Source organism: Nonomuraea sp. NPDC003201, assembly GCF_053590415.1.
In genome coordinates, this window is the sequence record NZ_JBSFTC010000005.1 from 1 (window position 1) to 56191 (window position 56191).

Genomic DNA, 56191 nt, shown 5'->3' on the forward strand with positions numbered 1-56191 from the left:
ACGACGCCCGGGCCCGGACGGTCACCGCGCTGTCCGCGCCCCTCGCCACGGACGCCTGACCCCACCCCGATGACGCTCGCCGGGGCCGCGGGACCCCGGCGAGCCCCCGCACACCGGAACCCCGCGCATCGAGACCTCAACGCGCCGGGACCTCAGTGCTCCGGGACCCCCGCTCCGGGACCCCCGCGCCGGGACCCCCGCGCGGCGGGACCTTGGTGCGGCGGAGGCCGGGGGTCAGAGGCCGGCGACGCCGGTGATGCGGTGGAGGGCGAAGCGGTGGACGGCGGCCCGGGTCTCGTCGTAGGCGGTCAGGTAGCCGCCCTCCATCCGAGCCGGCTCCAGGATGCGCGAGGTCGCGTTCCCCTGCGAGTCGAGGTACCCGATCCACACGCGTACCCCCTGCTTGATCGCCTCCTGCAGGGCCGAGATCGTGGCCGTCGCGGGCCCGCGCGGCACCTGCCCGCCCGGCGCGTCCACGGGCTCGCGCCGCGCCAGGTGCGCCGCGTCACCGGCCCGCAGCGCGCGCACGGCCGCCGTCGCCACCTCCGGGTCCAGGCCGTTGGGCGACGCCACGGCGCGGACCGGTGCCAGCCCCTCGGTACGGCGGCTGTCGAGCTGCGAGATGATCACGTCGCCGTCGAGCGACTCGGCGACGGGCGCGTACCCCATCGCACGCAGCGAGTCGACCAGCGCCGCCCTGGACGAGCGGGAGGCGATCACGGTGGGGGCCAGCCTGCGCAGCCGCAGCGCGGTGGAGCGCCGGTCGGCGGTGATCTGGTCGAGCAGCGCCGGGTCGTCGCACCGGATGTACGCGCTGGCCGTGCCCACCCGGATGCGCCCGTGGCGCCTGGCCACGTCGGTCACCAGGTACGACAGCGCCTGCGGCACCGGCGTGGCCGAGTGGCGGGTCAACATCGACACCAGCTCCTCGCCCCCGTGCCCCGCGTCGAGCGCCCGCCTGATCGAGCTCTCGCTGAACCGGTAGACGGTGGCCCCGCCCTTCGACTCCACGTCGGCGGTGAGCGTCATCCAGCGGTTGAGCTCGCTCGTCAGCGGCCCCGGCGCGACGGCGGTGAGGTCGGCCTGGAGCAGCACGTGATCGACGGGCTCCGGCAGCAGCGGCGCGAGCACCTCGGCGGGCTCGCCGCCTTCGAGCAGCGCCCGCCCGTGCGCCGACAGCGCGCCCAGTCCCGTCACGCCGACCTGCTCGGCCTCCCGCAGCGCGAACTCGGTGAGCTGCTCGCGCAGCGGCCCCCGGCGGCGCGGCTGCTCCCAGGCCAGGCGTTCGAGGACCGAGTCACGCGAAGGCGCGAGGCCGGGCGCGGCGGCGAGCACGCCCAGCGTGGCCGCCCTGACCCCGGGCGCGGAGGAGCGGCGCAGGTCGGTGTGCAGGGCGTTGAGCGGCCTGTCCCGATCGTCCCGGTCACCCACCAGGCCGGGTACACGGTCCATGTGCAGCCAGGTGAGCGCGAGGGTGACCCACCGGTCGGCGGTCGCCCTGACCCGCCAGAGGTCGTAGCCGGAGGTCGGCAGCCACTCGCCGTCCACGCCGCCGCCCGCCGCGATCAGCCCGGCCGCGTGCGCCACCTCGATGACCAGCGCCGCCGCCCACTCGGGCAGGTCCAGCTCGCTCGTCGCGCGCTTGAGGTCGCGCACGCCCAGGCCGCCGGTACGCAGCACGCCGGGCGGCTCGACGCTCCACCGCTCGCACAGCTCCTCGACCGACCTGACGAACGCGAACGCCTGTCCGGCCGCCGTACGGTCGGCCAGCTTCCGGTCGCGCGCCGTCCCTTCGAGCGGCGGCGGGAGGGCCAGCAGGCCGCGGTGCACCCGGCCGCCACGCAGGTAGAGGCCGACCTCGCGGGGGAGGGTCACGCTCTCCTCGCCGGTGGCCGCCAGCAGCCCTCTGGCCAGCAGCTCCTCGATGGGCGAACGGGCGGAGGCCACGCTCACCTCCCGCCTGGCGTTGGGCACGCGCCCGGTCGGCGGCCCCCAGGCGAGCTGGTCGAGCGCGCCCCTGGCCTCGGGCGAGACGGACCCGACCAGGGCGGCGGGCTCCGCCAGCGCGGCCGCCAGCCGTTCCTTGCCCGAGCCCTCGGTGCCCGGCGCGACCTCGTCGGCCATCTCGTCGAGCTGCTCGGGCGCGTGATGCCGGAACGCGTCGACCGCCTTCGGCCCGAGCCCGGCCGGGTCCTCGAGCACCTTGCGCACGCCGGGCCCCAGGTCGAGCGCGTCGTCGGGCCCGTAGACCAGCGCCAGCTCGAACAGCCGGTCCAGCGCGGCCGACAGCGCGGGCTCGGCGTCGCGCGCCCCGCTCTCCGCGTCATCGTCCGCCAGGGCCGCGGCCACGAGCTCGCGCAGCCGCTCCTTGGGCATCGGCCCGTCCCGTACGGCCAGCGTCTCGACGACGGCCAGCGTGAAACGGTCGAGCCGGTCGAGCACCCTGGCGATCGCCGACGGGCTGCCCGCCCGCGACGCCAGGCCTTCCAGATGCGCGGGCACCGGAGTGATCAGCTCGGGCCGCGCGGAGACGAGCGCCCGTAGCTGTTCGTCGGTGCGCCCCCTGATCCACTCCGTGAACTCCATCGTTGCCATGGTATGTCCCACCTGATTGGGGCAGCATTGCTTGACGTGATAGAGCGCGCGGACCAGCTCGTCCTGAACTACGTCTCCAAGGCGGCCGATGCCGCCCACGGCGTGCTCAGGGCCGACCAGCGGCTCGACTTCGCCAAGCGATTGCGCGCCAGGATCGAGGAGGAGCGGCGCGGCAGCCAGAACGCGCGCGAGGTGTCGAAGGTGCTGGCCAGGTTCGGCGACCCGGTGGCGCTGGTGGAGCGCGAGGCGCGCCGGCTCGCCGAGGCGGGCGTCCCCACCATGCGCACTGCCATGCGCACCACCATGCGCACCACCATCGGCTCCGCCGAGGAAGGTCGGCCGTCCGGGGACGAGAGCTCCACGCGGCGCTTCCCCACGATCGTGGACGACGCCGACGCGCCCCCTGGCGTCCAGACGTACCGGACGATCGCCAGGGAGAGCCTCGACAGGGGCCGGGGCCTGCCGTTCGCCGGGCTGCGCAGGATGGCCATGTCCAGCGCGAACCCCATGACGACCGGCGGCAGGGACGCCAGGACCCTGGTCAAGGAGCATCCGCGCGACGCCGGCGCGATGGTCGTCCTCGTGGTGGCCGCGCTGCTGCTGCCGTTCGACCTGCCGCCGCTGGCGATCTTCGAGATCCCCGTGCTGGTGTGGGCGGCCGGGGCGGTGCTCGTGCTGTTCAGCGAGAGCTGGAGCCTGCGCGACAAGCTGCTCGGGACCGGGGCGCCGCTGCTCGGCTACTCGGCGGGCGGCGTGCTCGTCGGTGGCCTGCGGGTGGGGAGCGAGCCGGGGTTACAGGCGTTCTTCGCGCAGTTCTACAGCGTCAGCGGCACCATGTTCATGATCGGTACGGGGCTGGGCGTGGTGTGGCTGGCCTACCGGCTGCTCGACGTCAGCTGACCGGCGCGGGGCTGGGCAGCAGGCCGACCGCCAGGCGTACCCACCCGGCGACGAACTGGTCCTTGTCCGCGTAGCCCGGCAGCTCGCCCACGGTCTCCTGGAACAGCCGGTAGTGCACCACCGAGCCGCCCAGCACCACGGAGATGCCGGCCCAGTCGACCTCGATGTCCTTGTACTCGGGCTGCGCCCTGAACCAGGTGACGATCGCGTCGAACATGGGCTGCAGCAGCCCTTCCCTGACCACGGCGACCAGCTCGGGGAACTGGCTCAGGTCGCGGAAGAACACCCGCGTCAGCTCGGACTCCTCGCGGACCTTGGCCAGCCCGGCGCGGCACAGGTGGGACAGGCGATCTTCCAGCGCCGCCGACGCCTCCATGCTGCTCAGCTCGGCCAGGCTCTCCGCCACCTGGCTCCTGGTGCGGGCGGCGTGCTCGTTGATCGCCGCGGCGAGCACTTCGTACTTGGACTTGAAGTGCCGGTAGAGCCCGCCGGCTCCGGGCGAGAGCCCTGAGGCGGCCTCGATCTCCGCCACGGAGGTGGCGGAGTAGCCCCGCTCCGCGAACAGCCGCAGGGCCTCATCGATGATCCGCGCACGGGTCGATCTGGTCATATCTATCCTGTTACCTCCGCCTTGAGAGTAGTCGCAGTGTGTGGCGGGGACCGCACTTACGGAGCGGCGCGCCGGATCAGGCCCGCCAGCGCCGAGCCGATGATCAGCCAGACGATCGCGGCCAGGCCGTAGTTGACCAGCGCGGTCCAGCGCGGGTCGGCGAGCTGGAACAGGTTGGCCAGGCCCAGCGACAGCCAGGCTGCGAGCGACTCGACGAACTGGTACCAGACGTTGGCCGGGTTGGCCTTGAACACCGTGAAGACCGCGTACAGGATCACGACCAGCGCCGCCATCCGCGAGGCGACCTTGACCAGATAGGCCAGGGCCGACACGGTCCGGCTCCAGACCGTCACGGTCGGGCCGCCGGGCCGGGCGGGTCTGTGCGGGCGCGGCGGGGCGGAGGAGGCGACGAGCCGGTCTCCGGCGTGCGGCGGTTGGGGGGCGTTGGTCACGGCCGGTCCTCTCCGATAAGTAATTCCTTTCTTCCCATTCCCACGGTCCCACAACAAGAGGCCGTTACGGGTCGTTGGACGGCGTTTGGCATCCTGCACATGTGACGACTTCCGTTGGATTCGACCTTGACATGACATTGGCGGACACGCGAGAGGGCATCGCGGCCGTTTACGACGAGCTGTCCGTGCGTTTGGGCGTGCCCATTGACTCGGCCGCGGTGGTGACCCGGCTGGGGCCGCCGCTGGAGGTGGAGCTGGCCAACTGGCTGCCCGCCGAGGAGGTCGCCGCGGCCGCCGACCTTTATAGGGAGATATATCCGCAAATAGGGGTGCCGGTGCACACGGCCATGGCAGGCGCGTACGACGCCATCGAGGCCGTACGCGCAGGCGGCGGCCGGGTGATCGTGGTGACCGGCAAGAACCTGCGGGACGCCATCGGCACGGTCAAGGTGCTCGGTCTCGCCGTGGACGAAGTGGTCGGTTCCGTTTTCGGAGCCGCGAAGGGATCGGCACTCGCGCGGTTCGGCGCGGCGGCTTATGTTGGTGACCATGTCGCGGACATCGAGGCGGCGCGCGCGGGCGGCACCGTGAGCGTGGCGGTCGCGACCGGTCCATACACGGCAGGAGAGCTGCGTGAACACGGAGCCGATGTGGCGCTGGCCAACCTGACCGAATTCGCCACCTGGTTCGCAGGTTGGCGCAAGCATGATGAACTCCGGTAATTGCCCGGGATTTACCCGGTCGCCCTGGCGCGCTCCGGGGCATAACCTACATCCATCCATCTTTTCGACTGTTTGAACGAGGTCCTCCTGTGCCGAGTGGCAAGGTCAAGTGGTACGACGCCGACAAGGGTTTCGGCTTCCTCACCCGCGACGACGGCGGTGAGGTCTTCGTGCATTCCTCCGCGCTTCCCACAGGTGCGGCCCCGCTCAAGCCCGGCCAGAAGGTCGAGTTCGGCGTGGCCGAAGGGCGCCGCGGCCAGCAGGCGCTCTCGGTGCGGATTCTCGAGCAGCCGCCGACGCTGGCCAAGCCCAAGCCCAAGGCCAAGCGGAAGAAGCCGGATGAGATGGTCGTCATCGTCGAGGACCTGATCAAGCTGCTCGACGACGTCTCGACGTCCTACCAGCGGGGCAAGCACCCGGACGCGGCCCACGCCAAGAAAATCGCGCAGGTGCTCAGGGCCGTCGCCGACGACCTCGACGCCTGAGACCTCCGGCGTCAGGTGTTCGGATTGGTGAGGGGTTTGGTCGGGTCGAGCGTGTCGGTCAGCTGGAGCTCCTGACCGCCCGCCTCGGCCCGCTGCCTGCGCAGCTTGTCGTCGGTCGCCCGCACGCGCCGCCGCCTGGCGATCAGCAGCCAGCCGAGCGTGGCCGTCAGCGCGACGGCCAGCGTGACCAGCCCGGCCACGCTGCTCTCCGCCAGCGACAGCACCAGCCCGACCAGGCCGCCGAACACCCAGGCGAGCTGGAGCATCGCCTCGACCACGCCGAACGTGGACGAGCGCACCTCCTCGCCGATCTCCCGCTGCACGATCGCGTCGAGCGCGAGCTTGCCCAGCTCCTGCGCGAAGGCCGTGACCAGCGAGATGGCCAGCGCGGTCCACAGGCCGAAGAAGATCGCGGTCGCGATGCTGGTCACGACGGTCACGGCCAGCGTGACCAGCACGATCAGCTGCGGCGAGTGATTACGCGTCCAGTTGGCCACGGCGGCGCCGGCCAGGCCCCCCAGCCCGGCCGCGGCCGCCAGCAGCGCGATCGTCTTGGGGATGTCGAAGAACGGATCCTGCAACTGCCCGGCCGCGAGCCAGGGCACCGCCTTGTCCTGCACCAGGAACAGCAGGAAGAACAGCAGGAACCCGGAGAAGACGCGCAGCGCCACGTTGGCCCAGACGGCCTCGGCCACCGCGGGGCCCACCTTGAGCAGGGTGCGCCAGCGCGGCGCGGCTCCCTCCTCCTCCAGGTCGGGCGAGTCGATGTGGCGCGGCAGCCGTACGGCGGCGACTCCCAGCAGCAGGAACGCCACCATCGCGACGCGCAGCACCAGCGCGCTGCCCAGCCAGGCGGTCAGCCCGGCGCCGAGCGGCACCGCGACCCCCGCGGAAACTAACGTGAACAGCGCCACCCGCGCGTTAGCCGACACCAGCGTGATGTCCGCGGGCAGCACGCTCGGCATGATCGCGGCCCGCGACACGTTGTACGCCTTCGACAGCACCAGCACGCCCAGCGCCCCGATGAACAGCGTGGGCAGGTCGCCGGGGCCCACCGCGGCCGCCATCGCGAAGCAGAGCAGCCCCCGCCCGAACAGCGTGCCCGCCATCACGTAGCGCCGCCCCGACCGGAACCGGTCGAGGATCGGCCCCACGAACGGCGCCAGCAGCCCGAACGGCAGCATCGTGATGACCAGGTAGAGGGCCACCGAGCCGCGGGCCTCGCCCACGGGCACGCCGAAGAACACCGTGCTCGCCAGTGCCACCGTGACCAGCGCGTCACTCGCGCTGTTGCCCGCCGACAGCTCGATCAGGCGGCCGAGCCCGGTGCGGCCGGCGCCGTTGGCGTACGTGAGGCGCCGGGTGGCCTTGCCGACTTTTCGCGCGCCTTTTGCCGTGGCTTTGCCCGCCCTGGCCGTGCCGCCGGCCGTGGCCCTGCCCGCGCGCACGGTGGCGCGTCCCGCGTCGGCGGCCCCGCGTGCCACCCGCCGCGAGATGTCGCGTGCCCGGCCCCAGCCTCCCTCCACGCATACCAGTCTTACCTGATTCGTCCGCGATCTCGGTGCGGGATCCCCCGTTGTGGGACTCTCAGGTCCGCCCATGGGTGAGAATGAAGTGTGAGCGAACAGCACCTTTCGGCGGAGGGCCCCCGATGAGCCGCACCAGGGCCCGCGTCTCCGCTCCTGACCAGGCCTGTGTCGCCGCGGTCGATCTGGCGCGCAGCGCGGCCGAGGAGCTCGCGCGGCCGGGCGAGCCCGGCGAGCACCTCGGGTTCGAGGGCGAGGGCGACCGGATCGTCACCCATTACTTCGCCTGCCTCGACCGGGCATACCGCGGCTGGCGCTGGGCCGTCACCGTCACGCGTGCCTCGCGGGCCAAGAAGGTCACGGTCAGCGAGGCCGTCCTGCTGCCCGGCGCGGGCGCGCTGCTCGCGCCCGAGTGGCTGCCGTGGAGCGAGCGACTGCGCCCCGGCGACCTCGGGGTGGGCGACCTGCTGCCGACCTCTGAGGACGACGACAGGCTCACGCCGGGCTTCACCGAGACCGACGACGACGGCGACCAACAGGCGGTTTTCGAGTACGGCCTGGGCCGGGCACGTGTGCTCTCGGCCATCGGCAAGGACCTGGCGGCCAGACGCTGGCACTCGGGCGAGCACGGGCCGCACACGCCGATCGCACACGCCGCTCCCGCGCAATGCTCCACCTGCGGCTTCTACTGGCCGCTGGCGGGTGGCTTGCGGCAGACGTTCGGGGTCTGCGCCAATGAGTACGCTCCTGACGACGGCAAGGTCGTCGCCGCCGACCACGGCTGCGGCGCCCACTCCGAGGCCGCCGTCCTGCCGCCGACCGTCGAGCAGGCCACGCCTATCCTCGACGACCTGGGCTATGACCTGATGGAGGAGGAGGCGGGATCGGTCGACGAGTCGGCCTCCGAAGAACTCGGCCATTCCTGACAGAGCAGGCCGCTAACCTACGCGTGGCCGTTACCCCTCTACCAGGATCGTGATCGATGACCGACACCTATGGCACTGACCGGATGCGAGCCGCCGTCCTCTCCGCGTGGACGGCCTCGCCCGCGAGGTTCCGCGAAGACGCCAACGCCGAAGAGGACTTCGCGCTCGGCGGCTACCGGGACCGGCTGATCGTCGAGCTCGCCCAGAACGCCGCCGACGCGGCCTTGCGCGCGGGTGTGCCGGGGGTGCTGCGGCTGACGCTCAGGGGCGACGTGCTGACGGCCGCCAACACCGGCGCCCCGCTCGACGCGACCGGTGTCGAGGGCCTGTCGACGCTGCGCGTCTCCGGCAAACGCGACGAAGTGGGCGCGGCCGGGCGGTTCGGCGTCGGGTTCGCCGCGGTGGTCTCGGTCTGCGACGAGCCCGCCATCTGCTCGCGTGGCAGCGGCGCGGTCCGCTGGTCGCGTTCGGAGACCACGGCCGCGGTGGCGGAGATCCCCGCGCTCGCGGGCGAGCTGGCCGGCCGTTCGGGGCACGTTCCGCTGCTCAGGTTGCCGTTCGACGCGCCGCCGCTCGACGTGCCCGAGGGTTTCGACACCGTCGTACGCCTGCCGCTGCGCGACCCGGTCTGCGTGGACGCGGTCCGGGTCATGCTCGCCGAGACCAGCCCGGCGCTGCTGCTCGGCCTGCCGGCGCTGGAGGCCATCGAGATCGACCTCGACGGGTCGGTCCGCACCGTGGCCGCCGACGGCTGGCACGTGGTCTCGGAGTCGGGGGAGTTCACGGCCGAGGAGGTGAGCCGGCTCTTCACCGACCGGCCCACCGAGGAGCGCGCCCGCCCCTACTGGTCGCTGCGCTGGGCGGTGCCGCTCACCGGCACCGGCGAGCCCGGGCCGCTGCCCGCCGCGGTGCCGCCGGTGGTGCACGCGCCGACGCCCAGCGACGAGCCGCTCGACCTGCCCGCGCTGCTGATCGCGTCGTTCCCGATGGCCACCGACCGGCGCCACTTCGCCAAGGGGCCGCTGGCCGACTTCCTGGTCGAGCGGGTGGCCGACGCCTACGTCCGGCTGCTCCAGGAGCTGCCGCGCACGCCCAAGCTGCTCGACCTGGTGCCGTCGCTGATGGGCAAGGGCGAGCTGGACGCCAGGATCCGCCGGGCCGTGCTGGCCAGGCTGCCCTCGACGCCGCTGCTGCCGGCGCTGTCCGCGCCCGCGCCCGCCGTGCAGACCCCGTCCTTCGCCGACGCGGAGGTCTACGAGCCCGACGCGCAGTGGCAGGTCGAGCACCCCGCCCGTGAGCCCGGGGACGACGGATGGGTGGTCGCGGGCCAGGAGGCCGCTGTGGTGGCCGCCGGTTCTGCCGAGCTGCTCGCGGCGGTCGCGGCCTTCGTGCCGGGCCTGCTGCCCGCCGGATGGCCCGCCAGGCATCCGGCGATGGCCGCGCTGGGCGTGCGCAGGGTCGAGCTGGCCGACGTGATCGATCTGCTGTCGGGCGAGGCCGTGGAGGCGCGCGAGCCGTCGTGGTGGCGCTCGCTCTACGAGGTGCTGCCCGCCGACGATCCCGAGTCGCTGGGCGCCCTGCCGGTGCCGCTGACCGACGGCCGGCTGGTGCGCGGGCCGCGCGGCACGCTGATCCTCACCGACGGCGGGGCCGAGCTGGACCTCAGCCCGCTGGGGCTGCGCATCGTGCACCCCGAGGCGGCCCACCCCGCGCTGCTCAGGCTGGGCGCGGCCGAGGCCACGCCGCGCACGATCCTCGAAGACCCGCTGACCAAGGCCGCCGTCGCGCAGTCGCTCGACAACCCCGACCCGGAGCCGGTGGCGCGGGCCGTGCTGTCGCTGGTGGAGGCCTCGGCGCTGGCGCCCGGCGAGGCGCCGTGGCTGGCCGAGCTGGCCCTGCGCGGCACCGACGGCGAGCTCTACCCCGCAGGTGAGCTCATGCTGGCCGACGGGGCGCTGGCGGGGCTCCTGGAGCCCGGCACGCACCTCGGAGTGGCCGCCTCCGAGCTGGAGGAGGAGTACGGCGCGCGGGTGCTCGCCGCGGCCGGGGTGCTCGACGGGTTCGCGACCGTCCACGAGGCGGACGTGCTGCTCGACCAGGACGACTGCGACCACGACCTCGACGGCGAGGACGACTGGCTCGACCACGTGCTCGACCTGCTGCCCGAGCTGGGCGTGCCGCCGATGGTGCCGGAGTTCCTGGCGGTGCGCGACCTGGAGCTGGTGGCCGACTGGCCGGCCGCCCTCGCGCTGCTGAGCCGCCCGCCGCTGCGGGCCGCCCTCCACCCGCTGCGGGTGGCCGGCGTGGAGGTCCCGTCCTACACGGCGTGGTGGCTGGCCAACCACCCGGTGCTCGACGGGCGCAAGCCGCTGGAGCTGCGGCTGCCCGGCGCCGACCCGCTGCTCCAGGGCCTCTACGCGGACGCGCCCGCGGGGCTCGACGAGGCCGCGCTGTCGATGCTCGGGGTGCGCACGACGCTGTCCGAGCTGCTCGCCTCCCACGGAGGCCCCGAGGAGCTTCTTGACCTGATGGCCGACCCGGCCGTCGAGGTGGACCGGGCGCAGCTGCGGGCCCTGTGGGTCGCGCTGGCGGGCGTGGACCCGTCCCGGGTGGCCCCGCCGTCCAGAGTGCGCGCGGTCCTGGCAGGCTCCATCGTGGTGGCCGCCGCGGAGGACGTGGTGGTGGTGGAGGCGCCCGACCTGCTGCAGCTCGTGGTGGACCGGCCGCTGGTGCTGGCCCCGTACGACCTGGCGGAGTCCCTGTCCGAGCTGCTCGACCTGCCGCTGGCCGGGGAGCTGACCTCCGGGGAGGTCACCTCGCAGGGCCAGGTACGCCCGGTGCCCCCGGAGGTGCAGGCACTGCTGCCGACGGCGCCCACCAGCTACGTGGAGCACGAGAAGCTGCTGGTGGACGGGGCGGAGTGCACGTGGCGCTTCTTCGAGGGCATGGTCCACTGCACGGGCCTCGACGGGCTCGCCCGCGGCCTGGCCTGGGCGACCGGCCAGTGGAACGACCGGCTGGCGGTGGCCGCGCTGCTGCGTGACCCGGAGTCGGTGCCTCTCCTGCTCGCCGAGTCCGACCTGTCCTGACCTGTCCTGACCGCTCGGTGGGGAGGCGCCCCCGTGGTGCCTCCCCGGAGCGTCAGGCCGCGCAGGCGGTGGACCTGGCGGGCACCTTGCCCTCCAGCACGTACGCGTCCACCGTCCGCATGACGCACGCGTTGCCCGTCAGGTAGGCCCCGTGGCCCTCGCCCTCGTACGTGACCAGGACACCCGTCTTGAGCTGGTCCGTGAGCCGGGTGGCCCACTGGTAGGGCGTGGCCGGGTCGCCCTTGCCGCCGATGACCACGATGGGCCCGGAGCCGGTCGCGTCGATGCGCTTGGCCGCGTTGTCGCCCGGCACCGGCCAGTGGGCGCAGGGAGCGCCCGAGCCCTCCACCGACAGGACCGGGAAGATCTTCTCTACCCGGTCGTTGACCTTGGCGACGTCGGCGGCGGTGGGCCGCTCGGTGGTGTCGGCGCAGCTGATCGCCTGCAGGCTCGTCATCATCGTCGTGTACGTCCCGTCAGCCCTGCGCCCCGTGTACGCGTCCGCCAGCATGAGCAGTGCCGTGCCGTCGCCCTTGATCGCCGCCGCGGCGGCCTGCTCCAGCACCTGCCAGGACGCCTTGGCGTAGAGCGGGGTGATGACGCCGAGCTGGCCCAGCCCGTACGTGAGCTCCCGGTCCCCCACCTTGAGCGGCTTGTCCTTGAGCCCGTCGAGCAGGCCCACGACCGCCTTCTCGACGGCGGCGGGATCGGCGCCCAGCTCGCAGCTCTGCGCGACGCAGTCCTCGGCGAACGCCTGGAACGCGTGGTCGAAGCCCTCCGCCTGCGTCACCGCCCGCTGCTCCCACGTGACCGTGGGGTCGAAGGCGCTGTCCAGGACGAAGCGGCCGACGTTCTTGGGGAACTGGGTGGCGTACACGGCGCCGAGGTGCGTGCCGTACGAGAGGCCGAAATAGTTGAGCTGCTTGTCGCCGAGCGCGGTCCTGAGCAGGTCGAGGTCCTTGGCGGCGTTCACGGTGCCGACGTACGGCAGGAGCTTGCCCGAGTCCTGCCGGCACGCCGCCGCGAACTCCCCGGCCAGCCGGTCGCCGTCGGCCTCGGTCGTCGACGCGAGCAGCTTGGCGATCTGGCCGCCGCACCTGACGCCGGAGCTGCGGTCGACGCCGCGCGGGTCGAAGCTGACCAGGTCGTAGCGGGTGCCCAGGCTCCCGAACGCCCTGGCGGCCTGCGCCATCGTGTCCACGCCGGACGCGCCGGGGCCGCCGAAGTTGAAGACCAGCGAGCCGAGGCGGTCGCCGGTGGCCTTGACGCGGATGAGCGCGAGGCCGATCTTCTCACCGTCCGGTCTGGCGTGGTCGAGCGGGACCTGGAGCTTGCCGCACTCGACGCCGGGGGCGGGGGGCGCCGGATTGCCGTCCGGGCCCATGAGGTCGGTGCAGGTGCTCCACGCGACCGTACCCGGCTCCTGGGCGGGCCGGTCGGCCGTGCCGCAACCGGCGAGCACCACCGCGGTCAGGAGGACTGTCCCTATGGCCTTCTTCATGCTGACAAGCATGCTGAAGCCGGGATAAGCCGAGGTAGTGGGTGAAAACACCACATCCGGATGACTTCAGCGAAGCGCTGGAGATGACGAATGTCAGTTTCGCTGCCGCCGGCGTACGAACCACATGCCGAAGAGCCCGAAGCCGATCCCGGTCACGCAGGTCCAGATCCACCAGGTGTTCTCGGGGGCGGGACGGAAGATCAACAGGGCGATCAGCACGACGGCCCAGACCGCGGTGCCGACGGCGACGGCGGCCGTGTCGTTGGTCTTGATCGGCTCCGGATCGGGATGCCACTGCTTCACGTTGTCCAGCCTAGCTTGCAATAGGGTCTCGATCTCATTACCGACTCTTTCCGCAGCTCATCCTGCCTGTCACTGTTCGCGTCGTGAGCGACACTCGTAACGCTATCGACCGTTTCTTCCAAATCTCCCAACGAGGCTCGACCGTCTCCCGCGAGGTGCGGGGCGGCCTGGCCACGTTCTTCACCATGGCCTACATCGTGGTGCTGAACCCCATCATCATTGCCAACGGCACAGACGTGCAGAAGCAGGTCATCGGCGACGGCACGACGCCCAACGTGGCACTCGTCGCCGCCGGGACGGCCTTCGTGGCGGGCATCCTGACGATCCTCATGGGCGTCGTCGGCCGGGTGCCGTTCGCGATGGCGGCGGGCCTGGGCCTGAACGCCTTCGTCACCTTCAACATCGCCTCGGTGATGACCTGGGAAGAGGCCATGGGCCTGGTCTTCCTCGAAGGCGTCATCATCGCGATCCTGGTGCTGACCGGGCTTCGGACGGCGGTCTTCCACGCCATCCCGGCCCAGCTCAAGACCGCCATCAGCGTGGGCATCGGCCTGTTCATCGCGTTGATCGGCTTCGTGGACGCCGGCTTCGTGCGGCGCGTGCCCGCCGGGCCGCCCCTGGAGATGGGCATCGGGGGCAACCTGACCTCGTGGCCGATCTTCGTGTTCGTGATCGGCCTGCTCGTCACGGCCGTGATGGTGGCGCGCAAGGTCAAGGGCGCCATCCTGATCGGCATCGTCGGCACCACCGTGCTGGCCATCGTCGTGGAGCTGATCACCAAGTCCGGCCAGTTCTCGGCCAAGAACCCCGGCGGCTGGCAGCTGAACGTCCCGACGGTCCCCGACCAGATCTTCGGCTTCCACAACCCGCTCACGCTGTTCACGGAGTTCGACCCGTTCGGCGCGTTCAGCAGGATCTCCGTGCTGCTGGCCGTGCTGTTCGTCTTCACCCTGCTCATCACGGACTTCTTCGACACCATGGGCACCATCGTGGGCGTCGGCCGCCAGGCGGGCCTGGTGCAGGAGGACGGGACGCTGCCGCGTACCAGGGAGATCCTGCTCGTCGACTCGATCGGCGCGGCGGCCGGCGGCGCCGGGTCCGTCTCCTCCAACACCACCTACATCGAGTCGGCCGCCGGAGTCGGCGAGGGCGCCCGCACCGGTCTGGCCAGCGTGGTCACCGGGTTGCTGTTCCTCGTGGCGATCTTCTTCGCGCCGCTCGTCACGGTCGTCCCGTACGAGGCCGCCGCGCCCGCGCTGATCGTGGTCGGCTTCCTGATGATGACCTCGATCCGCGACATCGACTGGGATGACTTCGAGATCGCGATCCCGGCGTTCCTCACTGTCGTGATCATGCCGTTCACGTACTCGATCTCCAACGGCATCGGCGCCGGCTTCATCAGCTACGTGCTGATCAAGGCCGTGCGGGGCAAGGCGCGCGAGATCCACCCGCTGCTGTGGGGGGTCACGATCCTGTTCGTCGTCTACTTCGCGATCGGGCCGATCCGGGTGCTCTTCGGCATCTGAGCACGTCCCTGAAGCCGCCCTGCGCGTGCGGGGCGGCTTCGAGGTACCAAGGAGGTACCAGATATTTGCTTTCGGAAATTTCTCGACATGCCGTATAGTTAGCAAAGGTAATGACACATGCTAACCAAACCCCAGCCCAAGACGGACCTGCGCAGCGACGCCGGCCTGGCTTCAGCCCTGCGCGTCTCAATGGCAAGGCTGACCAGGCGCCTACGACGACAGGCGGCAGCCCACTCGCTGACTCCCACACAGTTCGCGACGCTCGCCGCGGTGGAACGGCATTCCGGGATAACCCCCGGCGAATTGGCCGAGCTCGAGAAGGTTCAGCCACCCTCGATGACGCGCGTGATCGCCGCCCTAGAGGAGCGCGGACTGGTCTCGCGCAGCCCACATCCGACCGACCGGCGACAGGTGACCGTGACGATCACCGAGGCCGCCGAGAAGCTGCTGAAGGAGGAGCGGCGCCGCAAGGAGGCGTGGCTGACGCAGCGGCTGAAGGAGCTCTCGCCGGAGGAGCGGGCGGTGCTGCGGCAGGCGGCGCCGATTCTGGAGAAGCTCAGCAGGATATAGAGCCTGAAGAACCCAAGACCGGGATGTTCCGGTCGCTCAGGATTCCCAACTACCGCATGTTCGCGGCGGGTGGCATCGTCTCCAACGTCGGCACCTGGCTGCAGCGCACCGCCCAGGACTGGCTGGTGCTCGACCTCACCCACGGCAGCGCGGCGGCGCTCGGAACGGCGACCGCGCTGCAGTTCCTGCCGATGCTGATCTTCGGGATGTTCGGCGGCGTGCTCGCCGACCGCTACCCCAAGCGGCCCATCCTCATCGCCGCCCAGTCGCTCATGGCCACCCTGGCACTGACCATCGGCGTGCTCACCATGACGGGCTCGGCCCAGGTCTGGCACGTGTACGTGATGGCGTTCCTGCTCGGCCTGATCTCCTGCGTCGAGGTGCCCACGCGGCAGGCGTTCGTGGTCGAGATGGTCGGCCGGCGCGACCTGTCCAACGCCATCGCGCTGAACAGCTCCATCTTCAACCTCGCCCGCGTGGTCGGCCCGGCGCTCGCCGGTGTGCTGATCTACGTGCTCGGCGGCACGGGGCCCATCTTCCTGATCAACGCGACGACCTTCGGCGCGGTGATCTCCAGCCTGGTCTTCATGCGCAGGTCCGAGCTGAACCCCGCCGCGCCCGTGCCCAGGGCCAAGGGCCAGCTCCGCGAGGGGCTCCGGTACGTGATCGAGCGCGAAGAGCTGCTCATGCCGGTGCTGCTGATCGGGTTCGTGTCGATGTTCTCGCAGTCGTTCTCGATGTCGATCGCGCTCATGGCGCGCGAGGTGTTCAAGGCCGGGGCGTCCTCGTTCGGGCTGGCCTCCAGCATGTTCGCGGTGGGGGCGCTCGGGGGCGCGCTGCTCGCGGCGCGCCGGGCGCGCCTGTCACGCAAGGTGCTGATGGCCGGGGCGCTCGGGTTCGGGCTCTTCCAGATCGCCACCGGGCTGGCCCCGTTCTACCCCGTCTACCTGCTGCTGCTGATCCCGACCGGGATCGCGCTGATCACCATCAACACGGCCGCCAACGCCAGCGTCCAGATCGCCACGTCCCCGGACATGCGGGGCCGGGTCATGGGGATCTACATGCTGGTGTTCACCGGCGGGGCTCCCGTGGGCGCGCCGCTCATCGGCTGGCTGTCGGAGCTGGGCGGGCCGCGGGCGGGTGTGATCCTGTCCGGCGTGCTGGTGCTGGTCGGCACCGGGCTGGCGATGCTGGTGACGCGCCTGATCACCGCCCGCGTCGCGAAGCCGGCGCTCGCCGTCGCCTGAGCCCCCACCCCTGGGGCCCAGGCGGCAGGTGGGCACGAGACAATCAGGTGGTATGAGGCTGTTCGCGGCGCTGGTGCCGCCCGACGAGATCCTGGACGAGATCTCGCGCGCCATCGCGCCGCACGTCGGGCAGGTGCCGGGGCTGCGCTGGCCCGACCGTGCCACCTGGCACATCACGCTGGGCTTCTTCGGCGAGGTGCCCGAGCAGGTGCTGCCCGAGCTGGAGGAGCGCCTGGCCCGCGCCGTACACCGCTACAGCGTCCTCGACCTGGCCTTCACCGGCTTCGGCGCCTTCTCCTCCGCCCGCCGGGCCAGGGTCTTCTGGGTGGGCGTCACGGGCGACTCCATGACGAGGCTGGCGGACTCGGTCAAGGCGGGCGCCCGGCGGGCCGGGGCCGTACAGACCGATGAGAAACGGTTCCACCCGCACCTCACGCTGGCCCGCGCCAAGACGGAGACGGACCTGCGCCCGCTGGTCGAGTCGCTGTCCGGGTTCAGCGGCTCGCCGTGGCGGGCGGAGCAGGTCCGTCTCGTCCGCAGTCACACAGGGCCCCAGGTGAGGTACGAGTCACTCGCCGAATGGGCGCTCGCACCCTCCGGGCAGAGCTAGGCTCCAGACCGTGGATCGTCCTCGCATGTGGCTGCTACCGATTGTGCTCGGCCTGCTCCTGCTCATCGTCGTCGTCGGCGCCCTGGTGAGCTGATCTACCAGGCGTAGTCCTCGGGGGCCGTGCGGTGCCCGGGGAAGATCTCGTCGAGACGGGCCAGCGTGGCCTCGTCAAGGTCGATCTCCAGGGTGCGCAGGCTGCCCTCGAGCTGCTCCAGGGTGCGCGGGCCGATGATCGGCGCGACCACCGCCCGCTGCTTGAGCAGCCAGGCCAGGGCCACGTACGCCGGGTCCTCGCCCAGCTCGTCGCAGAGCTTCTCGTACTGCTCGATCTTGTCGCGGTGCTTCTCGAGCTGCTTGACCATGTGCTCGGAGGCCGAGCGGCCCTTGTCGATCTTGCGCAGCACGCCGCCGAGCAGGCCGCCGGCCAGCGGGCTCCACGGGATCACACCGAGCCCGTAGTCCTCGCACGCGGGCAGGACCTCCAACTCGACCGCGCGGGTGAGCAGGTTGTAGTGGGACTGCTCGCTGATGAGGCCGTTGGCGTTACGCCGGGCGGCCGCCTCCTGGGCCTTGGCGATGTGCCAGCCGGCGAAGTTGGACGACCCCACGTAGATGATCTTGCCCTGCTGGCGCAGGACGTCCATCGCCTCCCAGAACTCCTCGTACGGGGTGTCCCGGTCGACGTGGTGCGCCTGGTAGATGTCGATGTAGTCGGTCTGCAGCCGCTTCAGCGAGGCGTCGCAGGCCCTGCGGATGTTGAGGGCGGACAGCTTCTGGTCGTTGGGCCAGTCGCTCATCTTGCCGTTGAGCTTGGTCGCGATGACGGTCTTCTCCCGGCGCCCGCCGCCCTGGGCGAACCACCGGCCGACGATCTGCTCGGTGATGCCCTCGCCCAGCTTCCAGCCGTACACGTTGGCTGTGTCGAAGAAGTTGATCCCCAGCTCCAACGCCCGGTCCATGATCGCGAAGGAGTCTTCCTCCGTGGTCAGGGGGCCGAAGTTCATGGTGCCGAGGCAGAGCGGGCTCACCTGCAGGCCACTGCGTCCGAGGTTGACGTAATCCATGACTTCAACCCTAAAGACCTGGAGTGCACTCCAGGCCATACACCAGGTCCATGATCTCCCATGGAGCGCTGACGGACCTCCGCGCTTCATGATCGCTTTTCTCCGCGCCGCCGTGCCGCTGTTCCTGGCGATGGTCGCGGGCATGGTCGGCTCCCTGGTGGTCACCTCGGCCCTCGGCAAGCATGACACAGGGGATCACCGGCCTGTGGGTGGCCATGGCGGGTGGCCAACGGGCTCCTGGTGGTGCTCCAGGGCACCGGCTTCCACCGCCACAGCGCCAGGGTGGGTCGGGTCCTCGTCGGCTAGAAACCCGGGAGGGACAGGTCGCCCGCCCAGGCTTTGTACGTGTACTCGGCGAGCTTGCGGATCCGCCCGGTGTTGACGTCGATCGCGTACGTGACCTCGCCCAGCGTGGGCACGCCGCCCTTCTTGCCCCCCCAGGTGCCGCTGCTTGCCCTGTCGCTGATCACCACTTCCGTGGAGCTGTGCCAGCCGCCGATGCGCGGGCCGCGGACGTCCTTCGGGACGTCGGTGAACTTGGCCCTGGAAAGGACCTTGCCGGTGGTGACGTCGAGCGTGACGATCGTGTCGACGGGGCGGGTCACCAAATGGTCCTTGATCTCTTCGCCGTCGAGGTAGGCCACCGTGCGCCCGTCCGCGGACAGCTCGCTGACCTGCCGCGACGTCTTGTTCAACGGCGTCACCTGCCCGCCGTCGAACACCCCCAGCCGGTCCTCGTCGTCGCTGACCACGACCGGGCTCCCGCCGTTGCCGATCCGCCGCACGCGCCACCCCTCGGGGATCTCGGTCACCTGGCCCGTCTCCATGTCCACCACGGAGCTCGTCCCGCCCAGCAGGCCGAGGTGGCGCCCGTCAGGTGAGAGCACCAGCACCATCCCGTTCTTCACCATCGTCTCCCGCGTGACGGTCTGCGGGGTGAGCCGGATCCGGCCGTCGGCCAGGTCCCGGACCGCGAACTTCTGGTCCTTCTCGCTGTAGTACGCCACCCGCCTCCCGTCCGAGGAGATCGTCAGGGGGCCGCCGGTGTTCATGTAGTTCTCGGGGGTCTGCTCGGTGTACACGCTGAGCGCCTCGGGCATCCGGAAGCTCCCGCCGGTGCGGGTCACCAGCCGCCACTGGGCGCATTCCTTGCCGAAGGTCCTGGTGTTCTTCCGGTAGTCCCACTCCCTGCCGCAGAAGTCGTAGTACGCGTACGCGGCCGGGTCCACGCCGGAGGCGGGGAGCACGTTCGCGATCTCGCCGCTCATGGTGGCGCCGCCCGGGGTGGTGATCAGGACGGTGGCGGTGAGCGCGGCCGCGACCAGCGACGCCAGCGCCGAGCCGAACGTCGCCGCCTTCCACCTGCGTGCCCCCCGCACCGCCCGCTCGGCCAGGTCGACCTCGGGCGCCTGGGCGGCGATCAGCTGGAGCTCGTCACGGAACCGGGTCATCGGTAGACCTCCTCGGGATCGACGTCGTGAAGCAGTTCGGCCAGCTCGGGGGCGAGGTCGCGTAAGCGGCCGAGCGCGTGGCTGGTCTGGCTCTTGACCGTGCCGGGCGAGCAGCCGAGCAGGTCGGCCGTCTCGTCGACGCTGCGGTCCTCGTAGTACCGCAGCACCAGCACGGCCCGCTGCCGTGGCGTCAGGCGCAGGAGAGCCCGCTGCAGCGCCATGCGGTGCAGGCTCGCGTCCTCGGGTCCGGCCCCGTGCCCGATCTCCGGCGGGTACGCGGTGAGCGTCTCCTTGGCCCGCCTGCGCCGCCGCCAGGAGATGTGCTCGTTGACGAGCCCCCTGCGGACGTACGCCTCCGGATTGCCGTCCTTCATCAGCTTCCGCCAGTGCCTGGCCGTCCGCATCAGAACGGTCTGCAGCAGGTCCTCGGCCTGCTGGGCGTCGCCGGTGAGCAGGTACGCGGTACGCATCAGCGCGTGCTGGCGTCCGCGGACGAACTCCCTGAAGCCCTCATATGGGTCCATGCGTCTCCTTCCACCCGCTATCAACGCGGACACGAGCGGCGGCGTTGGAGGTCGGTCTTGGGCGGCGACTCGTGGGGCATGATGTCGGAGTGGGGGATGGAGTGATGCGGGCGCTGGCCGCCGCGGGGGCTGTGGCGATGGCCACCTGTGTGCTGTTCACCGTTCCCGCCCGTGCGGCGGTGGCGGACGAGGGGATGGAGAAGCTTTTCACCTTCAAGGACCCCAAGATCACGGAGTCCAGCGGCCTGGCCGTCTCGCCGACGCACCCGGACACCTACTACACGCACAACGACAGCTCCGCCAGCCCCACCTTCTACGCCGTGGACGGCAAGGGGCGGACGCGGGCCACCTTCCAGGTGAAGGGCGCCCAGGCGAGAGACTGGGAGGCCATGGCCGCGACCAAGGACCCGGTCACGGGGCAGGCCACGCTGTGGTTCGCGGACATCGGCGACAACCTCAACGGGGCCTGGCCGGACGTCTCCATCTACCGCGTGGTGGAGCCCCAGACCATCAAGGACGCCACCCTGCCCGCGACCCGCTACCGCTTCCGCTACGCCGACGGCGGCCGCAACGCGGAAGGCATCATGATCAACCCCAAGACGGGGCGCCTCTACGTCGTGTCCAAGGAGTTCTCGGGGTCCGTCTACGCCGCGCCGAAGAAGCTCCGTACCGACAGGACGAACGTCCTGCGCAAGGTGGCCACCGCGCCCCTCATGGCCACGGACGCCGCCTACGCCCCCGACGGCTCCTCGTACGTCATCCGCACGTACTTCTCGGCCACCCTCTACCGCCCGTCGGGCGAGATGATCACCAGAGTGTCGATGCCGGAGCTGAAGCAGGCGGAGTCGATCACGTACACGGCGGACGGCAAGTCCCTGCTCACGGGCACGGAGGGGCCCCGAAGCCCCGTCTACCGCGTCACGATCCCCGACGCCGCCCGACCCGCCACCACCGCCGCCCCCAGCCCGACCGCGGCCGCGCGGCAGGCCCCCGCGAAGGACGCGGGCACGACCTCCCAGGCGGCCGTCGACGCGGGCACGACCGGCTTAACGGCCAAGGACATCCTGATCTGGATCGCCGCCGCCGCGACCGCCCTGGGCACCATCACCTTCATCGCCCGCCGCACCCGCTGACCCCACCCCATCCGGCCCCGTACGCCGCTCGGAATGATCGATCGTGAAACGCGATCGTTCCGATGAAAAACATGCGTTGGACTCATAGATGCTCCATCGCCCAGGCTGTCCGCATGACGGCGATGAGACCTCGAACGGACGGCCGCCTGTCGCGCGGGCTGCTCCTGCTCATGTCAGTGGCGACCGGGTTGGCGGTCGCCGGCAACTACTTCGCGCAGCCGCTGCTCGACCTGATCGGCCGGGAGCTCGGCGTCGGGCCCTCGCAGGCGGCGCTGGTGGTGACGGCCGCGCAGGGCGGGTACGCGCTGGGGCTGATCCTGCTGGTGCCGCTCGGCGATCTGGTGGAGCGGCGGCGGCTGGCGGTGGCGCTCTACGCGGCGACCGCGGTGTTCCTGCTGGTGTCGGCCACCGCCCCCAACGGCACGGTGCTCCTGGCCGGCACCGCCCTGACCGCGCTGACCTCGGTGGGAGCGCAGGTCGTGGTGCCGTTCGCGGCGACGCTGGCGGACCCGGCCGAGCGCGGCCGGGTGGTCGGCACCGTGATGACCGGGCTGATGCTCGGGCTGCTGCTGGCGCGCACCGCGTCCGGCGCCCTGTCGGAGCTGGGCGGGTGGCGGACGGTCTACTGGGTGAACGCGGCCCTGATGGTGCTGATGGCCGTGCTGCTGCGTACGTTCCTGCCCCGGCTCGGCGGGGACGGCGGCCGCCTGACCTACCTCGGCCTGCTGCGCTCGACGGTGGCGATGTTCCGGTACGAACCGCTGCTGCGGTGGCGGGCGGGGATCGGCGCGTTGAGCCTCGCCTCGTTCAGCGTGCTGTGGACGGCGCTGACCTTCCTGCTGTCGGGGTCGCCGTACGACTGGCCGGAGTCGGCCATCGGCCTGTTCGGGCTGGTCGGCGTCGTGGGCGCGCTGACCGCCACGGTGGCGGGGCGGCTGGCCGACCGCGGATACGTACAGGTCGTGACCGGCGCGGGGACGGTGCTGCTGGTGGCGTCCTGGCTGGCGCTCGCGGCGGGGGCGCGGTCCCTGATCTGGCTGGTCGCCGGCGTGGTCGTGCTGGACCTGGCGCATCAGGCGGTGCTCAACAGCAGCCAGAACGTCCTGTTCGCGCTGCGGCCCGAGGCCCGTAACCGGATCAACTCGGCCTTCCTCACCGTCTTCTTCGCCGGGGGAGCGGTGGGGTCCGCGCTGGCGTCCGTGGTCTGGGTGTACGAGGGCTGGACCGGCGTGTTCGTCCTGGGCGCCGCCCTTTCGGCCGGGACCGTCGTGCTCTGGGCCCTGGAACGCATCACCGTCAAGCGGTCGGCGGGCGAATCCCCGAAGACCGTGCTCCGTACCCCCGCCACTGCCAAAGGAGAATGAACGTGTCACGCACCGTACTGATCACCGGGGCCACCGGAACCGTGTCCACCGCGCTGATCGACGCGCTGAAAGGAACCGAGGTCGGCCTCCGCGCTCTCGTCCGCGACAAATCCGGCGTGGACGGCCTGTCCGAGCAGGGGGCCGAGGTCTTCGTCGGTGATCTCGACGACGCCCGGTCGCTGCCGCCCGCCTTCGAGGGCGTGCAGGACGTGTGGCTGCTCACCCCGAACGGCCCGCGCGCCCCGGAGCACAGCATGAACGCCGGGTGGGCCGCCCGCCAGGCGGGGGTGGAGCGCGTCGTCCGCCTGTCCGTCGTCGGCGCGGCGCACGACGCGCCGAACCGCAGCGGCAGGCTGCACGCGCTGTCCGACCAGGAGCTCGAACGGCAGGGTATGCGCTGGACGATCCTGCGCCCGCACTGGTTCATGCAGAACCTGCTGAACGAGGCGGCCGACATCGCCGCCACCGGCACGTTCTCGCTGAACCTGGCCTCGGCGCGGATCGGCATGATCGACGTACGCGACATCGCCGGGTGCGCCGCCCGCGTGCTCCTCGACGACCCCGACCGTCACCACGGCGAGACGTACACGCTCACCGGCCCGCGCTCGCTGACGTTCGACGAGGTCGCCGATCAGTTGAGCCTCGCTCTCGGCAGGTCGGTCACGTACCTGCCGGTCGGCGACGACGCCAAGCGCGAGACGCTGCTCGGCTACGGCGTCCCGACCTGGATCGTCGACATGCTGGAGGAGTACGCGCAGGCGTACGCCTCCGGCTGGGGCGACTTCACCACCGACACGGTCGCCGCCCTCCTCGGCCGCCCTCCGCGCGACATCGCCGACTTCGCCCGCGACCACGCCGCGGCGTTCACCCCGACCGGAGGCGCCAAGTGACGCGATCGATCAGGGCCCTCGGCGCGATCCTCGCCGCGCTCGCGCTGGCCGTCACCATGGGCGGCCCCGCCGGAGCGGTCGCGGACCGGCGGGCCGGGGAACTTCCGGCCTCGATCTCGCTGCCCGACGGCTTCCAGCCCGAGGGCATCGCCACCGGCGCCGGACCCTTCGCCTTCATCGGCTCCATGGCCGACGGTTCCATCTACCGCGCCGACCTGCGCACCGGGCGCGGCGCGATCATCAGCCGCGGACCCGGCACGCCGTCACTCGGCATGAAACTCGACTCGCGGGGCCGGCTGTTCGTGGCGGGCGGCACGGGCGGTGACGCGCGGGTCGTCGACTCCCGCACCGGCCGGGTGCTGGCCTCCTACCGGCTGGTCACCGGCCCGGCGTTCGTCAACGACGTCATCCTCACCCGGAACGCCGCGTGGTTCACCGACTCCACCAACCCGGTGCTCTACAAGCTGCCGCTGCGCGGCGGACGGCTGCCCGCCACCGCGGTGCGGATCCCCCTCACCGGGGACCTGGAGTACGGCGACGGCTTCAACGCCAACGGCATCACGCCCACTCCGGACGGCCGGGGCCTGATCGTCGTGCAGTCGAACACCGGCGGGCTGTTCCGCGTCGACCCGTCCGGCGCGACCCGCCGGGTGGACCTGCACGGCGAGTCGCTGCGGGAGGGCGACGGCCTGTTGCTGCGCGGCCGGACGTTGTACGCGGTGCAGAACCGGCTCAACGCCGTGGCCGTCCTGCGGCTGAACGCGACGGGGACCGAGGGCCGCGTCGTGCGGCGGGTGAGCGATCCCAGGTTCGACGTGCCGGCGACCGTGGCCGCCTTCGGGTCCCGGTTGTACCTCCCCAACGCCCGCTTCGACACGACGCCGACCCCGGACACGCCGTACGACGCCGTCGCCATCCCCCGGCCCTGACCAGCGTCAGGACGGCGAGGGACCCGTCCGCCGCCCCTGCCCGCGCATGGTCGCGGTGAAGAACTCTCCGCGCAGGGCCTGCCCGACCACCTCGATCGAGCGGGCCAGCCGGACCAGGCGCGGGCCCTCGTGCCGGTAGACGTCGAGCACGGCCTCGATCGCGTGCGGCGGCAGGTGCCCCTTCAGGTCGACGGCGGCCTTCCGGTAGCCGGTCCTGGCCGCCTCGACGGCGGCGTCGACGTGATAGCGCGCCATGCTGACCAGCGCGATCGGATGGCGCCGGAGGACCTCGTGCTGCCGGTAGTCCGGCGGGAGCGCGTCCAGAAGCCAGGTCGTGGCGGACAACTCCCAGTCGGGGACGCTGGGTGGCCGGACCTCGGGTGGCCACTCCGGCGGAAGATACATGCCGCCATCGTACTCATGTTCGACTGAATGTCCTTTAAAGGCCCGCTGTGCTCACCGGCTCAAGTGCTGGATCGCCCGGATATAGCGGGGACGGCCGGTTAGCCGGAAAATCGTCGTGTGACGGAGAAGATCGGAGTCGTGGGGGCGGGCATAGTCGGCCTGGCCGTGGCGCGCGAGCTGGCCAAGGCCAGGGGCGCCGAGGTGACCGTGCTGGACAAGGAGCCGCACGTCGGCGCCCACCAGACCGGCCACAACAGCGGCGTCGTCCACGCGGGCATCTACTACCCGCCGGGCTCGCTCAAGGCCCGGCTGTGCCGCGAGGGTGTGGCGCTGCTCAAGGAGTACTGCGCCGCCAACGCGCTGCCGTACGACGAGGTCGGCAAGCTGGTCGTCGCGAGCACCCGTGCCGAGCGGCCGCTGCTGAGCGCGCTGGCCGAGCGGGCGCGCGCCAACGGCGTGCCGGGCATCGCCGAGCTCGACGGGCTGGCGCTGCGCGAGATCGAGCCGCACGCGGTCGGCGTCGGCGCGATCCACTCGCCGCACACCGCGATCTGCGACTTCCCCGCGGTCGCGCGGCGGCTCGCGCTCGACGTGGAGGAGATGGGCGGGTCAGTACGGCTCTCGCATCCGGTCAGGGCGATCAGGGAGCGGTCCGGGGGCGTGGACGTGCTCGCGGCCAAGCGGAAGTTCACCTTCGACCGGCTGGTGGTCTGCGGCGGCCTGGGCACCGACACGGTGGCCGGGATGGCGGGGCATCCGGGAGATGTGCGGATCGTCCCGTTCCGAGGGGAGTTCTACGCGCTCCAGGGCGCGGCCAAGGATCTCGTCCGCGGGCTGATCTATCCGGTGCCGGATCCGCGCTACCCGTTCCTGGGGGTGCATCTGACGCGCCAGATCGACGGCGGGGTGCTGGTGGGGCCGAACGCGGTGCTCGCCCTGGCCTACGAAGGCTACACCTGGCGAAATATCCGAAATTTCGGTCAAATTCTTGGCTGGCCGGGGACACTGCGCATGGCCAGGAGCCACTGGCGCACGGGGATCAAGGAGGTCTACGGGTCCCTCGTCAAAGGCGCGTTCGTCCGGGGCGCCCGCCGCTACGTCCCCGAGCTCACCGCCGCCGACCTCGTACGGGCCCCCGGCGGCGTCCGCGCCCAGGCCGTCGCCAGGGACGGCCGCCTGGTCGACGACTTCGTGGTGGACGTGCACGGCAACATCGTCCTGGTGCGCAACGCGCCCTCGCCCGCCGCCACCTCCAGCCTGGCGATTGCCCGGCACATTGCCGGAATTGTCCCAGCACTCGTCCGATGAGGGCATCCTTGGATGTGATGGAATCACGCCTGCTGATCGTCGAGGACGATCCCAACATCCTCGAGCTCCTGGCCGCGAGTCTGAGGTTCGCGGGTTTCGACGTGACCACCGCGAAGAGCGGCCACGACGCCGTCGCCGCCGTGCAACGGCACCGGCCCGACCTCGTCGTGCTCGACGTCATGCTGCCCGACCTGGACGGATTCGAGATCGTCCGGCGGCTGCGCGGCGGCGGGCTGCACACGCCCGTGGTGTTCCTGACCGCCCGTGACGAGACCGAGGACAAGATCCGCGGGCTCACGATCGGCGGCGACGACTACGTGACCAAGCCGTTCAGCCTGGAGGAGGTGGTCGCCAGGATCCACGCGGTCCTGCGCCGTACGAACGGCGACCTCCCGGCCGCCCCGCCGCGGCTGACGTTCGCCGACATCGAGCTGGACGAGGAGAGCCACGAGGTGTGGCGCGGGGGCAACGCGGTGGCGCTGTCGCCGACCGAGTTCAAGCTGCTGCGCTACTTCATGACGAACGCCGGCCGCGTCCTGTCCAAGCCGCAGATCCTCGACCACGTGTGGGACTACGACTTCCGGGGCGAGGTGGGCATCGTCGAGTCGTACGTGTCCGTGCTCCGCCGGAAGATCGACAACCGCAGCCCCCGGCTCATCCACACCCTGCGCGGTGTCGGATACGTCCTACGCCTGCCACCGAGTCCCTGATGCGCGGCCTGCCGCTCCGGATCAAGCTCATCGCGTCGATGCTGGCCCTGCTGGGGTTCGGCATGACCTTCATCGGCCTGGTGAGCGTCTCGGTGCTGCACGGCTACCTCATCGACCGGGTGGACAGCCAGCTCGGCCTGCTCAACGCCCGCATGCACAAGAAGGTCGTGAGCGACTGGCGCAAGGACAGGGAGACCTCCGAGCGGCCGATCATCATCGAGTCCGACGCGATCATCCTGGTCAAGGAGCCGGGCGGCGACTTCGTGCCGATGCTGACCGACCGCGACGTGGACCTGAAGCCCAAGCCGGTGCTGTCGCCCTCGCCGGGCACGGAGGCGTACACGGCGCCGGCGATCAAGGGGGACGGCGAGTGGCGGGTGCTGGAGCGCGTGGTCCAGCGGCAGACGCTCGTGGTCGCGGTGGACCTGGAGGAGGTCGACGCGATCACCAGGCGGCTCGTGCTCATCGAGCTGCTGGGCGGCGGCGGCATACTGCTCCTCCTGACCGTCGCGGGCATCACGATCGTGCGGCGGAGCATGCGCCCGCTCGGCCAGATCGAGCGCACGGCCGAGGCCATCGCCGGCGGTGAGCTGGGCCGCCGGGTGCCGGACGCCGACCCGCGTACCGAGGTCGGGAGCCTGGCCAACTCGCTGAACGGGATGCTCGCCCAGATCGAGGCCGCCTTCGCGGCGCGGTCGGCGTCGGAGGCGGCGGCCCGCCGCTCCGAGGACCGCATGCGCCAGTTCGTCGGCGACGCCTCCCACGAGCTGCGCACCCCGCTGACCTCCATCCGCGGCTTCGCCGAGTACGCCAGGCAGAACCCCGGCGCCGACCCCGCCGAGCTGATGCAGCGCGTGGAGAAGGCCGCGGGCCGGATGAGCCTGCTGGTGGACGACCTGCTTTTACTGGCCAGGGTGGACCAGCAGCGGCCGCTGAAGATGCGCCCGGTGGACATGCTGGCGCTGGCCGCGGACGCCGTGCAGGACGCCAGGATCCTCGCGCCCGACCGGATCATCAAGCTGGACGTGGTCGGCGGCGCGGCCCTGATCGTCTCGGGCGACGAGGTACGCCTGCGCCAGGTCATCAGCAACCTCGTCACCAACGCGATCATCCACACCGAGCCCGGCTCGCCGATCATCGTGCGCATCGGGGCGGGCTCGGAGACGCTGTTCCTCGAGGTCGTCGACAACGGCCCCGGACTCACGCCCGAGCAGGTCGAGCACGTCTTCGAACGCTTCTACCGCGCCGACTCCGCAAGATCGCGCCGCCGTTCCGGCGAGGACCGGGGCAGCGGGCTCGGCTTGGCCATCGTGCGGGCGCTGGTCCAGGCCCACGGCGGCACGGTCACGCTGGACAGCTCGCCGGAGGCCGGCTCCACCTTCCGGGTCGAACTCCCACTCGCCTTGGAGTGAGCCTTCAGCTAACCCTCAGGTCGCTGGGTCACTCTAAGTAGGTGACGAAACCCGAGGCGCTGATCATGGTGGTGGACGACGAGCCCAGCATCAGGGACCTCCTGTCCGCCAGCCTGCGCTTCTCCGGGTTCGAGGTGCTGACCGCCGCCGACGGGCAGGAAGCCGTGGAGGTGGCCGACCGGGCCTCGCCCGACCTCGTGGTGCTCGACGTGATGCTGCCGGACCTCGACGGGTTCGAGGTGGCCAAGCGGATCGACGCCCCCGTGCTGTTCCTGACCGCGCGCGGCGACACCGAGGACAAGATCGCGGGCCTGCGGGTGGGCGACGACTACGTGACCAAGCCGTTCAGCCTGGAAGAGGTGCAGGCCAGGATCCGGGCGGTGCTGCGGCGCACGCGCGGGGAGGGCGCGCCGGCGAGCAAGCTCAAGGTGGCCGACCTGGAGCTGGACGAGGACGCCCGCGAGGTGTGGCGGGCCGGCCGGCAGGTGCGGCTGTCGCCGACGGAGTTCAAGCTGCTGCACTACTTCATGGTCAACGCGGGGCGGGTCCTGTCGAAGGCCCAGATCCTCGACCACGTCTGGAACTACGACTTCGGCGGTGACGCGGGCGTCGTCGAGTCGTACGTGTCCTACCTCAGGCGCAAGGTGGACGACGTCGAGCCGCGGCTCATCCACACCCTCCGCAGCGTCGGCTACGTGCTGCGGGAGCCGCCCGGCTAGGCGCGACACTCGCCACCTGCGGTGGACCGCCGGACGCGGCTCACCGTAGCGTGGGTCGTATGGAGCCGCTGGCCGCGCCGGAGACTAGCGTGGGCCGTATGGATCTGCTGGCCGCGTTGGAGGCGCTGCGCCGGCCGCTGGATCGCGAGCTGTTCCCGCTGGCGGTCGGTGAGGCGGCGCGAGACCGGCGTGCGCTGCGCGAGCTGGCCGGGCAGCTCGACGACTACCTGCTGCCCCGGCTGCGCGCGCTCGACGCGCCGCTGCTGGCCGTCGTCGGCGGGTCCACGGGGGCGGGCAAGTCCACGCTGGTCAACTCGCTGGTCGGGGCCGACGTGAGCGAGCCGGGCGTGCTGCGGCCCACCACGCTCGTTCCCACGCTCGTGGTCAGCCCGGCCGACCAGACCTGGTTCATGGGCCAGAACGTGCTGCCCGGCCTGTCCCGCGCCACCGGCACCGGCCCGGGGGCGCTGCGGGTGGTCACCTCCGACGCGCTGGGCGCCGGCCTCGCGCTGCTCGACGCGCCCGACATCGACTCGGTGGTGGTCGCGAACCGGGAGCTCGCCGCCCAGCTGCTGGCCGCCGCCGACCTGTGGCTGTTCGTCACGACCGCCGCCCGTTACGCGGACGAGGTGCCGTGGAGCTTCCTGCGCTCCGCCCGCGAACGCAGCACCGCCCTGGCCCTCGTACTCGACCGGGTGCCCCCGGACGCCGTCGAGCCCATCTCGCGCGACCTGACCCGTCTCCTCGCCGAGAACGGCCTCGACGGCACGCTGCTGTTCACCGTCCCCGAGGCGGCGCTGCCCTCGGAGAAGGCCAGGCTGCCGGAGGAGACCGTGCGGCCCATCTCCTCCTGGCTCACGGGGCTGGCCACCGACGCGGCGGAGCGGTCCCGCGTCGTACGCCAGACGCTGTCCGGGGCGCTCGACAGCCTGGCCACCCGGGTGCCCGCGCTGGCCGTGGCCGTCGAACGCCAGCAGGCCGCCTTCGACACCCTGCGCTCCGTCGTGGCGGGCGCCTACGCGGGCGGCATCGCCGACTTCGACGCGGGCATGCGCGACGGGTCGCTGCTGCGGGGCGAGGTGCTGGCCCGCTGGCAGGACTTCATCGGCACCGGCGACCTCATGCGCTCCCTGGAGAGCCGGGTCGGGTGGCTGCGCGACAGGATCGTCGGCTTCTTCACCGGACAGATGCCGGAGGGCCAGCTCAGGGACGCCCTGGAGAGCGGGGTGGGGGCGCTCATCAGGGGCGCCGCCGACGGGTCCGCCGAACGCGCCCTGGAAGGCTGGTCGGCCGCGCCCGGCGGGCCCGGCCTGCTGGAGCGGCTCGGCCCGATGGAGTCCGCCCGCCTCGGCCGCGCCGCCCCCGACGTGGGCAAGCGCGCGGAGGCGACGGTCCGGGGGTGGCAGGAGTTCGTCCTGGACCTCGTACGCGAGGAAGGGCGCGAACGGCGGACGGCCGCCCGCGTGGCCTCGTTCGGGGTGAACGGGGCGGGGCTGCTGCTCATGCTGGGCGTTTTCGCCTCCACGGGCGGGCTGACCGGGATCGAGGTGGGGATCGCGGGCGGCACGAGCCTGCTGTCGCAGAAGCTGCTGGAGGCCGTCTTCGGCGACCAGGCCGTGCGGACGCTGACCGTGCGGGCGCGGGACGACCTGCGGGATCGGGTGCGGCTGCTGCTGGAGGAGGAGTCGTACCGGTTCACAGCCCAGCTGGAGGCGATGGAGCCGCCCCGGGGGACGGCGAACGCGCTGCGCGGCGCGGCCGAGCGCATCCACGCCCACCGCGCGGAGCTCCCGGCGACGGCGGCGGGCGGACAGGACGCGACCGCGGGTGGACAGGACGTGACCACGGGTGGAGAAGGCGCGACCGCGGGTGGACAGGACGCGACCGCGCGTGGAGAAGGCGCGACCGGGGACGGACAGGACGCGGGGGACACGCCGTGAAGCTGCTGCGCCGCAAGGAGGGCCCGTCCCTCGACTCCCGCCTGGCCGCCCTGCTGGAGGCCGCCGAGCTGGCCGAAGGGCGGCTGCCGGAGGAGGCGGTGTCCGGCGCGCGGACGGTCGCCGAACGGGCCGGCGTGCGCCGTACCCTCTCGATCGACCACACCGTGGCCGCGCTGGCGGGCGCGACGGGCAGCGGCAAGTCGTCGCTCTACAACGCACTCGCCGGCACGGACCTGGCGGCGGTGGGCGTCGTACGGCCCACCACCTCGGCCGCGCAGGCGGCGCTGTGGGACGGGGAGGGCTCGGGCCCGCTGCTGGACTGGCTGGACATCCCGCAGCGCCACCCCGCCGCCTCCGCCTCCGCCTCCGACCTGTCCGGACTCGTCCTCCTCGACCTGCCCGACCACGACTCCATCCAGGTGTCCCACCGCCTGGAGGTGGACCGGCTGGTGGAGCTGGTGGACCTCCTGGTCTGGGTGGTGGATCCGCAGAAGTACGCCGACGCCGCCCTCCACGACCGCTACCTGCGCCGGCTGGCCGCCCACCGAGGCGTCATGCTGGTGGTGCTCAACCAGGTCGACCGCCTGCCGGAGAGCGCCGTCGACCGCTGCCTCCGAGACCTGCGCCGCCTCCTGGACGAGGACGGCCTGGCGGGCGTGCCGGTCCTGGCCGTCTCCGCCCGCACCGGCGCCGGCCTCGCGGAGCTCCGCGCGCTCCTGAACGACCGCGTCGCGGAGCGCAAGTCCTGGTCCACCCGCCTGGCGGCCGACATCACCACCGCCGCCGCCCGTCTCGGCGCGCCGGAGGAGGCCCCGGCGGGTCAGGCGATGGACCGGGCGCTCACGGCCGCGCTCTGCGAGGCGGCCGGGGTGCCGCTGGTCGTGGAGGCGGTGGCCAAGGGGCACCGGCACCGTGCCGTCGTGGCCACGGGCTGGCCCGTCACCCGCTGGATCCGCAAGCTCAGGCCCGACCCGCTCCGCAGGCTCCGCATCGGCGCCATGGCCCCGGTGGGCGAGCTGCCCGCGGGTGGGTCTTCGGGGAAGTCGGCCGGTTCGGGGCAGGGGCCTGGGGCAGAGGTCGTCGGCCGTACGTCCGTCCCGGCGGCCTCGGCCGTGCAGAGGGCCAGGGTCGAGACGGCGATCAGGGACGTCGGCGAGGCGGCCGCGGCGAACCTGCCCGGCCCGTGGGCGGCGGCGGTGCGGCAGGCGGCGCGGTCCCGCTCCCAGGAGCTGACCGACGCGGTGGACCGGGTGGTGGCCACGACGTCCGCCGGTGCGACGCGGCGGCCCAGGTGGTGGCGGGCCGTGAACGTCCTGCAGTGGCTGGTGTTCGCGGCCATGCTGGCCGGTGCCCTGTGGCTGGGCGGGCTGTTCGGGATGGACTACCTGCGCCTGCCGCAGCCGCCGCTCCCGACCGTGGGCGTGGTGCCGTGGCCGACGGTGCTGCTGGTGGGCGGGGCGCTGGCAGGTGTGCTGATCGCGCTGCTGTCCCGGCTGGCCGCCTGGGCGGGCGGCAGGCGACGGGCCCGGCGCACGGCCAGAGCCCTGCGCACGGCCGTGGGCCGGGTCGGCGACGATCTCGTGCTGGCCCCCGTGCGGGCGGAGCTCGGCCGGTACGCCCGCTTCACCGAGGCACTCACCCGAGCCCGCGCCTGAACCCGCCCGGCTCACCCGGAACGCGCGATGCCGTCGCGCCGGGAGCAGTAGAGCAGTACGGCTCAGCGCGTGCTTCCGGGCCGGGAGCAGTACGGCTCAGCCCGTGCCTCCGGGCCGGGAGCAGCGCGGCTCAGCGCGTGCCGTCGCGCCGGAGGAGGACGGTCGCCAGGGCCGCGCCCGCCAGTGCGAGGCCGGAGGCCGCCAGAAAGGGCGCCGAGGCCCCTAATCGTTCCCCGGTCACCCCGGCCACCCCCGACCCCAGCGCACCCCCCACGCCGATGGCCGTGGAGACCCACCCGAACGCCTCCGCCTGCGCCCCCGGCGCGAACTCGTCCACCAGCAGCGACGACGTCGTCAGCGCCGGATTGAGCGCCAGCCCCCCGCCGAACAGCACCATCCAGAACACCGGCCACGACTCCACCAGCGCCAGCGGCGCCAGCACCGCCCCGAGCGCCAGCATCAGCGCCACCAGCCGCACCCCGGCCCGGGACCGCCAGGATCGGGCGCCGTAGGCGGCGGCCCCCGCGATGCCGCCCACGGACAGCGCCGCCACCAGCACCCCGGTGGCCGCGGGCGCCTGGCGGGCGGTGGCCAGCGCGGGCACGCCCACCTGCAGCGCCCCCAGCGTCCCGCCGAGCAGCAGCACCACGGCCAGCAGCACCGCCATCCGCCGGTCCGCGAACACCCGCCCGCGCTCCCGCTCGGGCCCGCGAGCCCCCGACCGCAGTGCCCGGGCGAAGCCCAGCGTCGCGGCCCCCGCCGCGACGGCCACCAGAGCCAGCCCCAGCGAGGTCGTGGTCAGCGCGATCACCGCCCCGAACGCCAGCGGTCCCACCAGCATGGCCAGCTCCTGCACCAGGTAGACCAGGCTGTAGGCGGCGGTACGCCCCTCGTCCGGCACGCGGCGCCCCCATTCGAGCCGCATGCTCACGGAGACCGGCGGCAGCCCGGCCCCGGCCACCCAGGCCAGCGCCACCACGACCCACCAGAGCCGGTCCCCGGCGGCCACGACCAGCGCGACGAGCGCGGCCACGTGCACCAGCGCGGTGACGGCCAGCACCGGCCTGGACCCGCGCCGGTCCATGAGCCGCCCCTGCACCGGCCGCCCCATGCCCACCCCCATGGCGAACGCCGCCGCGGTCACCCCCGCCAGCGTCAGCGAGCCGCTCGCGCCCTGCACCACCAACACCGTCCCGATGGGCGCCACCTGCTGCGTGAGCTGCGCCAGGAACCCGAGCACGGCCTGCGCGGGCACGCCGGGCAGGCCGAGCAGGGTTCGATGACGCGGGCCTCCCATGGGCCGCACGCTATCCCGAAGATCAGGACACCGCGCAGCCCTCTGCCTTGTTGTTCGGGCGCGGGCGGCCCCATGCGGCGGTCCTTCCAATCGGCGAACACACCTGAGGAGATGTCCGGATAAACCGGGGTTGTTTCACCCCGCGTCGAGAGAGCGGCCGATCGTGCGCAGCGCCGACAGGAGCGGGCGCAGGAGGGGATGGGCGTCGGAGCCGCGGCGTACGGCGGCGAAGACGCGGCGCTCGGGCCCCGGCGTCCGCCGGACCGCCACCCCGGTCAGCGCCATGTCGCGCAGGGCCAGCCGCGGCACCAGGGCCACCCCCGCCCCCGCCCCGACCAGGGCGACGACGGCACGGAAGTCGTCGGAGCAGTGGGCGAGGTTCGGCGTGAAACCCGCCTGCTGGCAGGCGAACGTGATCACGTCGTGCACCGGGTTGCCCGGGTAGGGGCCGATCCAGGTCTCGGAGGCGAGCGAGGTCAAGGTCGCCTCCGACGCCAAGGGGTGGTCGTGGGGGAGCACCAGGTCGAACGGCTCGGCGTAGAGGGGCAGCCGGGACAGGCGCCGGTCGGCCGCGTCGGGAGCGCCCCGGTACTCGACCGTGACGGCCAGGTCGGCCTCGCCGTCCAGCAGCATGGCCAGGCTGTGGTCGCCCTCGGCGTCCAGCACGCGTACGTGCAGCCCGGGGGAGGTGGCGCGCAGGGCGGCGATGGCGGGGGAGAGCACGGCGCCGATCGCGGTGGCGAAGCAGGCCACGGTGACCTCGCCGGCCTCGCCCGTGGCGTACGCGGCCACCTCGGCCTTGGCGCGTTCGAGCTGGGAGAGCACCTCGTTCGCGTGGCCCAGCATGATCTTGCCGACGGCGGTGAGGTGGACGCCGCGGCCGTCGCGGGTGAACAGCCGGTGGCCCACCTCGTGCTCCAGCGCGACGAGCTGCTGGGACACCGCGGAGGGGGTGAGGTGCAGCGCGGCCGCCGCGGCGGTCACCGTGCCGTGGTCGGCCACCGCCCGCAGCGTGCGCAACCGCCGCGCGTCTATCAACCGTGCTCCTTTGCCTCACTCCGTGAGGCGCGCCCGATCGCTGGGATCCGTCGCAGCGAGAATACTCACCCGCCGGTCATGACCACGCACGACCGGGTCAGGACGGCCGGGCGAGGGCGGTCGGCCAGGGCGGCGGGCCGGGACGGCCGGGGCTCTGCGCGCTCAGGGCCCCGGCGGTCGGCCGCCCTTCCGGGCGGGGTGTCAGCCGCGGGCCTGGATGAACGCCTGGACGGCGCGGTCGACGTCCTCCGCGGAGTGGGCGGCGGAGAGCTGGACGCGGATCCTGGCCTGGCCGTGCGGCACGACCGGGTACGAGAAGCCGATGACGTAGATGCCGAGGTCGAGCAGGCGTTCGGCCATCGCCGCGGCCTCGGAGGCATCGCCGATCATCACGGGCACGATCGGGTGGTCGCCGGGCAGGATGTCGAACCCGGCCTCGGCCATCTCCGCCCGGAAGCGCGCCGTGTTGGAGCGGAGCTGCTCGCGGGCCTCGTTCGAGGTCTCCAGCAGGTCGAGGATGCGCAGCGACGCGGAGGCGATGACGGGGGCGAGCGAGTTGGAGAACAGGTACGGGCGCGAGCGCTGGCGCAGCAGCTCGCAGATCTCCTTGCGGGCCGAGACGTAGCCGCCGCTGGCGCCGCCGAGCGCCTTGCCCAGGGTGCCGGTGATGATGTCGATCCGGTCGGTGACGCCGTGCAGCTCCGGCGTGCCGCGGCCGGTCGGCCCGACGAAGCCGACGGCGTGGGAGTCGTCGACCATCACCATGGCGTCGTACCGCTCGGCCAGGTCGCAGATCTCCCGCAACGGCGCGAGATATCCGTCCATGGAGAACACGCCGTCGGTCACGATCAGCCGCCGCCGCGCGTCCGACGCCTCCTTGAGGCGGGCCTCCAGCTCGGCCATGTCGCGGTTGGCGTAGCGGAAGCGCTGGGCCTTGGAGAGCCTGATGCCGTCGATGATGCTGGCGTGGTTGAGCGCGTCGGAGATCACCGCGTCCTGGGCGTCGAGCAGGGTCTCGAACACGCCGCCGTTCGCGTCGAAGCACGAGCTGTAGAGGACGGTGTCCTCCATGCCGAGGAAGTCCGACAGGCGAGCTTCGAGCTCCTTGTGCACCTCCTGGGTGCCGCAGATGAACCGTACGGACGCCATGCCGAACCCCCACCGGTCCAGCGCCTCCTTGGCCGCCTCGATCACGGTGGGGTTGTCGGCCAGGCCGAGGTAGTTGTTGGCGCAGAAGTTCAGGACCTCGCGCCCGGCGACGCTCACCGACGAGCTCTGCGGGGAGCCGATCACGCGCTCGGGCTTGAGCAGTCCGGCCTCGGTGATCTCGTCGAGCGTCGTACGCAGCTGCTCGCGCACGTTCGTGAACATTCAGGCGCTCCTGTTCATGGTCGCGGCCGCTTCGGCCTCCGTTGGCTCGTCCCTCGCGCTCTCCGGCCGAGCTCCTCCGCTCCAATCGAGAATGACCTTGCCCGTGCGGCCGCTCGCGGCCGTGTCGAAGGCGGCGTCGAAGTCTTGGTACGGGAACCGGTCGGTGATGACGGGGGTGAGGTCGAGGCCCTTCTCCAGCAGGACCGACATGTTGTACCAGGTCTCGAACATCTCCCGCCCGTACACCCCCTTGATCGTGATCATGGAGGTCACGACGGTCGCCCAGTCGACGGCGAACTCCTCGGCGGGCAGCCCGAGCATGGCGATCTTCCCGCCGTGGGTCATGTTCGCGATCATGTCGCGCATGGCCTGCGGGTTGCCGGACATCTCCAGCCCCACGTCGAAGCCCTCGCGCATGTGGAGCTGGCGCATGCCCTCGGTGATCGAGGTCCTGGAGACGTTCAGGGCGAGGGAGACGCCGAGCTTGCCGGCCAGGTCGAGCCGCTCGTCGCTGACGTCGGTGATCATCACATTGCGCGCGCCGACGTGCGTGGCCACGGCCGCGGCCATCAGCCCGATGGGGCCCGCCCCGGTGATCAGCACGTCCTCGCCGACCAGGGGGAAGGACAGTGCGGTGTGTACGGCGTTCCCGAACGGGTCGAAGATGGCCGCCACGTCGGGATGGACGGGGGCCCGGTGCACCCAGACGTTGGAGGCGGGCAGCGTGACGTATTCGGCGAAGGCGCCGTCCCTGTTGACGCCGAGGCCCACCGTGTTGCGGCACAGGTGCCTGCGGCCCGCCATGCAGTTGCGGCACTTGCCGCACACGAGGTGGCCCTCGCCGCTGACGAGGTCGCCGACGGCGACGTCCTCGACGCCCGGCGCCACCTCGACCACGTGGCCGGAGAACTCGTGCCCGACGATCAACGGGAGCGTCAGGGTATGCCGCGCCCAGTCATCAAATTTCCGGATATGCAGGTCGGTGCCGCAGATGCCGGTCCGCAGGACCCGGATCTTCACCTCGCCGGGACCCACCTCGGGCTCGGGCACGTCAACAAGCCAGAGGCCGGCCTCGGCCTTCTCTTTGACCAGCGCTTTCATGGCTCCATTCCCCCCAGTCCGAACCTAACGCACTGTGCCCGCTCCCCTCCCGGGATGTCCATCGAGGCTTTCTTAAGTGCCCCCACAGCTCCGCTTCACGCCCCAGCAAAGGCGAGTCCGCAGACTCTGTATTGCTCAGAGCTGCATGATTCAAGCTGTTTATCTGCACAAATGAGTACTAGCCTGGCGTCTGCTGCGGCTGATTCGGGAAGGGACATCAGTGGAAGACCTGCGTATCGGAGTCATCGGCCTCGGGCTGCGGACGAGCCTCTCCCTGCACGCGCACCGGCCGGGCAGGGGCGCGGTCGTGACGGCGCTGTGCGACTCCGACCCGGCGGTGCTCAAGAGCCAGGCGGGGCGGTTCGAGGCGGAGTTCCTGACCGGGGACTACCGCGAGCTGCTCGACCGGCCCGACCTCGACGCGATCATCGTCAACACCCCCGACGACACCCACGAGCGCATCGCCATCGACTGCCTCCAGGCCGGCAAGGCCGTCTACCTGGAGAAGCCGATGGCGATCACCGTCGAGGGCTGCGACAACGTCCTGCGCGCCGCCCGCGACACCGGCACCCGCCTGTACGTGGGCCACAACATGCGGTACATGGGCGTGGTCCGGCTCATGCGCGACATCATCCGCAAGGGTGACATCGGCGAGCCGAAGACCGTCTGGGTGCGCCACTTCGTCTCCTACGGCGGCGACTACTACTTCAAGGACTGGCACGCCGACCGCACCCGCACCACGGGCCTGCTGCTGCAGAAGGCGGCCCACGACCTCGACGTCATCCACTGGCTCGCCGGCGGCTACACGACCAGGGTGAACGCGTTCGGCGACCTCATGGTCTACGGCGACCTCCCGCGCCGCGAGCCCGGCACGCCGCGGCCCGACGGGTGGCTCGAGGAGTACGAGTGGCCGCCGACCTCGCGCACCGGCCTGCACCACGTCGTGGACGTCGAGGACGTCTCGGTGATGAACATGCGGCTCGACAACGGCGTCATCGCCGCCTACCAGCAGTGCCACTTCACGCCCGACTACGTGCGCAACTACACGGTCATCGGCACGGAGGGCCGCCTGGAGAACTTCGGCGACGAGCCCGGGGACACGGTCAAGGTCTGGAACCGGGGTCCCACGGCCTACCGGGACGACTGCGACATCGCGTACAAGGTGCCTCCGGCGGAGGGCTCGCACGGGGGAGCGGACGCGCAGATCGTGGCGGAGTTCTGCCGGTTCGTCCGGGACGGCGGCGCGACGGACACCTCGCCGGTGGCGGCCAGGATGAGCGTGGCGGCGGGCTACATGGCCACGATGTCGCTGCGCGACGGGGGCATGCCGTACGACGTGCCGCCCCTGGACGCGGAGCTGGCCGCGTACTTCGACAACGGCCAGAGCTGATCCCGCGGGAACCCGGCGCGGCGCGCGGACAGTAGACAGATGTGGATATGTCGATGCGTGCCCGCATACGCGACGGGGACCAGGCGGCGTTCGGGGAGCTCTTCGACGACTGCGCGAAATCCGTCTACAACCACGCCTTCCGCCTGACCGCCAACTGGTCCACGGCCGAGGACGTGATGGCGCTGACGTTCCTCGAAGCCTGGCGGTTACGGGGCCGGATCGACCCCGAGGGCGGCTCGCTGCGCCCCTGGCTGCTCGGCATCGCCACCAACGTGGCCCGCAACGTGCGCCGGGCCGCCCGCAGGCACGACGACGCGCTGGCCAGGCTGCCCAGGGGCGAGCAGGTGCCCGACTTCGCCGACGAGGTCGTGGGCCGCATCGACGACGCCGGGCGGCTGGCGGCGGTGCGGCAGGCGTACGGGCGGCTGCGCCGCCAGGAGCAGGACGTGTTCGCGCTGTGCGTCTGGGCCGGGCTCGACTACGCCCAGGCGGCCGAGGCGCTCGGCATCCCCGTCGGCACCGTGCGCTCCCGGCTGTCGCGGGCCAGGAAGAAACTCGCGGCCGCCGGGGAACCGCCGCCGGCGACCCGACAGGTAGTAGGTGAACCCGGCCCCGAGAAGGAGGAGATCCGATGAGCCGGCCGACCGAACGCGATCTTCCCGAGGGCCGTCACCGACTGCTCAAGGAGTTCGTGATGACCGAGATCGACCGCAGGCCCGCCCGCAGGCGGTTCCCGGCCCTTCTGGCCCCCGTCGCCGGGCTGGCGGCCGCCGCCGCGGTGGCGGTCCCGCTGCTGCTCGGCGGCGCTCCGGCGTACGCCGTCACCAAGGGGCCCGAGGGCCTCATCCGCATCACCATCAACGAGGCCAAGGACCCGAAGAGGCTCCAGGAGGACCTGCGGGCCATGGGGGCGAACGTGGTGGTGGACTACATCCCCCATGGCAAGAAGTGCAGCCCGCAGCCGCGCAGCAGCCACTTCCTCAGCAAGGAGGAGGCGCCGCTGTCGGTGTTCCCGGCCCCGAAGGGCTGGGAACCGACCGAGGACATGGAGCCGGGTTTCGTCATCGACCCGAAGGTCATCGGGCCCGGCCAGACGGGGGTGCTGGAGTTCAGCGTCGGGGAGGTCGGGGGCGGCGTGGTGGCGGGCGTCTGGGCCCGCGTCGGCGAGGGCCCCATCGCGGACTGCGAGCTGGTGGACACCACGGACGCCCCCCTCTCGCACTGACCCGTCCCCGGGTCAGCGGGCCTTGACCGAGGCGTCCTCCGGTGGCAGCTCCCGAGGGGAGGCACGGAGCCAGCGGGAGCCGTACGGGTCCATCGGGAGCCGTACGGAGCCCTCGGCCGAGACCTCCAGCGTGCCGTCCACCAGGAGGTCCGTGAGCTGGTGGCCCCCGAGCCCCTCCAGGGTCAGCTCCACGTCCCTGACCGTGTCGCAGAGGTTGTGCGCGACCACCACCGTGGCCCCGTCGGCGTCGCAGCGGTGGGCGAGGACCGCCCGGTCGCCGGTCTCCAGCACCGTGTAGTCGCCCCACGCCAGCTCGGGGCACTCCCGGTAGCGCTCGATGAGCAGCTGGAACCAGCGCAGCAGCGAGTCCACGTCCCGCTTCTGGTCGGCCACGTTGACGCGGTCGGGGGCGAAGGAGCCCTCCGGGATCTCGCGTACCGGCTCGACCTGGGTGAAGCCGCCGTCCGCGGACCACTGCATCGGGACGCGGACCGCCATGCGGCCCTCCGCGTCGAGGTTCTCGCCCATGCCGATCTCCTCGCCGTAGAAGATCACTGGCGTGCCCGGCAGCGAGAACAGCAGGCTGTAGGCCATCTTCATGCGCCGCAGGTCCCCGCCGAGCATCGTCGGCAGCCGGCGGCGCAGCCCGCGGCCGAAGATCTGCATGTCCTCGCGCGGGCCGAACGCCCCGAAGACCTCCTGCCGCTCCTCGTCCGTGAGCTTGTCTAAAGTGAGCTCGTCGTGGTTGCGCAGGAACACGGCCCACTGGCAGTCCTTCGGCGGCTCGGGGCGCTCGCGCAGGGCGTCGGCGAGGGGTGTGGCGTCGTGGCGCGCCAGCGACAGCCAGGCGTTCTGCATGCCGACGAAGTCGAAGCACATGGTGAGCTGGTCGCCCAGGCCCTCTCCGAAGAACCGGGTCAGGTCCTTGTACGGGACGTTGACCTCGCCCAGCAGGATCGACCCGCCCTTGCGCCGCGTCATGAACGCCCGCAGGTCCGCCAGGAACTCGTGGGGGTTCGCCAGCTTCGGATCGACGTTCTCGATGAGGAACGGCACCGCGTCGACCCTGAACCCGGACAGCCCGAGCTCCATCCAGAAGCCGAGTATGCGCGTGATCTCGTCCCTGACCTCGGGGTTGCCGACGTTCAGATCCGGCTGGTGCCGGTAGAAGCTGTGCAGGTAGTACTGTCCGGACCCCTCGTCGTACTGCCAGACGCTGTTCTCCTTGTCGGGGAAGACGATCTGCGAGGGGTCGTCGGGCTCCGGGGAGTCGGACCAGACGTACCAGTCGCGCATGGGGGAGTCCCGGCTCGACCGGGCCTCCACGAACCAGGGGTGCCGGTCGGAGGTGTGGTTGACGACGAGGTCCGCGATCACCCGCAGCCCCCTGTCGTTGGCGGTGCGCATGAACTCCACGAAGTCGCCCAGCGTGCCCAGCCGCGGGTCGATGCGGTAGAAGTCGGTGATGTCGTATCCGTCGTCCCGGTTGGGGGTGGGGAAGAACGGCATGAGCCAGAGGCACGTCACGCCGAGCCCCGCGAGGTAGTCGACCTGCTGCGTCAGCCCGCGGAAGTCGCCCACGCCGTCGTCGTTCCCGTCCTTGAACGTCTCCACGTCGAGGCAGTAGATGACGGCGTTCTTCCACCAGACGTCGGAGGTGTACGTCAGTCGCATGGAGGGCCGCTACCCGCCACGCGCGCGCTCAGACCGCCGTATCCGCGGGAGGTTCAGGTACGGGTGCTCGCCTGGACGGCCTGCCTGGCCCGCAGCGCGATCTCCAGCTCGAAGCGGATGTCCGGATCGGCGAGCTGGTCGCCGAACAGCTCCTCGAGCTGCCGCAGCCGGTAGCGCACGGTCTGCGGGTGCACGTGCAGCGTGGCGGCCACCTCGCCCGCGCCCCGGCCGTGCCGCAGCCAGGCCAGCAGCGTCTCCGCGAGCCGGTCCTGCTGGGCGGGCCGCAGGTCGGCCAGGGGCGCCAGCCGCGCCTCCGCCAGCGTGCCGACCAGCTCCTCGTCCTTGAACACCACCAGCGTCGCCATGTGGTCCGCGCACCGCAGCGGCCCCCGGGGCAGGATGCCGCGCCGCGACAGCTCCAGGGCCTCTCCGGCCCAGCGCAGCGAGGTCGCGGCGGCCGAGAGGGGCACGGCGGGGCCGATCGCGGCCTGGCGTCCGCGCAACGCCTGGTCGAGCAGCTGGGCCTGGCCGGGGCCGGTGGGATCGGGCGCGAGCAGGCAGGGCACGGGCCTGTCCAGCCCGGTGAGGACGTCGGGCGGCAGCGCGGGGGCGCGGTAGGCGCCGTGCCGGTCGTCGAACGCCACGCAGGCGACGGTCCTGGGCTGCCGCCACCCGGCGGCCTTGGCCAGCTCGGCGATGGCCTCCGCGCTGGCGGGCGGGCGGCTGAGCAGCAGGTCGAGCAGGCGGCCGCGGCGGCGTTCGGTCTCGCCCGCGGCGTGCGCCCTGGCCTCCTCGAAGCCCTCGGCCGCCGCGTCGGCGAGCCGGTCGAGGTAGACGAAGATGGCCTCGCCCAGGTCGTACAGGGTCTGCGGGGACAGCCGCAGCGGCTCGGCGAGCTCGGTGAGCCGCCGCCAGCAGACCCGGGCGCCGAGCCGCATCGCGGTCTGCAGCGGCTCGAGGTTGCGGCCCTCGGCCGCCTCGCCCCTGCCGATCATGCGGAACGGCTCGGGGTCCCAGGGGGCGCCCGGGTTCTCGACGCGGTCGAGGAAGCCCTCGATGGCCTGCTCGGCCGCCATCTTGACGACCTTGATGTAGAGCTCGTCCGATGGCCTGGCGTACTCGGGGATCCGGGTCTGGATCTCCTCGATCACCTCTGCCGAGACCCTGCCGATGCCCGCCCTGAGCGCCTGCACGGGGATTTCACTCGTGATGACCATCGTCCCTCCTGTCGCCATTGTGACCCAGGCAACAGGAGAATGTGTAGCAAGAGCTTGTTTTTGTCACTTCTGGAGGAAAGCTGCGAACTCCTCCAGGTCGATCAGGCCGTCGCCGTCCTTGTCGAGCTTCAGCACGCCTTCCTGGGCGGCCTCCAGGGTCACCGGCTGGCCGAGCACCTCCATCAGCTTCACGAGCTCGACGGCGGAGATGCGGCCGTCGTTGTCGGCGTCGATGAGGTCGAAGGTGATGGCGTAATCGCTCATGGGGGTCACCCTTCCACGTGAATGGATGTCGCGTCAGACCTTAGTGGCGACCCGTCGTAGCGCGTCGACGAATGCCATGACTTGTGGGCTCACATCCCCTTCTCGCCAGGCGATGGCGAGCTGCCCGGGAGCCAGCCCGGTCACCGGGCGGTAGACCATCCCGGGCCGGTTGTAGAGCGCGGCGTTCCCCTCGGCGACCAGCACCACCCCGAGTCCGCTGGTCACGGCCTCGAACACCTCCTCCGGCGTGTTCGCGGTGAACCCGACGACCGGCTCGTCGTCGCGGGCGTCCCGCGCGAGCCAGAAGTCCCGCAGCGGCCCGGCCTCCGGCGGCAGGGCGATGAACGGCTCCTCGCGCAGCGCCTCGAACGGGATCTCCGCCAGCTCCGCGAGCGGATGGCCGTCCGGCATGGCCACCCCTCTGCCCTCGGTCGCCAGCACGTACGTCCGCAGCCCCGGCGGCACCGGCAGCCAGATGAACGCCACGTCGGAGGACCCGTCGGCCAGCCCGCCGCTGGGGTCGTCCCAGCCCACCAGCCTGAGCGACACCTCCCACCCCGGCATCGCCGTGCGGAACCCCCGCAGCGCCTCCTGCTGCAGCCCCCTGCCCACGGCCGTCTGCATCCCGATCACCAGCGTCCCGGCGGGCGCCGCGGCCCGCGCGGACTCGACCCCGCTCGTCCACCGTTCGAGCAGGTCGCGGACGATCGGCAGGAGCGCCTCACCCTGCCTGGTGAGCACCACGCCGCTGTGCACCCGGTCGAACAGCCGGAACCCGAGCTGCCGCTCCAGCACCCTGAGCTGCTTGGACAGCGCGGGTTGGGACACGAAGAGCCGCTCCGAGGCCCGCGTCACGTTCAGCTCCTCGGCCACCGCCACGAAGTAGCGCAGCTCACGCAGGTGCACGTCCATAACCAATGGTTATACCAAGGGGTCTTGGACGCGGCAGAGGCGCGCGCAGCAGGATCGAGCTCATGAAGACACGTACTCTTGGCAGCTTGCGGGTTCCCGCCATCGGCTTCGGCGCCATGGTCCTGTCGCCGGGCGTCTACGGGGACGTCGACGACGCCCGCGCCGAGGTGGCGCTCAAGGCCGCGCTCGACGGGGGCGCGACCCATGTGGACACCAGCGACGCGTACGGCGTGGACGGCCACAACGAGCGCCTCGTGGGCCGGGCGATCAAGGGCCGCAGGGACGAGGTGGTGGTCGCGACCAAGTTCGGGCTCGCGATCCCCGAGGGTGAGCCGGGCAGGTCGCACCCGGTCGGTTACGCGTTCAACGAGCTACGGGTGAACGCCGACCCCCGCCTGATCCGGCGCTACGCGGAGCGCAGCCTGCGCAACCTCGACACCGACGTGATCGACCTTTACTACTCGCACTATCCCGACCCCGGCGTCCCGATCGAGGACATGACCGGCGCGCTGGCGGAACTGGTGCGGGACGGGCTGGTCAAGCACATCGGCCTGTCCAACGTGACGGCCGCCCAGCTCAGGGCCGCGCACGCGGTACACCCCGTGACGGCCGTGCAGAACGAGTGGTCGATGTGGCGCCCCCTCGATCCCGGTCTGCTGGCCGCCGCGCGGGAGCTCGGCGTGGGGATCGTGGCGTGGAGCCCGCTCGGCACCGGCTTCCTGACGGGCACCGTGGAGTCGCTCGCCGAGGGCGACTTCCGGCACAACGCGCCCCGCTTCTCGGCGGAGAACCTGGCGGGCAACAACGACCGCTACGCCCCGATCAGGGCCCTGGCCGCGCAGCTCGGCATCACGCCCGCCCAGCTCGCCCTGGCCTGGCTGCTGCACCAGGACGAGCACGTGGTGACCATCCCCGGCAGCCGCACTCCCGCCCACATCGAGGAGAACCTGGCGGCGGCCGACCTCACCCTCCACGCCGACACGCTGGCCAGGGTCGAGGAGGCCCTCGCCAAGTTCGAGGTGACGGGCGGGACCCTCCTGTGAACGCGGCCGGCCAGGGCGCGCATCGCGCTCCTGGCCGGTCTCGTACGTCTTCGGTATGTCTCAGGCGGCGTGCAGGTAGACCTGGCCGAAGACCTCCGACAGGTTCTTCAGGTCGGTGGCCACGTCGACCTCGGGGTTGGCCGGGTCGTAGATGGTCGCCAGGCGGGGGCGGACCGCGTCGAGCTTCTTGAGCTGGTCCCAGGTGAGGTTGGCGGCCCACTTCTCGCCGTACACCCGGTTGACCTGGCCCTGGTCGTTCTGCCAGCGGGTCCACAGGGTGACCGTCTCGGCGGCGTCGTCCTGGAGCGGGGAGGCGATGCGCTCGGTGATCGCCTTGGTCGCCTGCTCCTCGTTGAGGTTGGAGGTGCCGGCGGCGGCGAAGGAGGCGTCCTCGCTGGCGATCTGCGCGTAGGCGTCCCAGGCGCGGGCGCGGACCTGGATCCACTGGTTGCGCTGGGCCTCGGTGGCGTCGATCTTCCAGGTGGCGTACTCGGTGCCCAGGTGGCCGTCGTCCAGGGAGAGCTGGTCGATCAGGCCCTTGGAGAGCCAGGCGCCGATGCGGTCGGGGTCGAGCAGCGGGTACTTCTTGGTCATCTCGGTCTTGCAGGCGTCGTTCGCGCCGCAGCCGAACAGCGGCACCACCGTGTGCGCCGACAGCTTCTTGCCCGGCACCGCGGTACGCAGCGCGACCGTGGCCTCATTCACGAACTTGTCCAGCTCGTCCGCCGTCGCGAACGTCTTGTTGTAGCCGAGCTGCGAGGTGAACCGGATGCCGATCACCCCGGGCTGAGCGGCGACCAGCGCCGCGATCTTCTTGACGCCCTCGGCCAGCTTGCCGGCCTTGTAGTCGTCGGCCAGCTCGGTCTCGATCCACAGGCGCATGGTCGTCTGGACGGCGGCCTGCGCGGCCTTGCCGGCCGGGGTCTCCTGCGCGGACTCTTTCTCGGCGGCGCTGATGCCGGTGGGGTCGACGTAGCCGCACTGGTCGCCGTTCTGGCAGTCAGGCGTGCCGCCGTCCTCGGCGCCGGGGACGTCCGGGGAGTCGACGTCGTGCATCTGGCCGTCGCCCTCGGAGTCGGTCGGGCAGAAGTTGCCCTCTTCGGTGCAGTCCACCGTGATCGGGTTCGCGGGACCGGCTTCCTGCATGTGCTCGCCGTCGTTGTCCAGCCAGAACTTCGCGATGTCCGCGGCCTCCTCGGGGGTGGCCAGCCATCGGCAGACGACGTACGCCGGGGTGTCGGCCGACATCAGGTCGTTGCAGCCTCGGGGGTCGTTCTCCGACCACGCCGGGACGCCGACGCCCAGGAGCGAGAGGGCTAATCCGATGACGAAGATCTGCCGCAGCCGCTTTCGCATGGCACCTTTACTTCCAGGGGATGATCGTGGGCATATCGCACACTATCCGGACGATCAATAACGTTCAATGAGATCTATGGCTTCTTCACGCACTATTCGACGCGAAGTAGCCGCGCTTGTTACGAGTACTCAGTCGTCCACCTCGACCCATGTCCAGCCGCCGCCGGGGTCGGCGCGCACCGCCCGGGTGCGTCCCGCCGCCACCTTCACCCATCCCGGCTGCCGGGGCTCGGCGGGCACCGGCACCGGATCGGTGTCCGCGCCGAAGACGGCCGGCCGTCCCTTGACGGTGATCGCGGGCCGCCCGCCCGTCAACGGGCGGCGATCGCCCTGGGGAGCGGGCGGGAGTGAAGGCCTTTCCCGGGGCGGCTCGACTTCGTGAACGCTCGGGGCCGCGGCGGGGGATCGGGAGCGCAGCGGCCACCAGTTCGCCGGGCCTAGCAGCCGCATGGCGGCGGGCACCAGCAGCAGCCGCACCAGCACGGCGTCCACCGCCACCGCCACGCACAGACCCACCCCGAGCAGCCTCACCACCGCGATCCCGGCCGTCGCGAACGCCCCGCCGGCCGCCACCGTCAGCAGCGCCGCACCGATGATCACCTCCCGCGGCTCCGCCACCGCGGAGTCCCCCGTACGCGCCTCCGAGACCAGGAACACCTGGTGGACGACCGACAGCCCGAACGCCACGACCCCGATCAGCAGCGCGACGGAGACGTCCAGAGGGCCGGCGAAACCCAGGAAGCCGCTCCGGAACACCCACCCGATCACCCCGAAGGACGCGGCGGCGGACAGCAGGCTCGCGACCACCGCCGGAACGGGCAGCACCAGCGACCCGAAGGCGAGCGACAGCACCGCCGCCATCGCCGAGCACACCACCACCGCCAGCCACGGCAGCGTGCCGGAGAGCCCGGCCAGGAGGTCCAGACGCGCCGCGACGGGCCCGCCGACCACGACCTGCCGGACGTCCGGCCCCTGGGCCGCGGACCTGATCGCGGCGACCAGGTCCCCGGCCTGCGCCGACAGGGGATCGAGGTCGTGGCGGACGGCCAGCCGCACCGCGCGGTTCGGCCGCGAGAGGCCCGCCGTCTCGACCCCGGTGACGTGCGGCAGCCGCTCCAGCCGCTCCGTGATGGGGCGGACGTCGAGCGCGGTGACGGCGGTGCCGTCCAGCGGCTCCACCACGACGTGCACGTCGATCGGCGACAGCGCGTTCCTGGCGAAGTCGCGGTCGATCGTCTCGGCCACCCGGCGGCCCTCGGAGGCGGCGGGCAGCGCGCGGTGGTCCGCGTTCCCGAACTCGACGCGCAGCAGCGGTCCCGCCAGCGCGATCAGCACGATCGTCACCGCCCCCAGGTACACGACCGGCCGGCGCGCCACGCCGTCCCACAGCCCGCCGTCCCGCCGTACGGACATGGGCCTGACGCGCAGCGCGTCCACGCGCCGCCCGAGCACCCCCAGCAGGGCGGGCGCCACGAGCACCGCGACCACCGACGCGACCAGCGCCACGGCCGCCGCCGCCAGCCCGAGCGAGCCCAGGAACGGCTGCGGGAACAGCGTCAGCCCCAGCAGCGACGCGGCCACGCTCACCCCGGCCACACCCACGGTCCGCCCCGCCGTGGCCACCGTGCCCGCCACGGCCTGCTCGTCCGACGCCCCGCCCCCGATCTCCTCCCTGAACGCCCTGAGCAGGAGCAGCGAGTACGCCGCCGCCAGCCCGAACCCGAGGAGCACGACGGCATAGAAGGAGTAGACGGACACCCCGGGCAGCAGCGCCAGCGCGCCGAGCACCGCGAGCAGCCCCACGACCAGCGGCAACAGGGCCGCCACCAGGCTCCCGAACACCACCACGAGCAGCACCAGCAGCACCGGCGCCGCGACCGCCGCCGCGCGGGCCAGGTCGGCGGCGGCCTCGCCGTCGAGCTCGGCCTGCACCGGCACCGGCCCGCCGACCGCGACGCGCAGGTTCTTGACGGTCCTGAGCCGCGCCGCCACCGCCGCGTAGCTCGCCCGCTTGGCGCCCTTCAGCGTGACGATCGCGTACGTCGAATGCCCGTCCCTGGACACCATCGCCTTCGACCCGGTCGTCCAGTACGTGACCATCCCGCGCACGTACTCGGCCGGCAGCCCGCGCAGCGAGTCGTGCACCGCCTTCTTGTAGCGCGGGTCGCGCACCTTGACCGCCGGGTGCCGGTAGAGGACGACCACGTCGGGGCTCTGGCCGGCGTACCACTCCGCGCTCCAGCGCGCGGCGGTCGCCGAGTCGGCGCGCGGGTCCTCGAAGCCGCCGCCCACCGCCTGCCCGGACAGCGCCAGCGGCGCGACGAGCAGGGCCGCCACCAGGCTGAGCGCCAGCAGCGTCCATCTACCGCGATAGACCAGCCGCCCCAATGGAGTCCCCTCGCCGACAGCAGGGTCCTAGCAAATTACGGGAGATCGAGGCTGGATTCTTGCCAAACGCGCACATATTCCGCTTCCGGTCTTGTCAGCGGGACCCAATATTCAGGCGACATCGGCGAGAGAACTCGGCAGAATGGTGGGGTTTGACTGTTTTCAGGGGGGCGTGCCGGTGCACAGTTATCTCAGCGATCTCGGGTTGCTCCGGGATCGCCGTTTCGCGTTGCTGCTGTCGGCGCGGACCCTGTCGGTCCTGGGCAGCGCGTTCGCTCCGGTGGCCCTGGCGTTCGGCGTGCTCGGTCTGCCCGGCGCCACCGCCGCGACCCTGTCCGTCGTGCTCACCGCCGAGTCGGTGCCCATGATCGTGTTCATCCTGTTCGGCGGGGTGCTCGCGGACCGGCTGCCGCGCAAGTGGGTGATGATGGCCGGTGAGTCCCTGATGGCGGTGGGGTTCTTCGCGCTGGGGGCGATGCTGCTCGCCGGCTGGACCCCGCTGCCCGCGCTGTCCGCGGCGGCGGCGGTGACCGGGGTGGGCATTGCGATCATGTTCCCGGCGCTGACCGGGATCATCCCCGAGGTCGTGCCGCCCGACCGGCTGCAGGCCGGCAACGCCCTGCTCGGCCTGGGCCAGAACGCCTCGCGGGTGGCGGGCGCGGTGCTGGGCGGCGGCACTGTGGTGCTGTTCGGGGGAGGCTGGGCGCTGGTGGTGAGCGGTGCGATGTTCGCGGTGGCGGGCGCGCTGCTGGCGCTGCTGAGGATGGAGCCGGTCGCGAACCGGCGGGAGCGGCACTCGGTGCTGGCCGACCTGCGGGACGGCTGGCGGGAGTTCAGCTCGCGGCAGTGGATCTGGGTGGTGGTCGCGCAGTTCTCGCTGATGGTCATGGCCATCCAGGCCGGTCACGGGGTGCTCGGCCCGCTGATCGCGAAGGAGACGCTGGGCGGGCCCGCGGCCTGGTCGGCGTTCCTGGCGGGCGAGGCGGTCGGGACGATCGTCGGCGTGCTGGTGGCGATGCGGCTGCGGCCGCGCCGGCCGATCCTGGTGGCCGTGCTGCTCTGCCTGCCGCCCGCGCTGCCGTACGTGCTGCTCGGGCTGGACGCGCCGCTCTGGGCGATCGTGACCGGGGCGTTCGTGCTGGGCGTGTGCTTCGACGTGTTCGGCGTCCTGTGGCAGACCACGATGCAGCGCGAGGTCCCGGCCGAGTCGCTGTCGCGGGTGAGCTCGTACGACATGCTCGGGTCGATGATGTTCGGGCCGATCGGACTGCTGGTGGCGGGGCAGGCGGCCGACCTGTTCGGCACGGAGGAGACGCTGCTCGCCTGCGCCGTCATCATCGTGCTGTCCACCCTCGCCGCCCTGCTGGCTCCCGGGGTGCGCAACCTGCGCGCCCCGGAGCGGGAGCCGATCTCAAGCTGACCTGAAGTAGGCGTTGGCCCTGGGCTGGAACATCAGCGTCACCGCCCCCAGCACGGCCACCACGTGCAGGATCCGGCTGCCCGCGAAGATCAGCCCCATCGCGTCCGTCCCGGCGACGGCCTCGGCGACGGAGCCGCCGGCCAGCAGCCACTGGACGGGGCCGATCACGAGCGAGAGCGTGCCGAAGACGCCGAGTGTCACGGCGAGGGTCCAGCGCGCCCAGTTCGCCCCGGCCTTGAGCCGCAGCGCCAGGAAGGCGGCCCCCGCGAACACCGCCAGCCGGATCCCGACCTGCGGCAGCAGCTCGGCGACCGTGGAGGCGCCCGTGTACAGCTGCTCGGAGACCACCAGCACGGTCTCCAGCGCCCCGAAGGCGACGGCGACCAGCCAGAGCATGGCGGCGGTGTGGACGACGGGCGGCGGGTCGGTTCTGCGGGGGTTGTCGAGGACGGTGGTCATGGCGTGGCCTCCAAAGGTGAATGACTACGCCTGAAGTGTCCGCTTTCGGGCGGGGTGGGAGCATGCCCGCTGGCCGCCGAGTTCCGGTGAGGCGAGCCCTACCACGCGTGCGCCGGAGGGCAGGCTCAGGCGATGATGAGCCGTACCACGACGCCCGCGCAGTTTCCCGCCACGCAGATCCGCACCGGCACCTCGGAGATGCCCGCCGCCGCGGGCACGCCGCTCACGTGGCCGTCGGGCCCGATGATCACGTCGCGGGGCAGTTTGGCCCGGTCGGTCACGGTGAACGTCGGCAGCACGCCGGACGGGCCACCGTTGATGCCGATCTCCCCGTGCAGCGGGGTGCCGGCCCGGCCGGGGAAGGTCAGCTCGCGCGGCTCCCACGGCACGTTGCCGAGCACGACGAAGGTGAGCCGCTGGTCCTGGCACGACTGTCCCTCGCACATCCGGACGGCGGCGAGGTACGTGCCGGAGCGCTGCGGCGTGCCGTACAGCCGGCCGCCCTGGTCGACCCTGATCCCGACCGCGAGGTAGCCGGGGCGGAACGTGACGCTCTTCGCGGCGGGCAGGAGCTGCTGGTGCACCTCGATGCCCTCGGTGACGTAGAAGGTGTCCTCGACCAGGCGCCCGTGCACGGGGTCGAGGGGGAGCTGCCGGGACATCGGCGTCATGGTGAGCGTGGGCACGGCGGCGGACAACGCGCACACGGCGAAGCCCGCGAGCAGGAACACCCACCACTGCCGCATAGTCACCCCCCGACCTCTTCCCCGGGTAAGTACCCGTGCTTATTGCCTCCACTCCGTGGAGGCGGGCTCGGTCGCTGGGGAGCCGTTGCCTTCCCTCGTCGCTCTGGTCGCTACGCTCCCGGCGCTCCTCAGTCCAGGCAACGGCGCTCCCTCACCAGCACGAACAGTCACTGGATAATCGATCGCATGGCCGCTGAATCCGCTCAGACCCTGGAACGCGGGCTTCGCCTGCTGAGACTGCTCGCCGACGGGAGGGGCGGCCGGACGCCGACCGAGCTGAGCGCCGAGCTGTCGCTGAGCCGTCCCGTGGTGTACCGGCTGCTGACGACGCTGATGAACGAGGGGTTCGTGCGGCGGGACGCCGAGGGGCGGGTGCACCTCGGGTTCGGGGTGCTGGTGCTGGCGCAGGCCGTGCAGCCGCTGCTGCGGGCCGCGGCGGTGCCGACGCTGCGGCGGCTGGCCGAGGACGTGGGCGCGACCGCGCACCTGACCGTGGCCGAGGGCGGCGACGGGCTGGCCGTGGCGGTGGTGGAGCCGTCCTGGACCGACATGCACGTGGCCTACCGCGAGGGCTCGCGCCATCCGCTGACGAAAGGCGCGGCGGGGCAGGCGATCCTGGCGCTGCGCGAGGGGCGTGACGACTACTTCGCGACGGAGGGGCAGTTGCAGGAAGGTGCGCGGGGCGTCGCCGCGCCTGTCACCGGGCTGCCCTGGTTGGAGGCGTCGGTGGGGGTGGTGACGTTCGGGCCGCTCGAGGAGTCCACGGGCCCTCGGGTGGTCGCCGCCGCCGCCGAGCTGGCCGCCGCGCTGGGTTGACATCTCCAGGCCGATGGCGGACGGTTGTTACATATAAAGGACATATTCGTCCGATAAACGGACACCATGGAGGCAGCGGATGCCGTACTACCGCGTCGTTGGGGAGGTGCCGCGCAAGCGGCACGTGCAGTTCAGACGGCCGGACGGTGGTCTCTACGCCGAGGAGCTGATGGGTGAGGAAGGCTTCTCGTCCGACTCCTCGCTGCTCTACCACCGCTACCTGCCGACCGCGATCGTCAAGGCGGAGGCGGTCACGCCGACGGTGGAGACCCGGCTGGAGCCCAACCTGCCGCTCTCGCCACGCCATTTCCGCACGCAGGAGCTGTCCAGCGCGGGTGACCTGGTCACGGGACGCATGCTGCTGGCGGGCAACGGCGACGTCCGATTGTCGTACGCCGTCAGCGACCGGCCGAGCGAGCTCTACCGCGACTCGATGGGCGACGAGTGCGTCTACGTGCAGAGCGGCCGGGTCCGCTTCGAGTCCACGTACGGCGTGATCGAGGCCGGTGAGGGCGACTACATCGTCATCCCGACCGGAACGATCCACCGCTGGGTGCCGGACGGCCAGGTCAGCGTGCTGGCCATCGAGGCGGCCGGGCACATCAGGCCGCCCAAGCGCTACCTGTCGCAGTACGGGCAGTTCCTGGAGCACGCCCCCTACTGCGAGCGCGACCTGCGCAGCCCCGCCGAGCCGTTCACGGTCGAGGGCGAGGAGGTGCCGGTGCTGGTGCGCACGCGGGGCGGGCTGAGCAGGCTGGTCTACCGCAACCATCCGTTCGACGTGGTGGGCTGGGACGGCTACCTCTACCCGTACGCGTTCAACATCAATGACTTCGAGCCGATCGTGAAGAAGACGCACGCGCCGCCGCCCGTCCACCAGACGTTCGAGGGGCCGGGGTTCGTGGTGTGCTCCTTCTGCCCGCGGCCGCTCGACTTCCACCCGGAGTCCGTGCCGATCCCGTACAACCACCACAATGTGGACTCCGACGAGTTCATGTTCTACGTGGGCGGCGACTACTCCGCGCGCAAGGGCTCGGGCATCGACATCGGCTCGATCTCGCTGCATCCCGCCGGGTTCACGCACGGGCCGCAGCCCGGTGCGGTCGAGGCGGTGATCGACGCGGTCTCCCGCGGCATCACGACGACGAGCGAGAAGGCCGTCATGGTGGACACGTTCCGCCCGCTCGACCTCGGCCAGGGCGCTCTGTCCTGCGAGGACACCGGCTACGCGTGGACCTGGTCACGATGAGCGTCTACACCGAACTCGTGGACGACGCGGGCCTGTTCCCGCCGACGTCCCTGCACATGGACGAGGCGCTGGCCCGCAACCGGCGCGACCAGGAGCACGGCAGTTCCGTGCTCACGCACCGGTTCCTGTGCCCGGCCAGTCGGCTGCACCGGCTGCGTGACATGGAGTACCGGCCGCGGCGGATCGGGCTGATCCTCGACCAGGAGGAGGTGCCCCCCTTCGACGACCTGCCCGTGGACTTCGTCGAGACCCGGCTGCCGCCGGGCCTGACGATCGAGGCGCTGGCCGGCCGGCTCCGGCTGCCGGCGGGCGTGCGGCTCTTCGTGGAGGTGGCGGCGGGGAAGGTGAGCGTCGAGGTGCCCGACGGGGTCGGGCTGAAGGTCCGCTGCGGCGGGCTGACGGCCGACACGTTCCCGACGGCGGAGCATCTCGCGGCGTTCATCGGGTTCTGCGTCGAGCACGACATCCCGTTCAAGGCCACCGCCGGGCTGCACCACGCCGTACGCCACTTCGACCCCACGCTGGGCGTCGACCGGCACGGCTTCCTGAACCTCGTGCTCGCGGTCTGCGAGGCCGTGGACGGGCGCGACCCGGTGCCCGTGCTGCGGGCCACCGACGTCGGGCATCTCGTACGGCTCGCGCAGGCCGTACCGAGTGAAACCGCGAAACGGGCGCGGCGGCTGCTGGTGAGCTACGGCTCGTGCAGCACCAGCATCCCCGTCGAGGACCTGCGCACCCTGGGACTGATCGCGTGACGGAGGGAAATTTCGTGAGCTGGGGAGTGGACAACCTGCCCTACGGCGTGTTCTCGCGTCCGGGCCAGGCGCCCCGCGTGGGCGTCCGGTACGGCGACAAGGTGCTCGACCTGGCGCCCGCCCTGCACGACGAGGTCTTCGACGCGCCCTCGCTCAACCCGTTCATGGCCCGCGGGCGGACAGCCTGGCACGACACCAGGACGCTGATCCGCAACAAGCTCACCGGCGACCTCGCCGTGACCGAGCGGCACCTGGTCCCGCTGGAGCAGGTGCGGCTGCACATGCCGTTCGAGGTGGCCGACTACGTCGACTTCTACTGCTCGATCGACCACGCGAGCAACATCGGCCAGATCTTCCGGCCCGGCACCGAGCCGCTGCAGCCCAACTGGCGGCACCTGCCCGTCGGCTACCACGGCAGGGCCGGGACGGTCGTGGTGTCGGGCACGCCGGTCAGGCGCCCGCACGGGCAGCTCGGACGCGGGGCGTTCGGGCCGTGCGCGAAGCTGGACATCGAGGCGGAGCTGGGGTTCGTGGTGGGTGTGCCCACCGAGCTCGGCTCGCCCGCCGGGGCCTTCGAGGACCACGTGTTCGGGGTGACGCTGGTCAACGACTGGAGCGCGCGTGACATCCAGTCGTGGGAGTACGTGCCGCTCGGGCCGTTCCTGGCCAAGTCGTTCGCCACGTCGATCTCGCCGTGGATCACGCCGCTGGAGGCGCTGCCCCGCGTCCCCGGCCGTGCCCAGGATCCGGAGCCGCCCGGCTACCTGCGCAGGCGGGCGGACTGGGGGCTGGACATCTCCCTTGAGGTCCTGCTCAACGGGGAGGTCGTGTCGCGGCCCCCGTACGCGAGCATGTACTGGACGCCCGACCAGATGCTCGCGCACATGACGGTGAACGGGGCCTCCCTGCGGACCGGAGACCTGTTCGCCAGCGGCACAATCTCGGGGCCCTCGCGCGGCGAGCGCGGCTCGTTCATCGAGCTGACCTGGAACGGGAGCGACCCGCTCAAGCTCGCGAGCGGCGAGACGCGCTCGTTCCTGGAGGACGGGGACACGGTGACGATCCGGGCCACCGCCGGCGCCGTGACATTGGGGGAGGTTTCCGGAATTATCGCATAGGTGACTCAGCGTGCTTGACCGCCGACTCGCCGCTACCCTGATGTCACCCCCTTCCCTCGGACAGCAGGAGTGTGACATGCGGCGGGCCGTGCTGACTTGTGTCGCCTTCCTCCTCCTGGTCTGCGGCTGCTCCTCGGCGCCCGCCACGGCCCCGGCCGCGCCCCCGGTCGTGCGGGTCTCGCCCGCGTTCGACTCCACGCGGGCCCGAACCGATCGCGGCCTGGTGGTCAGGGCCCGCGGCGGCACGCTCAGCCGGGTGCTGGTCTCGGAGGGCGGGGAGCAGGTGCCCGGCCGGCTCGACGGCTCCCACACGATGTGGCGCTCCGCCTGGACGCTCAAGCCCGCGGCCGAATACTCGGTGACGGTCACGGCGACCGGCGCCGGCGGGCCGGCCACGGTCGCCGTCGGCCGCTTCCACACCCGGGCCGCGGTCAGGTCGTTCCAGGTGGCATCGACGGCGCCGCTGCCGGGCGAGACGGTCGGCGCCGGCATGCCGGTCATCATCGACTTCGACACTCCGGTGGAGGACAAGGCGGCCGTCGAGCGGGCGCTGGAGGTCCAGGCGGAGACGCCGGTCGAGGGCGCGTGGCGGTGGATCAGCGACACCCAGGTGATCTACCGCACCCGCCGGTTCTGGCCGCCCCACCAGCAGGTCACGGTCACCGCGCATCTGGCCGGCGTACGCGCGGGCAGCGGCCTCTACGGCACCACCGACTCCACCTTCGCCTTCACCGTCGGGCGCAGGCAGACCAGCACGATCGACACCCGGACCCACCAGATGGTTGT

51 protein-coding genes (1 of these 51 cut by a window edge) are annotated in these 56191 nt (G+C 71.8%); 29 read left to right on the forward strand and 22 right to left on the reverse strand.

Annotation, left to right across the window (positions count from 1 at the left end; all coding sequences use genetic code 11):
* Positions 1-234: 234 nt before the first annotated feature.
* A complete protein-coding gene (locus ACWDX9_RS03955) occupies positions 235-2586 on the reverse strand; it encodes a helicase-associated domain-containing protein (RefSeq protein WP_449948737.1) in 2352 nt (783 codons plus the stop codon).
* Positions 2587-2631: 45 nt separating this feature from the next.
* Here ACWDX9_RS03955 and ACWDX9_RS03960 point away from each other — a divergent pair, with 45 nt between their 5' ends.
* A complete protein-coding gene (locus tag ACWDX9_RS03960; RefSeq protein WP_449948740.1) occupies positions 2632-3495 on the forward strand; it encodes a hypothetical protein in 864 nt (287 codons plus the stop codon).
* Here ACWDX9_RS03960 and ACWDX9_RS03965 read toward each other — a convergent pair.
* The gene (locus ACWDX9_RS03965; RefSeq protein ID WP_449948742.1) at positions 3488-4105 is read right to left on the reverse strand and encodes a TetR/AcrR family transcriptional regulator; all 618 of its coding nucleotides are present in this window, start codon (positions 4103-4105) and stop codon (positions 3488-3490) included. The two genes, ACWDX9_RS03960 and ACWDX9_RS03965, sit on opposite strands and share 8 nt — an antisense overlap.
* Positions 4106-4161: 56 nt before the next feature.
* Positions 4162-4557, reverse strand: coding sequence for a hypothetical protein (locus tag ACWDX9_RS03970; RefSeq protein ID WP_449948744.1), 396 nt, complete (start codon positions 4555-4557; stop codon positions 4162-4164).
* A gap of 101 nt (positions 4558-4658) precedes the next feature.
* On the opposite strand from ACWDX9_RS03970, the gene ACWDX9_RS03975 reads away from it, so the two are divergent.
* Both ACWDX9_RS03975 and ACWDX9_RS03980 read left to right on the forward strand, forming a co-directional pair.
* Positions 4659-5279, forward strand: coding sequence for an HAD family hydrolase (locus ACWDX9_RS03975; RefSeq protein ID WP_449948747.1), 621 nt, complete (start codon positions 4659-4661; stop codon positions 5277-5279).
* A gap of 89 nt (positions 5280-5368) precedes the next feature.
* Entirely contained in the window at positions 5369-5764 is a 396-nt protein-coding gene (locus ACWDX9_RS03980) for a cold-shock protein (protein WP_397229517.1), read from the forward strand.
* A gap of 11 nt (positions 5765-5775) precedes the next feature.
* Here ACWDX9_RS03980 and ACWDX9_RS03985 read toward each other — a convergent pair whose 3' ends face one another.
* On the reverse strand, positions 5776-7290 hold the full coding sequence (locus tag ACWDX9_RS03985; RefSeq protein ID WP_449948750.1) for an MFS transporter: 1515 nt from the start codon (positions 7288-7290) through the stop codon (positions 5776-5778).
* A gap of 125 nt (positions 7291-7415) precedes the next feature.
* On the opposite strand from ACWDX9_RS03985, the gene ACWDX9_RS03990 reads away from it, so the two are divergent.
* Both ACWDX9_RS03990 and ACWDX9_RS03995 read left to right on the forward strand, forming a co-directional pair.
* Complete coding sequence (locus ACWDX9_RS03990; protein ID WP_449948753.1) at positions 7416-8216, forward strand: DUF3027 domain-containing protein; 801 nt, start codon at positions 7416-7418, stop codon at positions 8214-8216.
* Between the two features lie 56 nt (positions 8217-8272).
* Positions 8273-11305 carry a sacsin N-terminal ATP-binding-like domain-containing protein gene (locus ACWDX9_RS03995; RefSeq protein WP_449948755.1) on the forward strand — a complete coding sequence of 1011 codons (3033 nt, stop codon included), beginning with the start codon at positions 8273-8275 and terminating at the stop codon, positions 11303-11305.
* Between the two features lie 52 nt (positions 11306-11357).
* On the opposite strand, the gene ACWDX9_RS04000 is transcribed toward ACWDX9_RS03995, so the two are convergent.
* On the reverse strand, positions 11358-12806 hold the full coding sequence (locus tag ACWDX9_RS04000) for an alpha/beta hydrolase (RefSeq protein WP_449948757.1): 1449 nt from the start codon (positions 12804-12806) through the stop codon (positions 11358-11360).
* Between the two features lie 93 nt (positions 12807-12899).
* Positions 12900-13109 (reverse strand): DUF2530 domain-containing protein, encoded by a 210-nt coding sequence (locus ACWDX9_RS04005; protein WP_449948760.1) that lies wholly within the window; start codon positions 13107-13109, stop codon positions 12900-12902.
* 83 nt (positions 13110-13192) lie between these two features.
* Between ACWDX9_RS04005 and ACWDX9_RS04010 the strand changes: the two genes are divergently transcribed.
* The 4 genes from ACWDX9_RS04010 (at position 13193) to thpR (ending at position 17062) form a co-directional block, all read left to right on the forward strand.
* Positions 13193-14635 carry an NCS2 family permease gene (locus ACWDX9_RS04010; protein WP_449948762.1) on the forward strand — a complete coding sequence of 481 codons (1443 nt, stop codon included), beginning with the start codon at positions 13193-13195 and terminating at the stop codon, positions 14633-14635.
* 117 nt (positions 14636-14752) lie between these two features.
* Positions 14753-15205 carry a MarR family winged helix-turn-helix transcriptional regulator gene (locus ACWDX9_RS04015; protein ID WP_355376980.1) on the forward strand — a complete coding sequence of 151 codons (453 nt, stop codon included), beginning with the start codon at positions 14753-14755 and terminating at the stop codon, positions 15203-15205.
* Positions 15206-15228: 23 nt separating this feature from the next.
* Positions 15229-16452, forward strand: a complete 1224-nt coding sequence (locus tag ACWDX9_RS04020; protein WP_449948767.1) for an MFS transporter — start codon at positions 15229-15231, stop codon at positions 16450-16452.
* Between the two features lie 52 nt (positions 16453-16504).
* Positions 16505-17062: an RNA 2',3'-cyclic phosphodiesterase gene (gene thpR, locus ACWDX9_RS04025; protein ID WP_350738481.1), complete on the forward strand. Its 558-nt coding sequence runs from the start codon at positions 16505-16507 to the stop codon at positions 17060-17062.
* 95 nt (positions 17063-17157) lie between these two features.
* Here thpR and ACWDX9_RS04030 read toward each other — a convergent pair whose 3' ends face one another.
* The 3 genes from ACWDX9_RS04030 to ACWDX9_RS04040 all read right to left on the reverse strand — a co-directional run bounded on the left by ACWDX9_RS04030 (position 17158) and on the right by ACWDX9_RS04040 (position 20101).
* A complete protein-coding gene (locus tag ACWDX9_RS04030) occupies positions 17158-18126 on the reverse strand; it encodes an aldo/keto reductase (protein WP_449948769.1) in 969 nt (322 codons plus the stop codon).
* A gap of 302 nt (positions 18127-18428) precedes the next feature.
* Positions 18429-19577, reverse strand: coding sequence for a hypothetical protein (locus ACWDX9_RS04035; RefSeq protein ID WP_449948772.1), 1149 nt, complete (start codon positions 19575-19577; stop codon positions 18429-18431).
* A complete protein-coding gene (locus ACWDX9_RS04040) occupies positions 19574-20101 on the reverse strand; it encodes a SigE family RNA polymerase sigma factor (protein WP_449948774.1) in 528 nt (175 codons plus the stop codon). Before ACWDX9_RS04040 ends, ACWDX9_RS04035 begins: the two co-directional genes overlap by 4 nt.
* Before the next feature lie 89 nt (positions 20102-20190).
* On the opposite strand from ACWDX9_RS04040, the gene ACWDX9_RS04045 reads away from it, so the two are divergent.
* The 4 genes from ACWDX9_RS04045 (at position 20191) to ACWDX9_RS04060 (ending at position 24417) form a co-directional block, all read left to right on the forward strand.
* Complete coding sequence (locus tag ACWDX9_RS04045; RefSeq protein ID WP_449948777.1) at positions 20191-21234, forward strand: hypothetical protein; 1044 nt, start codon at positions 20191-20193, stop codon at positions 21232-21234.
* 122 nt (positions 21235-21356) lie between these two features.
* Positions 21357-22598: an MFS transporter gene (locus ACWDX9_RS04050; protein ID WP_449948779.1), complete on the forward strand. Its 1242-nt coding sequence runs from the start codon at positions 21357-21359 to the stop codon at positions 22596-22598.
* A gap of 2 nt (positions 22599-22600) precedes the next feature.
* Positions 22601-23488: an SDR family oxidoreductase gene (locus ACWDX9_RS04055; RefSeq protein WP_449948781.1), complete on the forward strand. Its 888-nt coding sequence runs from the start codon at positions 22601-22603 to the stop codon at positions 23486-23488.
* Positions 23485-24417, forward strand: a complete 933-nt coding sequence (locus tag ACWDX9_RS04060; protein WP_449948784.1) for a superoxide dismutase — start codon at positions 23485-23487, stop codon at positions 24415-24417. Before ACWDX9_RS04055 ends, ACWDX9_RS04060 begins: the two co-directional genes overlap by 4 nt.
* 6 nt (positions 24418-24423) lie before the next feature.
* On the opposite strand, the gene ACWDX9_RS04065 is transcribed toward ACWDX9_RS04060, so the two are convergent.
* Positions 24424-24822: a hypothetical protein gene (locus ACWDX9_RS04065; protein WP_449948785.1), complete on the reverse strand. Its 399-nt coding sequence runs from the start codon at positions 24820-24822 to the stop codon at positions 24424-24426.
* Between the two features lie 117 nt (positions 24823-24939).
* Here ACWDX9_RS04065 and lhgO point away from each other — a divergent pair, with 117 nt between their 5' ends.
* From lhgO to ACWDX9_RS04095, 6 genes are all read left to right on the forward strand, one after another.
* Positions 24940-26130, forward strand: a complete 1191-nt coding sequence (lhgO, locus tag ACWDX9_RS04070; RefSeq protein ID WP_364263702.1) for an L-2-hydroxyglutarate oxidase — start codon at positions 24940-24942, stop codon at positions 26128-26130.
* 17 nt (positions 26131-26147) lie between these two features.
* Positions 26148-26840, forward strand: a complete 693-nt coding sequence (locus ACWDX9_RS04075; RefSeq protein WP_225963761.1) for a response regulator transcription factor — start codon at positions 26148-26150, stop codon at positions 26838-26840.
* The gene (locus ACWDX9_RS04080; protein ID WP_449948788.1) at positions 26840-28252 is read left to right on the forward strand and encodes a sensor histidine kinase; all 1413 of its coding nucleotides are present in this window, start codon (positions 26840-26842) and stop codon (positions 28250-28252) included. The genes ACWDX9_RS04075 and ACWDX9_RS04080 overlap by 1 nt, the downstream gene beginning before the upstream one ends.
* 65 nt (positions 28253-28317) lie before the next feature.
* Entirely contained in the window at positions 28318-28971 is a 654-nt protein-coding gene (locus ACWDX9_RS04085; RefSeq protein ID WP_350738546.1) for a response regulator transcription factor, read from the forward strand.
* Between the two features lie 98 nt (positions 28972-29069).
* Positions 29070-30911, forward strand: coding sequence for an ABC transporter (locus tag ACWDX9_RS04090; RefSeq protein WP_449948790.1), 1842 nt, complete (start codon positions 29070-29072; stop codon positions 30909-30911).
* The gene (locus ACWDX9_RS04095; RefSeq protein WP_449948791.1) at positions 30908-32566 is read left to right on the forward strand and encodes a YfjP family GTPase; all 1659 of its coding nucleotides are present in this window, start codon (positions 30908-30910) and stop codon (positions 32564-32566) included. Before ACWDX9_RS04090 ends, ACWDX9_RS04095 begins: the two co-directional genes overlap by 4 nt.
* Before the next feature lie 130 nt (positions 32567-32696).
* Here ACWDX9_RS04095 and ACWDX9_RS04100 read toward each other — a convergent pair whose 3' ends face one another.
* From ACWDX9_RS04100 to tdh, 4 genes are all read right to left on the reverse strand, one after another.
* Positions 32697-33863, reverse strand: a complete 1167-nt coding sequence (locus ACWDX9_RS04100; protein ID WP_449948795.1) for an MFS transporter — start codon at positions 33861-33863, stop codon at positions 32697-32699.
* 135 nt (positions 33864-33998) lie between these two features.
* Entirely contained in the window at positions 33999-34901 is a 903-nt protein-coding gene (locus ACWDX9_RS04105; RefSeq protein WP_449948798.1) for a LysR family transcriptional regulator, read from the reverse strand.
* Positions 34902-35102: 201 nt separating this feature from the next.
* The gene (locus tag ACWDX9_RS04110) at positions 35103-36272 is read right to left on the reverse strand and encodes a glycine C-acetyltransferase (RefSeq protein WP_449948801.1); all 1170 of its coding nucleotides are present in this window, start codon (positions 36270-36272) and stop codon (positions 35103-35105) included.
* Positions 36273-37373: an L-threonine 3-dehydrogenase gene (gene tdh / locus ACWDX9_RS04115; RefSeq protein ID WP_449948803.1), complete on the reverse strand. Its 1101-nt coding sequence runs from the start codon at positions 37371-37373 to the stop codon at positions 36273-36275.
* Positions 37374-37593: 220 nt separating this feature from the next.
* Between tdh and ACWDX9_RS04120 the strand changes: the two genes are divergently transcribed.
* Genes ACWDX9_RS04120 through ACWDX9_RS04130 form a run of 3 tightly spaced genes read left to right on the forward strand, consistent with a single transcriptional unit; the run spans position 37594 to position 39988 of the window.
* Positions 37594-38763, forward strand: coding sequence for a Gfo/Idh/MocA family protein (locus tag ACWDX9_RS04120; protein ID WP_449948806.1), 1170 nt, complete (start codon positions 37594-37596; stop codon positions 38761-38763).
* 53 nt (positions 38764-38816) lie between these two features.
* Positions 38817-39398, forward strand: coding sequence for an RNA polymerase sigma factor (locus tag ACWDX9_RS04125; protein WP_350738430.1), 582 nt, complete (start codon positions 38817-38819; stop codon positions 39396-39398).
* A complete protein-coding gene (locus ACWDX9_RS04130; protein ID WP_449948810.1) occupies positions 39395-39988 on the forward strand; it encodes a hypothetical protein in 594 nt (197 codons plus the stop codon). The genes ACWDX9_RS04125 and ACWDX9_RS04130 overlap by 4 nt, the downstream gene beginning before the upstream one ends.
* 12 nt (positions 39989-40000) lie before the next feature.
* Here ACWDX9_RS04130 and ACWDX9_RS04135 read toward each other — a convergent pair whose 3' ends face one another.
* From ACWDX9_RS04135 to ACWDX9_RS04150, 4 genes are all read right to left on the reverse strand, one after another.
* On the reverse strand, positions 40001-41662 hold the full coding sequence (locus tag ACWDX9_RS04135) for an alpha-amylase family protein (RefSeq protein ID WP_449948812.1): 1662 nt from the start codon (positions 41660-41662) through the stop codon (positions 40001-40003).
* Positions 41663-41715: 53 nt separating this feature from the next.
* Positions 41716-42879, reverse strand: coding sequence for a PucR family transcriptional regulator (locus ACWDX9_RS04140; RefSeq protein ID WP_449948815.1), 1164 nt, complete (start codon positions 42877-42879; stop codon positions 41716-41718).
* Between the two features lie 63 nt (positions 42880-42942).
* Positions 42943-43143 (reverse strand): EF-hand domain-containing protein, encoded by a 201-nt coding sequence (locus ACWDX9_RS04145; RefSeq protein ID WP_364263743.1) that lies wholly within the window; start codon positions 43141-43143, stop codon positions 42943-42945.
* A 33-nt stretch (positions 43144-43176) separates the two neighbouring features.
* A complete protein-coding gene (locus ACWDX9_RS04150) occupies positions 43177-44055 on the reverse strand; it encodes a LysR family transcriptional regulator (protein WP_449948817.1) in 879 nt (292 codons plus the stop codon).
* Between the two features lie 62 nt (positions 44056-44117).
* Between ACWDX9_RS04150 and ACWDX9_RS04155 the strand changes: the two genes are divergently transcribed.
* A complete protein-coding gene (locus ACWDX9_RS04155) occupies positions 44118-45098 on the forward strand; it encodes an aldo/keto reductase (protein ID WP_449948820.1) in 981 nt (326 codons plus the stop codon).
* Between the two features lie 60 nt (positions 45099-45158).
* Here the strand turns inward: ACWDX9_RS04155 and ACWDX9_RS04160 are convergent, their stop codons facing one another.
* A complete protein-coding gene (locus tag ACWDX9_RS04160; protein WP_449948822.1) occupies positions 45159-46454 on the reverse strand; it encodes a hypothetical protein in 1296 nt (431 codons plus the stop codon).
* Between the two features lie 129 nt (positions 46455-46583).
* Positions 46584-48842 (reverse strand): MMPL family transporter, encoded by a 2259-nt coding sequence (locus ACWDX9_RS04165; protein WP_449948825.1) that lies wholly within the window; start codon positions 48840-48842, stop codon positions 46584-46586.
* Positions 48843-49020: 178 nt separating this feature from the next.
* Here ACWDX9_RS04165 and ACWDX9_RS04170 point away from each other — a divergent pair, with 178 nt between their 5' ends.
* Positions 49021-50262: an MFS transporter gene (locus ACWDX9_RS04170; RefSeq protein ID WP_364263758.1), complete on the forward strand. Its 1242-nt coding sequence runs from the start codon at positions 49021-49023 to the stop codon at positions 50260-50262.
* Here the strand turns inward: ACWDX9_RS04170 and ACWDX9_RS04175 are convergent.
* Both ACWDX9_RS04175 and ACWDX9_RS04180 read right to left on the reverse strand, forming a co-directional pair.
* Positions 50254-50721, reverse strand: a complete 468-nt coding sequence (locus ACWDX9_RS04175; protein ID WP_449948828.1) for a hypothetical protein — start codon at positions 50719-50721, stop codon at positions 50254-50256. The genes ACWDX9_RS04170 and ACWDX9_RS04175 overlap by 9 nt on opposite strands.
* Before the next feature lie 125 nt (positions 50722-50846).
* Positions 50847-51473 (reverse strand): hypothetical protein, encoded by a 627-nt coding sequence (locus tag ACWDX9_RS04180; protein WP_449948830.1) that lies wholly within the window; start codon positions 51471-51473, stop codon positions 50847-50849.
* A gap of 180 nt (positions 51474-51653) precedes the next feature.
* Here ACWDX9_RS04180 and ACWDX9_RS04185 point away from each other — a divergent pair, with 180 nt between their 5' ends.
* From ACWDX9_RS04185 to ACWDX9_RS04205, 5 genes are all read left to right on the forward strand, one after another.
* Positions 51654-52283 carry a helix-turn-helix domain-containing protein gene (locus ACWDX9_RS04185; RefSeq protein ID WP_364263767.1) on the forward strand — a complete coding sequence of 210 codons (630 nt, stop codon included), beginning with the start codon at positions 51654-51656 and terminating at the stop codon, positions 52281-52283.
* Between the two features lie 79 nt (positions 52284-52362).
* Positions 52363-53532 (forward strand): homogentisate 1,2-dioxygenase, encoded by a 1170-nt coding sequence (locus ACWDX9_RS04190; protein WP_449948833.1) that lies wholly within the window; start codon positions 52363-52365, stop codon positions 53530-53532.
* The gene (locus ACWDX9_RS04195) at positions 53514-54287 is read left to right on the forward strand and encodes a hypothetical protein (protein ID WP_449948835.1); all 774 of its coding nucleotides are present in this window, start codon (positions 53514-53516) and stop codon (positions 54285-54287) included. Before ACWDX9_RS04190 ends, ACWDX9_RS04195 begins: the two co-directional genes overlap by 19 nt.
* A 14-nt stretch (positions 54288-54301) precedes the next feature.
* Positions 54302-55405 carry a fumarylacetoacetase gene (fahA, locus tag ACWDX9_RS04200; RefSeq protein WP_449948838.1) on the forward strand — a complete coding sequence of 368 codons (1104 nt, stop codon included), beginning with the start codon at positions 54302-54304 and terminating at the stop codon, positions 55403-55405.
* A gap of 76 nt (positions 55406-55481) precedes the next feature.
* Positions 55482-56191, forward strand: the 5' portion of a protein-coding gene (locus ACWDX9_RS04205) for an Ig-like domain-containing protein (protein ID WP_449948841.1). The gene runs 463 nt beyond the window's last position; 710 of the gene's 1173 nt are visible here — the first part of the coding sequence; its start codon is at positions 55482-55484; its stop codon lies beyond the right edge, outside the window.

What these genes read in the sequence shown, in the direction of transcription:
- ACWDX9_RS03955 (WP_449948737.1), bottom strand. Translation starts at nt 2,586, where the DNA reads ATGGAGTTCACGGAGTGGATCAGGGGGCGCACCGACGAACAGCTACGG.
- ACWDX9_RS03965 (WP_449948742.1), bottom strand. Translation starts at nt 4,105, where the DNA reads ATGACCAGATCGACCCGTGCGCGGATCATCGATGAGGCCCTGCGGCTG.
- ACWDX9_RS03990 (WP_449948753.1), top strand. Translation starts at nt 7,416, where the DNA reads ATGAGCCGCACCAGGGCCCGCGTCTCCGCTCCTGACCAGGCCTGTGTC.
- ACWDX9_RS03995 (WP_449948755.1), top strand. Translation starts at nt 8,273, where the DNA reads ATGACCGACACCTATGGCACTGACCGGATGCGAGCCGCCGTCCTCTCC.
- ACWDX9_RS04000 (WP_449948757.1), bottom strand. Translation starts at nt 12,806, where the DNA reads ATGAAGAAGGCCATAGGGACAGTCCTCCTGACCGCGGTGGTGCTCGCC.
- ACWDX9_RS04015 (WP_355376980.1), top strand. Translation starts at nt 14,753, where the DNA reads ATGCTAACCAAACCCCAGCCCAAGACGGACCTGCGCAGCGACGCCGGC.
- ACWDX9_RS04020 (WP_449948767.1), top strand. Translation starts at nt 15,229, where the DNA reads ATGTTCCGGTCGCTCAGGATTCCCAACTACCGCATGTTCGCGGCGGGT.
- thpR (WP_350738481.1), top strand. Translation starts at nt 16,505, where the DNA reads ATGAGGCTGTTCGCGGCGCTGGTGCCGCCCGACGAGATCCTGGACGAG.
- ACWDX9_RS04030 (WP_449948769.1), bottom strand. Translation starts at nt 18,126, where the DNA reads ATGGATTACGTCAACCTCGGACGCAGTGGCCTGCAGGTGAGCCCGCTC.
- ACWDX9_RS04035 (WP_449948772.1), bottom strand. Translation starts at nt 19,577, where the DNA reads ATGACCCGGTTCCGTGACGAGCTCCAGCTGATCGCCGCCCAGGCGCCC.
- ACWDX9_RS04040 (WP_449948774.1), bottom strand. Translation starts at nt 20,101, where the DNA reads ATGGACCCATATGAGGGCTTCAGGGAGTTCGTCCGCGGACGCCAGCAC.
- ACWDX9_RS04050 (WP_449948779.1), top strand. Translation starts at nt 21,357, where the DNA reads ATGAGACCTCGAACGGACGGCCGCCTGTCGCGCGGGCTGCTCCTGCTC.
- ACWDX9_RS04065 (WP_449948785.1), bottom strand. Translation starts at nt 24,822, where the DNA reads ATGTATCTTCCGCCGGAGTGGCCACCCGAGGTCCGGCCACCCAGCGTC.
- ACWDX9_RS04075 (WP_225963761.1), top strand. Translation starts at nt 26,148, where the DNA reads ATGGAATCACGCCTGCTGATCGTCGAGGACGATCCCAACATCCTCGAG.
- ACWDX9_RS04080 (WP_449948788.1), top strand. Translation starts at nt 26,840, where the DNA reads ATGCGCGGCCTGCCGCTCCGGATCAAGCTCATCGCGTCGATGCTGGCC.
- ACWDX9_RS04085 (WP_350738546.1), top strand. Translation starts at nt 28,318, where the DNA reads ATGGTGGTGGACGACGAGCCCAGCATCAGGGACCTCCTGTCCGCCAGC.
- ACWDX9_RS04090 (WP_449948790.1), top strand. Translation starts at nt 29,070, where the DNA reads ATGGATCTGCTGGCCGCGTTGGAGGCGCTGCGCCGGCCGCTGGATCGC.
- ACWDX9_RS04100 (WP_449948795.1), bottom strand. Translation starts at nt 33,863, where the DNA reads ATGGGAGGCCCGCGTCATCGAACCCTGCTCGGCCTGCCCGGCGTGCCC.
- ACWDX9_RS04110 (WP_449948801.1), bottom strand. Translation starts at nt 36,272, where the DNA reads ATGTTCACGAACGTGCGCGAGCAGCTGCGTACGACGCTCGACGAGATC.
- tdh (WP_449948803.1), bottom strand. Translation starts at nt 37,373, where the DNA reads ATGAAAGCGCTGGTCAAAGAGAAGGCCGAGGCCGGCCTCTGGCTTGTT.
- ACWDX9_RS04125 (WP_350738430.1), top strand. Translation starts at nt 38,817, where the DNA reads ATGCGTGCCCGCATACGCGACGGGGACCAGGCGGCGTTCGGGGAGCTC.
- ACWDX9_RS04130 (WP_449948810.1), top strand. Translation starts at nt 39,395, where the DNA reads ATGAGCCGGCCGACCGAACGCGATCTTCCCGAGGGCCGTCACCGACTG.
- ACWDX9_RS04135 (WP_449948812.1), bottom strand. Translation starts at nt 41,662, where the DNA reads ATGCGACTGACGTACACCTCCGACGTCTGGTGGAAGAACGCCGTCATC.
- ACWDX9_RS04140 (WP_449948815.1), bottom strand. Translation starts at nt 42,879, where the DNA reads ATGGTCATCACGAGTGAAATCCCCGTGCAGGCGCTCAGGGCGGGCATC.
- ACWDX9_RS04145 (WP_364263743.1), bottom strand. Translation starts at nt 43,143, where the DNA reads ATGAGCGATTACGCCATCACCTTCGACCTCATCGACGCCGACAACGAC.
- ACWDX9_RS04150 (WP_449948817.1), bottom strand. Translation starts at nt 44,055, where the DNA reads ATGGACGTGCACCTGCGTGAGCTGCGCTACTTCGTGGCGGTGGCCGAG.
- ACWDX9_RS04155 (WP_449948820.1), top strand. Translation starts at nt 44,118, where the DNA reads ATGAAGACACGTACTCTTGGCAGCTTGCGGGTTCCCGCCATCGGCTTC.
- ACWDX9_RS04160 (WP_449948822.1), bottom strand. Translation starts at nt 46,454, where the DNA reads ATGCGAAAGCGGCTGCGGCAGATCTTCGTCATCGGATTAGCCCTCTCG.
- ACWDX9_RS04175 (WP_449948828.1), bottom strand. Translation starts at nt 50,721, where the DNA reads ATGACCACCGTCCTCGACAACCCCCGCAGAACCGACCCGCCGCCCGTC.
- ACWDX9_RS04185 (WP_364263767.1), top strand. Translation starts at nt 51,654, where the DNA reads ATGGCCGCTGAATCCGCTCAGACCCTGGAACGCGGGCTTCGCCTGCTG.
- ACWDX9_RS04190 (WP_449948833.1), top strand. Translation starts at nt 52,363, where the DNA reads ATGCCGTACTACCGCGTCGTTGGGGAGGTGCCGCGCAAGCGGCACGTG.